Origin of the sequence: Klebsiella sp. C239, from assembly GCF_048822715.1 — a bacterium.
Lineage (GTDB): Bacteria > Pseudomonadota > Gammaproteobacteria > Enterobacterales > Enterobacteriaceae > Klebsiella > Klebsiella quasipneumoniae.
Genome location: NZ_JBMEZK010000001.1, coordinates 169574 through 225659, shown reverse-complemented (window position 1 = coordinate 225659; position 56086 = coordinate 169574). Strand labels below are relative to the sequence as shown.

At 57.8% G+C, this 56086-nt stretch carries 58 protein-coding genes, 1 tRNA gene and 2 pseudogenes (2 of these 61 cut by a window edge); 22 read left to right on the top strand and 39 right to left on the bottom strand.

Annotated features, from left to right (window positions below; translation table 11 throughout):
• The 4 genes from ACOI6Z_RS01120 to yfbV all read right to left on the bottom strand — a co-directional run.
• Positions 1-1513: the 5' portion of an SLC13 family permease gene (locus ACOI6Z_RS01120; RefSeq protein ID WP_044524269.1), read on the bottom strand. 320 nt of this gene lie to the left of the window's left edge; 1513 of the gene's 1833 nt are visible here — the first part of the coding sequence; it begins with the start codon at positions 1511-1513; its stop codon lies beyond the left edge, outside the window.
• A 76-nt stretch (positions 1514-1589) separates the two neighbouring features.
• Positions 1590-2249 (bottom strand): sugar phosphatase, encoded by a 660-nt coding sequence (locus ACOI6Z_RS01115; protein WP_023290514.1) that lies wholly within the window; start codon positions 2247-2249, stop codon positions 1590-1592.
• Between the two features lie 11 nt (positions 2250-2260).
• Complete coding sequence (locus ACOI6Z_RS01110; RefSeq protein ID WP_023290515.1) at positions 2261-2755, bottom strand: YfbU family protein; 495 nt, start codon at positions 2753-2755, stop codon at positions 2261-2263.
• Between the two features lie 87 nt (positions 2756-2842).
• The gene (gene yfbV / locus ACOI6Z_RS01105; RefSeq protein WP_002913194.1) at positions 2843-3298 is read right to left on the bottom strand and encodes a terminus macrodomain insulation protein YfbV; all 456 of its coding nucleotides are present in this window, start codon (positions 3296-3298) and stop codon (positions 2843-2845) included.
• Positions 3299-3636: 338 nt separating this feature from the next.
• On the opposite strand from yfbV, the gene ackA reads away from it, so the two are divergent.
• Complete coding sequence (gene ackA / locus ACOI6Z_RS01100; RefSeq protein WP_008803940.1) at positions 3637-4839, top strand: acetate kinase; 1203 nt, start codon at positions 3637-3639, stop codon at positions 4837-4839.
• Positions 4840-5038: 199 nt separating this feature from the next.
• Positions 5039-7186 (top strand): phosphate acetyltransferase, encoded by a 2148-nt coding sequence (pta, locus tag ACOI6Z_RS01095; protein WP_032453599.1) that lies wholly within the window; start codon positions 5039-5041, stop codon positions 7184-7186.
• A 90-nt stretch (positions 7187-7276) separates the two neighbouring features.
• Here pta and yfcD read toward each other — a convergent pair whose 3' ends face one another.
• The 3 genes from yfcD to yfcF are packed head-to-tail and all read right to left on the bottom strand — an operon-like array spanning position 7277 to position 9138.
• Positions 7277-7828, bottom strand: a complete 552-nt coding sequence (gene yfcD / locus ACOI6Z_RS01090) for an NUDIX hydrolase YfcD (protein ID WP_002913197.1) — start codon at positions 7826-7828, stop codon at positions 7277-7279.
• A gap of 57 nt (positions 7829-7885) precedes the next feature.
• Positions 7886-8437 carry a phosphodiesterase gene (gene yfcE, locus ACOI6Z_RS01085; protein WP_023290517.1) on the bottom strand — a complete coding sequence of 184 codons (552 nt, stop codon included), beginning with the start codon at positions 8435-8437 and terminating at the stop codon, positions 7886-7888.
• Between the two features lie 56 nt (positions 8438-8493).
• Positions 8494-9138, bottom strand: a complete 645-nt coding sequence (yfcF, locus tag ACOI6Z_RS01080) for a glutathione transferase (RefSeq protein ID WP_048336248.1) — start codon at positions 9136-9138, stop codon at positions 8494-8496.
• A gap of 180 nt (positions 9139-9318) precedes the next feature.
• On the opposite strand from yfcF, the gene yfcG reads away from it, so the two are divergent.
• The 3 genes from yfcG to ACOI6Z_RS01065 all read left to right on the top strand — a co-directional run bounded on the left by yfcG (position 9319) and on the right by ACOI6Z_RS01065 (position 11288).
• Positions 9319-9948, top strand: a complete 630-nt coding sequence (gene yfcG, locus ACOI6Z_RS01075; protein WP_023290519.1) for a GSH-dependent disulfide bond oxidoreductase — start codon at positions 9319-9321, stop codon at positions 9946-9948.
• A 65-nt stretch (positions 9949-10013) separates the two neighbouring features.
• On the top strand, positions 10014-10376 hold the full coding sequence (folX, locus tag ACOI6Z_RS01070; protein WP_002913200.1) for a dihydroneopterin triphosphate 2'-epimerase: 363 nt from the start codon (positions 10014-10016) through the stop codon (positions 10374-10376).
• Positions 10377-10394: 18 nt separating this feature from the next.
• Complete coding sequence (locus ACOI6Z_RS01065) at positions 10395-11288, top strand: TIGR01777 family oxidoreductase (protein WP_017899519.1); 894 nt, start codon at positions 10395-10397, stop codon at positions 11286-11288.
• Here the strand turns inward: ACOI6Z_RS01065 and ACOI6Z_RS01060 are convergent.
• A complete protein-coding gene (locus ACOI6Z_RS01060; RefSeq protein ID WP_032429195.1) occupies positions 11268-11375 on the bottom strand; it encodes a hypothetical protein in 108 nt (35 codons plus the stop codon). The genes ACOI6Z_RS01065 and ACOI6Z_RS01060 overlap by 21 nt on opposite strands.
• A gap of 125 nt (positions 11376-11500) precedes the next feature.
• Here ACOI6Z_RS01060 and ACOI6Z_RS01055 point away from each other — a divergent pair, with 125 nt between their 5' ends.
• A complete protein-coding gene (locus tag ACOI6Z_RS01055) occupies positions 11501-12028 on the top strand; it encodes a GNAT family N-acetyltransferase (protein ID WP_023290520.1) in 528 nt (175 codons plus the stop codon).
• Positions 12029-12033: 5 nt separating this feature from the next.
• On the opposite strand, the gene hisP is transcribed toward ACOI6Z_RS01055, so the two are convergent.
• The 5 genes from hisP to argT all read right to left on the bottom strand — a co-directional run bounded on the left by hisP (position 12034) and on the right by argT (position 16113).
• Positions 12034-12807, bottom strand: a complete 774-nt coding sequence (hisP, locus tag ACOI6Z_RS01050) for a histidine ABC transporter ATP-binding protein HisP (RefSeq protein ID WP_002913206.1) — start codon at positions 12805-12807, stop codon at positions 12034-12036.
• Positions 12808-12814: 7 nt separating this feature from the next.
• A complete protein-coding gene (gene hisM / locus ACOI6Z_RS01045; protein ID WP_002913207.1) occupies positions 12815-13531 on the bottom strand; it encodes a histidine ABC transporter permease HisM in 717 nt (238 codons plus the stop codon).
• On the bottom strand, positions 13528-14214 hold the full coding sequence (locus ACOI6Z_RS01040) for a histidine ABC transporter permease HisQ (protein ID WP_023290521.1): 687 nt from the start codon (positions 14212-14214) through the stop codon (positions 13528-13530). Before ACOI6Z_RS01040 ends, hisM begins: the two co-directional genes overlap by 4 nt.
• Positions 14215-14280: 66 nt before the next feature.
• A complete protein-coding gene (hisJ, locus tag ACOI6Z_RS01035; protein ID WP_002913209.1) occupies positions 14281-15063 on the bottom strand; it encodes a histidine ABC transporter substrate-binding protein HisJ in 783 nt (260 codons plus the stop codon).
• Between the two features lie 267 nt (positions 15064-15330).
• Entirely contained in the window at positions 15331-16113 is a 783-nt protein-coding gene (gene argT, locus ACOI6Z_RS01030; protein WP_004180753.1) for a lysine/arginine/ornithine ABC transporter substrate-binding protein ArgT, read from the bottom strand.
• A gap of 40 nt (positions 16114-16153) precedes the next feature.
• On the opposite strand from argT, the gene ACOI6Z_RS01025 reads away from it, so the two are divergent.
• Complete coding sequence (locus ACOI6Z_RS01025; RefSeq protein WP_032424512.1) at positions 16154-16315, top strand: hypothetical protein; 162 nt, start codon at positions 16154-16156, stop codon at positions 16313-16315.
• Between the two features lie 65 nt (positions 16316-16380).
• Here the strand turns inward: ACOI6Z_RS01025 and ACOI6Z_RS01020 are convergent, their stop codons facing one another.
• The 10 genes from ACOI6Z_RS01020 to pdxB all read right to left on the bottom strand — a co-directional run bounded on the left by ACOI6Z_RS01020 (position 16381) and on the right by pdxB (position 26208).
• A complete protein-coding gene (locus ACOI6Z_RS01020; RefSeq protein WP_023290522.1) occupies positions 16381-16965 on the bottom strand; it encodes a UbiX family flavin prenyltransferase in 585 nt (194 codons plus the stop codon).
• A gap of 137 nt (positions 16966-17102) precedes the next feature.
• Positions 17103-18620 (bottom strand): amidophosphoribosyltransferase, encoded by a 1518-nt coding sequence (gene purF, locus ACOI6Z_RS01015; protein ID WP_004180758.1) that lies wholly within the window; start codon positions 18618-18620, stop codon positions 17103-17105.
• A gap of 33 nt (positions 18621-18653) precedes the next feature.
• Complete coding sequence (gene cvpA / locus ACOI6Z_RS01010; protein ID WP_023290523.1) at positions 18654-19142, bottom strand: colicin V production protein; 489 nt, start codon at positions 19140-19142, stop codon at positions 18654-18656.
• Between the two features lie 218 nt (positions 19143-19360).
• Positions 19361-20056: a cell division protein DedD gene (gene dedD / locus ACOI6Z_RS01005; protein WP_023290524.1), complete on the bottom strand. Its 696-nt coding sequence runs from the start codon at positions 20054-20056 to the stop codon at positions 19361-19363.
• Complete coding sequence (folC, locus tag ACOI6Z_RS01000; protein ID WP_023290525.1) at positions 20046-21314, bottom strand: bifunctional tetrahydrofolate synthase/dihydrofolate synthase; 1269 nt, start codon at positions 21312-21314, stop codon at positions 20046-20048. Before folC ends, dedD begins: the two co-directional genes overlap by 11 nt.
• Positions 21315-21389: 75 nt before the next feature.
• On the bottom strand, positions 21390-22310 hold the full coding sequence (gene accD, locus ACOI6Z_RS00995) for an acetyl-CoA carboxylase, carboxyltransferase subunit beta (RefSeq protein ID WP_004201773.1): 921 nt from the start codon (positions 22308-22310) through the stop codon (positions 21390-21392).
• 186 nt (positions 22311-22496) lie between these two features.
• Positions 22497-23156 carry a DedA family protein gene (locus ACOI6Z_RS00990; RefSeq protein ID WP_002913221.1) on the bottom strand — a complete coding sequence of 220 codons (660 nt, stop codon included), beginning with the start codon at positions 23154-23156 and terminating at the stop codon, positions 22497-22499.
• 26 nt (positions 23157-23182) lie between these two features.
• Positions 23183-23995, bottom strand: a complete 813-nt coding sequence (gene truA, locus ACOI6Z_RS00985; protein WP_032453605.1) for a tRNA pseudouridine(38-40) synthase TruA — start codon at positions 23993-23995, stop codon at positions 23183-23185.
• On the bottom strand, positions 23995-25008 hold the full coding sequence (locus ACOI6Z_RS00980) for an aspartate-semialdehyde dehydrogenase (RefSeq protein WP_023290529.1): 1014 nt from the start codon (positions 25006-25008) through the stop codon (positions 23995-23997). The genes truA and ACOI6Z_RS00980 overlap by 1 nt, the downstream gene beginning before the upstream one ends.
• Positions 25009-25071: 63 nt before the next feature.
• Positions 25072-26208 (bottom strand): 4-phosphoerythronate dehydrogenase PdxB, encoded by a 1137-nt coding sequence (gene pdxB, locus ACOI6Z_RS00975; RefSeq protein ID WP_048297940.1) that lies wholly within the window; start codon positions 26206-26208, stop codon positions 25072-25074.
• 110 nt (positions 26209-26318) lie between these two features.
• Between pdxB and flk the strand changes: the two genes are divergently transcribed.
• The gene (gene flk, locus ACOI6Z_RS00970) at positions 26319-27296 is read left to right on the top strand and encodes a flagella biosynthesis regulator Flk (protein WP_048336253.1); all 978 of its coding nucleotides are present in this window, start codon (positions 26319-26321) and stop codon (positions 27294-27296) included.
• A gap of 86 nt (positions 27297-27382) precedes the next feature.
• On the opposite strand, the gene ACOI6Z_RS00965 is transcribed toward flk, so the two are convergent.
• Positions 27383-28558 (bottom strand): MFS transporter, encoded by a 1176-nt coding sequence (locus ACOI6Z_RS00965; protein WP_048336254.1) that lies wholly within the window; start codon positions 28556-28558, stop codon positions 27383-27385.
• Between the two features lie 209 nt (positions 28559-28767).
• A complete protein-coding gene (fabB, locus tag ACOI6Z_RS00960) occupies positions 28768-29988 on the bottom strand; it encodes a beta-ketoacyl-ACP synthase I (RefSeq protein WP_002913291.1) in 1221 nt (406 codons plus the stop codon).
• A 158-nt stretch (positions 29989-30146) separates the two neighbouring features.
• Between fabB and mnmC the strand changes: the two genes are divergently transcribed.
• A complete protein-coding gene (mnmC, locus tag ACOI6Z_RS00955; protein ID WP_065812259.1) occupies positions 30147-32135 on the top strand; it encodes a bifunctional tRNA (5-methylaminomethyl-2-thiouridine)(34)-methyltransferase MnmD/FAD-dependent 5-carboxymethylaminomethyl-2-thiouridine(34) oxidoreductase MnmC in 1989 nt (662 codons plus the stop codon).
• Between the two features lie 159 nt (positions 32136-32294).
• Here the strand turns inward: mnmC and ACOI6Z_RS00950 are convergent, their stop codons facing one another.
• The 6 genes from ACOI6Z_RS00950 to prmB are packed head-to-tail and all read right to left on the bottom strand — an operon-like array spanning position 32295 to position 36852.
• Positions 32295-32576, bottom strand: a complete 282-nt coding sequence (locus tag ACOI6Z_RS00950; protein ID WP_023290534.1) for a YfcL family protein — start codon at positions 32574-32576, stop codon at positions 32295-32297.
• A gap of 31 nt (positions 32577-32607) precedes the next feature.
• Entirely contained in the window at positions 32608-33156 is a 549-nt protein-coding gene (locus ACOI6Z_RS00945) for an elongation factor P hydroxylase (RefSeq protein ID WP_032453614.1), read from the bottom strand.
• On the bottom strand, positions 33156-33965 hold the full coding sequence (locus ACOI6Z_RS00940) for a sulfite exporter TauE/SafE family protein (RefSeq protein WP_004201787.1): 810 nt from the start codon (positions 33963-33965) through the stop codon (positions 33156-33158). Before ACOI6Z_RS00940 ends, ACOI6Z_RS00945 begins: the two co-directional genes overlap by 1 nt.
• Positions 33965-34789, bottom strand: a complete 825-nt coding sequence (mepA, locus tag ACOI6Z_RS00935) for a penicillin-insensitive murein endopeptidase (RefSeq protein WP_023290536.1) — start codon at positions 34787-34789, stop codon at positions 33965-33967. Before mepA ends, ACOI6Z_RS00940 begins: the two co-directional genes overlap by 1 nt.
• Positions 34790-34791: 2 nt before the next feature.
• Positions 34792-35877: a chorismate synthase gene (aroC, locus tag ACOI6Z_RS00930; RefSeq protein WP_044524280.1), complete on the bottom strand. Its 1086-nt coding sequence runs from the start codon at positions 35875-35877 to the stop codon at positions 34792-34794.
• Positions 35878-35919: 42 nt separating this feature from the next.
• Positions 35920-36852, bottom strand: a complete 933-nt coding sequence (gene prmB, locus ACOI6Z_RS00925; protein ID WP_065812257.1) for a 50S ribosomal protein L3 N(5)-glutamine methyltransferase — start codon at positions 36850-36852, stop codon at positions 35920-35922.
• A 167-nt stretch (positions 36853-37019) separates the two neighbouring features.
• Between prmB and smrB the strand changes: the two genes are divergently transcribed.
• Complete coding sequence (smrB, locus tag ACOI6Z_RS00920; RefSeq protein ID WP_004201792.1) at positions 37020-37571, top strand: endonuclease SmrB; 552 nt, start codon at positions 37020-37022, stop codon at positions 37569-37571.
• Positions 37572-37589: 18 nt separating this feature from the next.
• Here smrB and sixA read toward each other — a convergent pair whose 3' ends face one another.
• From sixA to ACOI6Z_RS00900, 4 genes are all read right to left on the bottom strand, one after another.
• Positions 37590-38075: a phosphohistidine phosphatase SixA gene (sixA, locus tag ACOI6Z_RS00915; protein WP_004201794.1), complete on the bottom strand. Its 486-nt coding sequence runs from the start codon at positions 38073-38075 to the stop codon at positions 37590-37592.
• A 209-nt stretch (positions 38076-38284) separates the two neighbouring features.
• Positions 38285-40429, bottom strand: coding sequence for a fatty acid oxidation complex subunit alpha FadJ (fadJ, locus tag ACOI6Z_RS00910; protein ID WP_065812256.1), 2145 nt, complete (start codon positions 40427-40429; stop codon positions 38285-38287).
• A complete protein-coding gene (fadI, locus tag ACOI6Z_RS00905; RefSeq protein ID WP_017899503.1) occupies positions 40429-41739 on the bottom strand; it encodes an acetyl-CoA C-acyltransferase FadI in 1311 nt (436 codons plus the stop codon). The genes fadJ and fadI overlap by 1 nt, the downstream gene beginning before the upstream one ends.
• 157 nt (positions 41740-41896) lie before the next feature.
• A complete protein-coding gene (locus tag ACOI6Z_RS00900; protein WP_023290542.1) occupies positions 41897-42181 on the bottom strand; it encodes a YfcZ/YiiS family protein in 285 nt (94 codons plus the stop codon).
• A gap of 373 nt (positions 42182-42554) precedes the next feature.
• On the opposite strand from ACOI6Z_RS00900, the gene fadL reads away from it, so the two are divergent.
• The gene (fadL, locus tag ACOI6Z_RS00895) at positions 42555-43877 is read left to right on the top strand and encodes a long-chain fatty acid transporter FadL (protein ID WP_023290543.1); all 1323 of its coding nucleotides are present in this window, start codon (positions 42555-42557) and stop codon (positions 43875-43877) included.
• Positions 43878-43935: 58 nt separating this feature from the next.
• On the opposite strand, the gene mlaA is transcribed toward fadL, so the two are convergent.
• The gene (gene mlaA / locus ACOI6Z_RS00890) at positions 43936-44697 is read right to left on the bottom strand and encodes a phospholipid-binding lipoprotein MlaA (protein ID WP_032453618.1); all 762 of its coding nucleotides are present in this window, start codon (positions 44695-44697) and stop codon (positions 43936-43938) included.
• Between the two features lie 289 nt (positions 44698-44986).
• Between mlaA and ACOI6Z_RS00885 the strand changes: the two genes are divergently transcribed.
• From ACOI6Z_RS00885 to ACOI6Z_RS00860, 6 genes and pseudogenes are all read left to right on the top strand, one after another.
• Positions 44987-45916: a formate/nitrite transporter family protein gene (locus tag ACOI6Z_RS00885; RefSeq protein ID WP_023290545.1), complete on the top strand. Its 930-nt coding sequence runs from the start codon at positions 44987-44989 to the stop codon at positions 45914-45916.
• A gap of 89 nt (positions 45917-46005) precedes the next feature.
• Positions 46006-46080, top strand: a tRNA-Arg gene (locus ACOI6Z_RS00880).
• Between the two features lie 419 nt (positions 46081-46499).
• Positions 46500-46889, top strand: a pseudogene (locus ACOI6Z_RS00875) (MASE4 domain-containing protein); the annotation flags it as partial.
• A 143-nt stretch (positions 46890-47032) separates the two neighbouring features.
• Positions 47033-47353, top strand: a complete 321-nt coding sequence (locus ACOI6Z_RS00870) for a GGDEF domain-containing protein (protein WP_065812255.1) — start codon at positions 47033-47035, stop codon at positions 47351-47353.
• Between the two features lie 217 nt (positions 47354-47570).
• A pseudogene (locus ACOI6Z_RS00865) lies at positions 47571-48053 on the top strand (WbuC family cupin fold metalloprotein).
• Between the two features lie 365 nt (positions 48054-48418).
• Positions 48419-49279, top strand: a complete 861-nt coding sequence (locus tag ACOI6Z_RS00860; protein WP_044524295.1) for a hypothetical protein — start codon at positions 48419-48421, stop codon at positions 49277-49279.
• A 30-nt stretch (positions 49280-49309) separates the two neighbouring features.
• Here ACOI6Z_RS00860 and cynR read toward each other — a convergent pair whose 3' ends face one another.
• Positions 49310-50218, bottom strand: coding sequence for a transcriptional regulator CynR (cynR, locus tag ACOI6Z_RS00855; protein WP_065812253.1), 909 nt, complete (start codon positions 50216-50218; stop codon positions 49310-49312).
• A gap of 132 nt (positions 50219-50350) precedes the next feature.
• Between cynR and ACOI6Z_RS00850 the strand changes: the two genes are divergently transcribed.
• From ACOI6Z_RS00850 to ypdK, 3 genes are all read left to right on the top strand, one after another.
• A complete protein-coding gene (locus ACOI6Z_RS00850; protein ID WP_065812252.1) occupies positions 50351-50809 on the top strand; it encodes a nucleoside deaminase in 459 nt (152 codons plus the stop codon).
• Complete coding sequence (locus tag ACOI6Z_RS00845; protein WP_023290578.1) at positions 50806-52002, top strand: CynX/NimT family MFS transporter; 1197 nt, start codon at positions 50806-50808, stop codon at positions 52000-52002. The genes ACOI6Z_RS00850 and ACOI6Z_RS00845 overlap by 4 nt, the downstream gene beginning before the upstream one ends.
• 337 nt (positions 52003-52339) lie before the next feature.
• Positions 52340-52411: a membrane protein YpdK gene (gene ypdK, locus ACOI6Z_RS00840; RefSeq protein WP_099119320.1), complete on the top strand. Its 72-nt coding sequence runs from the start codon at positions 52340-52342 to the stop codon at positions 52409-52411.
• A gap of 70 nt (positions 52412-52481) precedes the next feature.
• Here the strand turns inward: ypdK and alaC are convergent, their stop codons facing one another.
• Together alaC and ACOI6Z_RS00830 are read right to left on the bottom strand one after the other, a co-directional pair.
• Positions 52482-53696: an alanine transaminase gene (alaC, locus tag ACOI6Z_RS00835; RefSeq protein WP_004202031.1), complete on the bottom strand. Its 1215-nt coding sequence runs from the start codon at positions 53694-53696 to the stop codon at positions 52482-52484.
• Between the two features lie 286 nt (positions 53697-53982).
• Complete coding sequence (locus tag ACOI6Z_RS00830) at positions 53983-54081, bottom strand: hypothetical protein (protein WP_032428955.1); 99 nt, start codon at positions 54079-54081, stop codon at positions 53983-53985.
• Between ACOI6Z_RS00830 and ACOI6Z_RS00825 the strand changes: the two genes are divergently transcribed.
• Entirely contained in the window at positions 54080-55777 is a 1698-nt protein-coding gene (locus tag ACOI6Z_RS00825; protein ID WP_023290579.1) for a sensor histidine kinase, read from the top strand. The genes ACOI6Z_RS00830 and ACOI6Z_RS00825 overlap by 2 nt on opposite strands.
• Positions 55778-55788: 11 nt before the next feature.
• Positions 55789-56086: the 5' portion of a LytR/AlgR family response regulator transcription factor gene (locus ACOI6Z_RS00820; protein WP_023290580.1), read on the top strand. The gene runs 440 nt beyond the window's last position; 298 of the gene's 738 nt are visible here — the first part of the coding sequence; its start codon is at positions 55789-55791; its stop codon lies off the right edge, out of view.

Genomic DNA, 56086 nt, shown 5'->3' with positions numbered 1-56086 from the left:
GCCCCTCGCCTCCGGCAACGTCCATCAGTCCCTTGACCACCAGATCCACCCCACCGGTTTTCTGCAAGGCCAGGGCAAACGGCATCATCCCGACAATCAGAATAATGCTCGGCCAGTGGATCGCCTTGTAGGCGCTTTCGGCGTTGATGCAGCGGAATTTGCCCATCAGCAGACAGGCGATGATCGCGGCGATAGGGTTGGGGATTTCATCCGTCAGCATCAGGGCCACCATCAGCACCAGACAGAAAATCGCGTGCGGAGCCTGGCTGTGGGCCGGCGAAGCGTCATCGACCTCAACCGGCATATTGAGCACCACGAAATCCCGACCGCGCTTCGCCAGCAGGGCAATTTGCCGCCAGTTGCCGACCACCAGCAGGATATCGCCGAGTTGCAGCGGCTCATCGACCACGGAACCATCCATCGCTTTGCCATCGCGCTTCATGCCGACGATATTGAGACCAAACCGGGTGCGGAAGGCTATCTCACGCACCGTTTTGCCTATCATCTCTGAATCCGGGATCAGCGCCACCTCCGCCATCCCCACATCCAGCGCCTGATCGGCAAAATACTCGCCGCGCAGCACCATCGGCTCGAGCATTTGCTCGCCGCAGAACTGGCGCAGGTCGACATCGGAGGCGGACATATCGATCAGCAGGACGTCGCGGGCGCGAAATTCCGATACCCCGTTGACGTTAACAATCACCCGACGGAACCGCCGCCAGCGCTCAACGCCGATGACGTTGGCACAGTAGCGCTCACGCAGCTTTAAATCATCCAGCCGCTGACCGATCATCGGCGAACCGGGTCGGATCGCCAGCCGGCGGGCGCGGCCGGTGAGGTGATATTCGCGAATCAAATCGCGGAAGGTGCTTCTTTTTCGTCCATCGCGCGCGGATTCGCCATTATCCGTCTTCAGCATAAAGCGCACCGCCAGCATATAGACGATGCCCAGGATCAGCACCACCAGGCCAATCGGCGTGACGCTGAAAAAACTGAAGCCGTGCAGCCCTTCGCGCAGCAGTTCGCTGTTGACCACCAGGTTGGGCGGCGTGGCCACCAGGGTCATCATCCCGCTGATAAGCCCGGCAAAGCTCAGCGGCATCATCAGCCGCGAGGGGGAGGTATTCATCCGCGCCGAGACGCTAAGGACCACCGGAATGAAAATGGCGACCACGCCGGTGGAGCTCATAAACGCGCCCAGCCCGGCGACGGTGAGCATCAGGTAGATCAGCATTTTGGTTTCGCTGTTGCCTGCTACGCTCACCAGCCAGGCGCCCATCTTGGTGGCTACCCCGGTACGCACGAGGCCGTCGCCGATAATAAACAGGGCGGCAATCAGGATCACGTTAGGATCGCTGAACCCGGAAAAAGCTTCGGTCAGCGTCAGCGTGCCGCTGAGGACAAAGGCGACAATGACCATCAGGGCGATAGCATCCATGCGCACCTTGCCGGTAGCAAACAGCACAACCGCGATGGCCAGGAGGGATAAAACCCAAATCAATTCACCGTTCACAACGTTTCCTTGTCACAAGTGGGAGTCGACATAGTGGCATAAAAAAGCCCCGACGACGCGGGGCGAAATCATGGGTTTACGCTTTAAGACGCACATTCACCACGCCGTCGGCCTGGCGTTCAACCAGCAGATCTTCCAGGCTGCTCAGCACGAGGTCGGCTTCATCCAGACGGGGGGCATCGGCAGGCACCTTGACCGCGATGGTGCGACAGCCTGCCGTCAGCCCGGAGAGCAGCCCCGCCGGCGCATCTTCCACCACCGCGCACTCCCCGGCAGGCAGCCCCAGCCGCTCGGCGCCCAGCAGATAGGCGTCCGGCGCCGGCTTGCCGTGCTTCACTTGCTCAGCGGTGACAAACACCTCCGGCATCGGCAGGCCCGCCGCGCGGTGACGCGCGTGCGCAACCGGAATCGAGCCGGAGGTGACAATCGCCCACGGGATCCCAGCCTCATTGAGCGAATTCAGCAGGGCTAACGCCCCCGGCAGGGCGACGATGCCTTCGATATCAGTGGCTTCCATCTGCTCGAGATAACGGAATTCGGCCTGGATATCCTCCTCGCTGCGACCCGGCATAAAATGGCGAATGGAGGTAATGGCCTGCTTGCCGTGAATAAAACTGAGAATTTCATCATGGTCGATGGCGAAACGATCCCCCCACTTGCACCATGAACGCTCCACCACCGGCAAGGAATCCACCAGCGTCCCGTCTAAATCGAACAGGAAACCTTTACACTGCACGGGCACCTCCCTCAGGCATTGATGATTTGGTTAATTTCGTTACTGCTCAGATGATACTGGCGCGGGCAGGCGTGCCAGACGCTCAGCATCCGCTGATATTTCTCCCACATCGGGGTCTGCGAGTTAAAGCCATGGGTGCCGGCGTCAAAGTGGCTGTAACGGCCTTCAACATTGACCATAAAGCGCACGTAGCCGAGAAAACGCGCTTCGGTGGCGGCATCAAAGCCGAGGAAGGTGACCCGACGCTCGTCGATACCCTCCGCGTCTTTCAGGTTGGTCCAGGAGACGTGTAGCGCGTGGTACATCTCCATGATGTCGATAACGGTACGGCAGGTTTCTTCCGTCAACTGGCCGAACTCGCGGTCCAGTTCACGCATCTGCAGCCCATACCCACGCTCAATGATGGTTTGCAGACGACGGTAGCGCTCCGCATTGTCCGGGTCGAGCATCGTCATCATTTTGTACTGATTGGATAAAATCAGACGCTGCGCATTGGTCATTTCCATGTTGTGACTCCTGTAGCACGGTAGGGCGTGAAATAAAGAAGGCGCATAAATCATGCGCCTTCTTTTATATGCGTTTTCCGTAGTGAATTACAAATCATCAAGGAAAGTTTTATCGAGTTGTTTGAAGGCGCGCTTAAGCGTGTCAGCCAGCGCCTGATAATCGGGCTTGCCTTCGACAGGCGCCAGCGCCTGCCCCGCCTCCTGCAGTTTGCCGCGTACTTCGTAGAACCAGTTAAGAATGGAAGGCGGCAGCGGCGTCACTGAACGTTTACCCAACCACCATAACCCCTGCATCGGCAGGCTCAATGCAAACAGCGCGGTGGCCACGGCGGGACCCAGCTGGCCGCCCAGCGCTATCTGCCAGCAGAGGGTGAAAATGGCGATCGGCGGCATGATGCGGATGGCGTAGCGGGTGGCACGAATGATGCGGTTTTCAATAAATACCGGCGCGAGGCGCTTGTCGAGAGGCCAGGTCTTGGCGTAGTGCTGCCCGCGGTTGAACAAGCTAAAGAAGCTAACGGGGCGTTTCTCAGGGGTCGACATGGCTTTACCTCAACTTTACATATAAAACTTAAAAAATTCGTGCAAAACACCAACTATGCATGACATCGTTCAAAAGATTTTGGCAAAGGATGCCGCAATCAGGTATCCTGTGCCCGCCTGAAAGGGCGGATAGACTCTTTTGCCAGGCTAGTCAAATTATCGCATATTCTGCCATTGGCTGAAAATTATGCAAAATGGCATAAAATCAAATGTACTTATCTCATCGTGCCTGAAAACAGAACAAGGCATGATGTTAATCATAAATGTCGAGGTCATCCTGCGCTACGCTAATGACACACTGACGTTTTTTTAGCCACGTATCATAAAAAGGTACTTCCATGTCGAGTAAGTTAGTACTGGTTCTGAACTGCGGTAGCTCCTCTCTGAAATTTGCTATCCTTGACGCCGTGAACGGCGACGAATACCTGTCCGGTTTAGCGGAATGCTTCCACCTGCCGGAAGCCCGTATCAAATGGAAAATTGACGGCGGCAAACAAGAAGCCGAATTAGGCGCGGGCGCCGCGCACAGCGAAGCACTGAACTTTATCGTTAACACTATTCTGGCACAAAAACCAGAACTGTCTGCTCAGCTGACCGCAATCGGCCACCGTATCGTCCACGGCGGCGAAAAATACACCAGCTCCGTAGTCATCGACGAGTCCGTGATTCAGGGCATTAAAGACGCCGCGTCCTTCGCCCCGCTGCACAACCCGGCACACCTGATCGGCATCGCTGAAGCGCTGAAATCCTTCCCGCACCTGAAAGACAAAAACGTGGCAGTATTCGATACGGCGTTCCACCAGACCATGCCGGAAGAATCCTATCTCTACGCCCTGCCGTACAGCCTGTACAAAGAGCACGGCGTTCGTCGTTACGGCGCGCACGGCACCAGCCACTTCTACGTGACTCAGGAAGCCGCTAAGATCCTGAACAAGCCGGTTGAAGAGCTGAACATCATCACCTGCCACCTCGGCAACGGTGGTTCGGTTTCCGCTATTCGTAACGGCAAATGCGTTGACACCTCCATGGGTCTGACCCCGCTGGAAGGCCTGGTGATGGGTACCCGCTCCGGCGATATCGATCCGGCCATCATCTTCCATCTGCACGACACCCTGGGCATGAGCGTTGACGCCATCAACAAAATGCTGACCAAAGAGTCCGGCCTGCTGGGCCTGACCGAAGTCACCAGCGACTGCCGCTACGTGGAAGACAACTACCAGGAAAAAGCCGACGCTAAACGCGCGATGGACGTCTACTGCCACCGCCTGGCGAAATACATCGGCTCCTACACCGCGCTGATGGACGGCCGTCTCGACGCCGTGATCTTCACCGGTGGCATCGGTGAAAACGCCGCGATGGTGCGTGAGCTGTCGCTGGGCAAACTGGGCGTACTGGGCTTTGAAGTTGACCATGAGCGTAACCTGGCTGCCCGCTTCGGCAAGTCTGGCTTCATCAACAAAGAAGGCACCCGTCCAGCCGTGGTTATCCCGACCAACGAAGAGCTGGTCATCGCGCAAGACGCCAGCCGTCTGACCGCATAATTCCACACCGCCAGCCCTGACCCGCAATACTTCGAGCTGCAGGAAGGCGGCGACACAGCAGATCCCCGGCGCGTACAGCGCGTACGCGACCGGGGTGAGCAAGTAGAGCCAACGCACGTGCAACGTGGAGTATGACGGGTCGCTGGTGGTGCTGTTTTGTATCCCGCCTGATACTGGCGGTAACGAAAGAGGATATACCGTGTCCCGTACTATCATGTTAATTCCTACCGGTACCAGCGTAGGCCTGACCAGCGTCAGCCTCGGTGTGATCCGCGCTATGGAACGCAAAGGCGTTCGTCTGAGCGTCTTTAAACCTATCGCCCAGCCGCGCTCCGGCGGCGATGCCCCGGACCAGACCACCACCATCGTTCGCGCCAGCTCCTCCACCACCACCGCTGCTGAACCGCTGAAGATGAACCACGTTGAGTCTCTGCTCTCCAGCAATCAGAAAGATGTGCTGATGGAAGAGATCATCGCCAACTACCACGCGAACACTCAGGACGCGGAAGTGGTACTGGTGGAAGGCCTGGTGCCGACCCGTAAGCATCAGTTCGCCCAAGCGCTGAACTTTGAAATCGCCAAAACCCTGAACGCGGAAATCGTCTTCGTGATGTCGCAGGGCACTGATACGCCAGAACAGCTGAACGAGCGTATTGAACTGACCCGCAATAGCTTTGGCGGCGCGAAAAACACCAGCATCACCGGCGTTATCATCAACAAACTGAATGCGCCGGTCGACGAGCAGGGCCGTACCCGTCCTGACCTGTCAGAAATCTTCGACGACTCATCCAAAGCGAAAGTCGTGAAGATCGACCCGGCTCAGCTGCAAAACGGCAGCGCGCTGCCGGTGCTGGGCGCCGTACCGTGGAGCTTCGATCTGATCGCCACCCGCGCGATCGACATGGCCCATCACCTGAATGCGACCATCATCAACGAAGGCGACATCAACACCCGCCGCGTCAAATCCGTGACCTTCTGCGCGCGCAGCATCCCGCACATGCTGGAGCACTTCCGCGCGGGCTCGCTGCTGGTTACCTCCGCAGATCGTCCTGACGTGCTGGTTGCCGCCTGCCTGGCAGCGATGAACGGCGTGGAAATCGGCGCCATCCTGCTGACCGGCGGCTATGAAATGGACGCGCGCATCAGCAAGCTGTGCGAACGCGCCTTCGCCACCGGCCTGCCGGTATTCATGGTCAACACCAACACCTGGCAGACCTCCCTGAGCCTGCAGAGCTTCAACCTCGAAGTACCGGTTGACGATCACGAGCGCATTGAGAAAGTTCAGGAATACGTCGCCAACTACATCAACGCCGACTGGATCGAATCGCTGACCGCGACCTCCGAGCGCAGCCGTCGTCTCTCCCCGCCAGCCTTCCGCTACCAGTTGACCGAGCTGGCGCGCAAAGCCGGCAAACGCGTGGTTCTGCCGGAAGGCGACGAGCCGCGTACCGTGAAAGCCGCCGCTATCTGCGCCGAACGCGGGATCGCCACCTGTGTGCTGCTGGGTAACCCGGATGAGATCAACCGTGTTGCGGCAGCGCAGGGCGTTGAGCTGGGCGCCGGTATCGAAATCGTCGACCCGGAAGTGGTACGCGAAAGCTACGTGGCTCGCCTGGTCGAACTGCGTAAGAGCAAGGGCATGACCGAAGCGGTCGCCCGCGAGCAGCTGGAAGATAACGTGGTTCTCGGCACCCTGATGCTGGAACAAGACGAAGTCGACGGCCTGGTGTCCGGCGCGGTACACACCACCGCCAACACCATTCGTCCGCCGCTGCAGCTGATCAAAACCGCACCGGGCAGCTCGCTGGTCTCTTCGGTGTTCTTCATGCTGCTGCCGGAACAGGTTTACGTTTACGGCGACTGCGCGATCAACCCGGATCCGACCGCAGAGCAGCTGGCGGAAATCGCGATTCAGTCCGCTGACTCCGCGATTGCCTTCGGCATCGAACCGCGCGTGGCGATGCTCTCCTACTCCACCGGTACTTCCGGCGCGGGTAGCGATGTAGAAAAAGTCCGCGAAGCGACCCGCCTGGCGCAGGAAAAACGTCCTGATCTGATGATCGACGGTCCGCTGCAGTATGACGCCGCGGTGATGGCTGACGTCGCGAAATCCAAAGCGCCGAACTCGCCGGTAGCTGGCCGCGCGACCGTGTTCATCTTCCCGGATCTGAACACCGGTAACACCACTTACAAAGCGGTACAACGCTCTGCCGACCTGATCTCCATCGGGCCGATGCTGCAGGGTATGCGCAAGCCGGTCAACGATCTGTCTCGTGGCGCGCTGGTAGACGATATCGTCTACACCATCGCACTGACCGCGATCCAGTCAGCTCAGCAGCAGAAGTAATCGCTCGCTGAGAGAAAAGCAAAAGGCAGCCAGATGGCTGCCTTTTTTTGTCAGGAGGCGAACAGCGTTTGCTGCCACGCGTTCGCGCGATTATTCGCGCTCGCTCTCTTCCGCGTCATCATACTCGTTACCGGCGTTGCGGGTCATCCACAGCGCCAGCGCTTTCAGGGAGTCGGGCGTGAACTCATCGCAGCGGGCGGTGATCTCTTCCGGCGTTAACCAGCACACCTCGCTTACCTCTTCTTCCTGCAGGGCAAACGGCCCGTGGGAAACGCAGCTGAACAGGCTTCCCCAGACGCGGCAGAATTTATCTTCGTAGTAGAACTGGCCGTGATCGGCGAACGGCACCCCGGCGATGCCTAACTCCTCTTCCGCCTCGCGGCGGGCCGACTCCAGCAATTGCTCATCAGCCTGCACGACGCCGCCGGCGGTGGCATCCAGCATGCCCGGATGAAAGTCTTTTGTCTCGGTGCGTCGCTGCACCAGAATTTTCCCCATTCCGTCGTGAACGACGATATAGGTCGCCCGGTGGCGCAGGCACTGCGCGCGCATCTGCTCGCGGCTGGACTGTGCTATCACCTCATTGTTTTCATTAACAATATCGACCCATTCTGTGCTTGCCAAATGATTCTGTTCCGCCATCAGGAAACCTTACTTTAAAAGCGCTCTTGCGGCGCGTCTTTATGATTGAGGGCTAAATTACGGGTAAATTGCGACCTCTGCAATAACCTGATTATCATTGAGTGCTAAAACCTGCAGACGCCCCTCATCCAGTAGCCCATAGCTGGCGGAATATCCCCCTTTCGGGATACTCACTGAGCCTGGATTAAACAGAGAGATCGCCCCGCGTTTTTCAGCAACCGGAATATGAGTATGGCCATACGCCAGGACATCGCCAGCGGCAAGTGGCGGCAAATTGTCCGGGCTATACAGATGACCGTGGGTCAGAAACAGGCGATAGCCTTCGCCAAGCACCTGCTGCCAGGGCGCGGTCATGGGAAAACGAAGCAGCATTTGATCCACTTCGCTGTCGCAGTTACCGCGGACGGCAATGATGCGCTCCGCCACGCTGTTCAGCCGCTCGGCCACCTCCGCCGGCGCATAGCCTTCCGGCAACGCGTTGCGCGGTCCGTGATTAAGCACATCGCCGAGGATGATCAGCCACCTGGCGCCACTTTGCGCGAAACGTTCAAGCACGCGTTCCGTGGCGGGCAGCGAACCATGAATATCGGAGGCAAACATCAGCTTCATAGGTTCCATCTCCACTGGTTACGATGCCTCTATGATAGCGGAAGCGCAGCGGGTTATCAGCCTCCGCGTTTGGCGGAAAGCGCCACGTAACGCTGGATTGAGGCCCGCTGCCACTGGAACGCCGCATAATCCGCCAGCGCCTCCGGCACCTCATCGCCATTGAGAACCAGACGATTGAGCATCAGCGCCAGGTCGGCGTCGGCTATAGACCATTCGCCGAATAAATTTTGCCCGCCGTGGGCCAGCAGTGTGGTCGCGGTGGCAAACAGTTTTTCCGCCGACCGCTTGCCTGCCTCGCTGAGCGCCGGCATTTTCACTCCGCCAAACACCACGGCGGTGGATCGCTCTTCACGAATGGGCACCAGATCGCTGCGCAGCCAGGCCTGGATCTGCCGGGCGCGGGCCCGCTTTTGCAGATCGTGTGGATAAAGGCGCTCCCACTCAGGCGGCGCGAAACGCTCATCCAGATATTCGGTAATCGCCGAAGACTCGCTCAGCGCGAAATCGTCAACCTCCAGCAGCGGTACGCGACGGGTGGCGGTATAGCCCGTCCAGCCGGCCTGCAGATGTTCGCCGCGGTTCAGGTCGATGGTTTTAAGGCTAAAAGGCAGGCTCTTTTCCTGCAGCGCGACATAGACAGACATCACGTACGGTGAGAAAAAATCGGCATCGGACCACAGGGTAATCACAGGCTGGCTCATAGCTTCCTCAGGGTTGGTAGACAGGGCAATAAACCAACATAGCCTGTCTTACAGGCGATGTCACTGCTCGCCCGCTGCGTGGCTGGCGACAGACCGACGCGCCGCTCGCGGATTTTCTCCCGGGTCGCGCAGCTTCACCTATACTCGATCAGTTTGCGACCCACGACGGCGGGAAATATTATGATCGATCTCTACTATGCGCCCACCCCAAACGGCCACAAAATCACCCTCTTTCTCGAAGAGGCGCAGCTGGCTTATCGGCTAATCCGGGTCGATATCGGTAAAGGGGAGCAGTTTCATCCGCAGTTTCTGGCGATTTCGCCGAATAACAAAATTCCGGCTATCGTCGACCACATGCCTGCCGACGGCGGCGCGCCGTTGAGCGTCTTTGAGTCCGGCGCCATTCTGCTCTATCTGGCGGAAAAAAGCGGCAAGCTGCTGAGCGGGGAGCTGCGGGCGCGCTATACCACCCTGCAGTGGCTGTTCTGGCAGGTCGGCGGCCTGGGACCGATGCTAGGGCAAAATCAGCATTTTTCCCACTCAGCGCCGCAAACCGTGCCCTACGCGATTGAGCGTTTTCAGGTGGAAACCCAGCGACTCTACGGGGTACTGAATCACCGCCTGGGATCCAGCCCGTGGCTGGGCGGGGACCACTACAGCATCGCCGACATCGCCGCCTGGCCCTGGGTGAACTGCCATGTCCGCCAGCGGATCGATCTGGCGAACTATCCGGCGGTGCATAACTGGTATGAGCGCATTAAGCAGCGGCCGGCGACGGTGGAAGCGATGCTAAAAATTCAGTCTTATTAACCCCCTGCTCGCCCGTCGCGCTTTGTTGTATGATTGCAGGACTTACACCACGGAGGAAGCCTGCAATGTCTCAACCAGACGCCATTATTCGTATTAAGAACCTGCGCCTGCGTACTTTTATTGGTATTAAAGAGGAAGAGATCGCCAACCGCCAGGACGTGGTGGTGAATGTGGCCATTCACTACCCTGCCGATAAAGCGCGCGACAGCGAGGACATTAATGATGCGTTGAACTACCGCACCATTACCAAACGCATCATCAGCCATCTTGAGAATGGTCGTTTTTCGCTGCTGGAAAAATTAACTCAGGATGTGCTGAATATCGCATGCGAACATCACTGGGTCACATATGCTGAAGTGGAGATCGATAAACTTCACGCGCTGCGCTATGCCGACTCGGTATCCATGACCATGAGCTGGCGGCGCTAACCATGTCAGGGAGGTGGTATGAAGATCCTGCTTACTGGTGGTACCGGCCTGATTGGCCGACATCTGATACCCAGATTGCTGGAGCTCGGGCATAGCGTCACGGTCTCCACCCGGCATCCGGATACCGCCCGCGCCCGTCTCGATCCGCGCGTCACGCTGTGGCGCGATTTCGAGGGCCATCACCACCTCAATGACATCGATGCCGTCATCAATCTGGCGGGCGAGCCCATCGCCGATAAACGCTGGACCGCCGAACAGAAACAGCGCTTATGCCATAGTCGCTGGGATCTCACTCAGCGGTTGGTGGGCCTGATCCACGCCAGCGACACCCCTCCCTCCGTGCTGATCAGCGGGTCAGCCACCGGCTATTACGGCGACCTCGGCGAAGTGGTAGTGACCGAAGAAGAGCCGCCGCACAATGAGTTTACCCATAAGCTCTGCGCCCGCTGGGAGCAAATTGCCTGCGAAGCGCAAAGCGAGCGCACTCGCGTCTGTCTGCTGCGCACCGGCGTGGTACTGGCGCCGCGGGGCGGTATTCTCGGCAAAATGACCCCAGCCTTTAAGCTCGGCCTCGGCGGGCCTATCGGCAGCGGCAGACAGTACCTGGCCTGGATCCATATCGACGATATGGTTAACGGCATTCTGTGGCTGCTGGATAACGATCTGCGCGGCCCGTTCAATATGGTTTCGCCCTATCCCGTGCATAACGAGCAGTTCGCCCACGCGCTGGGTCATGCGCTCAATCGACCGGCGATTTTCCGCGTCCCCGCCGCCGCCATCCGCCTGCTGATGGGCGAATCCGCCGTCCTGGTGCTCGGCGGTCAGCGCGCGCTGCCTAAGCGGCTGGAAGCCGCCGGCTTCGCCTTCCGCTGGTACGATCTCGACGAAGCGCTAAAGGATGTGCTGAGTTAATGGCTGACACGGGGGAGCATTGGCTCCCCTGATTCCATTCTGCTGGCTAATGCCCCACGCCAGGATGGTCTCAGCCTGGCGCTGCAGCGTCGCCCTATCCCGGACAACCCGCGCCCTGAAGCGCCTGAGTTCATCGCCAGCGGGCCGGGCCGGTGTTAACAGGCGGAGTAAAGTGCTAAGGTAGGCCTTTCCTTCTTTGTATTGACTGCTTTATGACGACCATCACCACGCCTCGCCTTTCGCTTACCCGCTTTGTTACCGATGACTGGCCCTTTTTTCTGCGCCTGCGCCAGGATCCGCAGGTGATGCGTTTTATGGGCGAAATGTTAAGCGAGGAGGCGTTGCGCAGCGTGTTTGCCAGTCGCTGCGCCGATCCCGGCGTGTATGTTCTGCGTAATCAGCGCGGCGATGCGCTGGGCGATATTGGGCTTCGCGTCAGCCCTAAAAATCCGCACGAGGCCGACGTCGGCTATGCGCTGCTGCCCGAGGCTCAGGGAAAAGGGTATGCCAGCGAAGCGCTGCGGGCGATCTGCGATTATGGTTTCAGTACGCTGGGGGTGCGGGCTATCAATGCCTGGGTTTTGGCAGAGAATCGTGGCTCATCGCGCCTGCTGGAGAAGCAGGGCTTTGTACGCACGCAGGTGCTGGAGAAAGCCTATCATCTGAACGGCGTCGATTACGATGACTGGATCTACCGGCTGGAGCGTGGATCCCACCCGGCGCCCGCGGACGCCGGGTGAGCCGTTTATTTCAGCGACCCTTTCAGAAACTGCTGCAGGCGCGGGCTTTTCGGCGCGCCGAACAGCGCGTCCGGATGCCCTTCTTCTTCAATTTTTCCCTGATGCAGGAAAATGACATGCGAAGAGACGTGGCGGGCAAAGCCCATTTCGTGGGTCACCACCACCATGGTTTTCCCCTCTTCCGCCAGCTGCTGCATAATGCGTAACACTTCGCCCACCAGCTCCGGATCCAGCGCGGAGGTCGGCTCATCAAACAGCAGCACCTCCGGCTCCATCGCCAGCGCGCGGGCAATAGAGACACGCTGCTGCTGGCCGCCGGAAAGATGCACCGGGTATTTCGCCTGCTGACGTTCGTCTATCCCGACCTTGGCCAGGTATTTTACCGCCCGTTCGCGCGCTTCCTGTTTGCTTAAGCCCAGCACCTGAATCGGCGCCTCCATGACGTTCTCCAGCACCGTCATATGGCTCCACAGATTGAAATGCTGAAACACCATGGTCAACCGGGTGCGCAGCAGGCGCAGCTGGTTCTTGTCGGCTACCTTCAGCTGGCCGTCTTTATCCCGTACCAGGCCAATATTCTGGCCGCTGACGACGATCGTGCCTTCGCTCGGTTTTTCAAGGAAGTTAATACAACGCAAAAAGGTACTTTTCCCGGAACCCGATGAACCGATGATACTAATAACGTCCCCGGCTTTCGCCTGCAGCGAGACGCCCTTCAGCACCTCGTGTTCCCCATAGCGTTTATGCAGATCGATAACGTTTAATTTATTGTCGGACATGGCGTTCTCAATGCGTTGAAGAAGGTTTGATATGCTGCAACCAGCGCTTTTCCGCTTTGCGGAACAAGCTAATCAGCACATACGAGATAATTAAATAGAGCACCGCTGCGATACCGAAGGCGGTGAACGGCTGATAGGTGGCCGAGTTGATATCGCGGGCGATTTTCAGCAGATCCGGCACCGTGGCGGTAAACGCCAGCGCCGTTGAGTGCAGCATCAGGATCACTTCGTTACTGTAGGCCGGCAGCGCAATCCGCAGCGCGGAAGGCAGGATGATGCAGCGGTACAGTTTGACCGAAGAGAAGCCGTAGGCCCGCGCCGCTTCAATTTCGCCCGCCGGTACCGAGCGGATCGCGCCGGCGAAAATTTCGGTGGTATAGGCGCAGGTGTTCAGGGTCAGCGCCAGCACCGTACAGTTTAACCCGCTGCGGAAAAAGGCGTTCAGCAGTTCAGTGCCTTTGACGATTTCCAGGGTGTACATGCCGGAGTAAAAGACCAATAGCTGCACGTACAGCGGCGTGCCGCGAAATATGTAAGTAAACAGCCAGATGGGAAACTGGATGAACTTATTGCTCGAAACGCGGCCGATTGCCAGAAAGACCGCCAGGATGCCCCCCATGACCACCGAAGAGATCAGCAACCATAAGGTAATCGCCACGCCGGTAAAGCGATAGCCGTCGGTCCACAGCAGTGATTTCCAGTATTCCTGAATAATTTCAATCACAGGTCAGCCCTCTTCACGCCAACGGTATAGCGGCGTTCGAGCAGCAGCAGTACGCCATTAGACAGGGTGGTAAACACCAGATAAATCAGACCGCAGACGATGGCGAAGTAGAACGGCTGCCAGGTGCTTTTGCCCGCCAGCTGCGTGGCTTTGACCACATCCTCCAGCCCCAGCAGCGAGACCAGCGCCGTCGCCTTGAGGATAACCTGCCAGTTGTTGCCGATCCCCGGCAGCGCGTAGCGCATCATCGCCGGGAACAGGATGCGCCGGAACGTCTGCCCGCCGCTGAAGCCAAAGGCGGTGGCCGCTTCGATATGCCCCTTCGGCACCGCCAGGTAGGCGCCACGGAAGGTTTCCGTAAAATAGGCGCCATAGATAAAGCCAAGGGTAATTATCCCGGCGATCATCGGGTCAATATCAAACTGCGACATGCCCAACGCGTCGGTGACGCTGTTGAGCGCAATCTGCAGGCCGTAGAAAATCAACAGCATCAGCACCAGATCGGGGACGCCGCGAATCAGTGTGGTATAGCCTTCAAACACCAGCGCCAGAGGACGGTTGCTCGATAGCTTTGCGCCCGCGCCCGCCAGCCCGATCAGGACGGCGAGAACGACCGAGCTGAGCGCAAGCTCCAGGGTGACGAGCGCACCCTGCAAAATAACCTGTGAAAACCCATACAGCATGCTGCCTACCCTGTCTGTCATCCACCACTGCGCGTGAATCGGACGCGCAGTGGTGAGGCGTGAGAATTATTCGCCGTATACGTTAAAATCGAAATATTTTTTCGCCAGCTTGTCGTAGGTGCCGTCCTTACGCATCTCTGCAAACGCCTTATTCAGCGCTTCACGCAGTTCGTTGTCTTCCTTACGCAGCCCCATACCGGTGCCGACGCCGAACAGCTTTTCGTCTTTAATCGACGGACCGCCAAACTGGTAATCTTTACCGATAGGCTGTTTCAGGAACCCTTCGCTGGCCGCGACCTCATCCTGGAAAGCGGCATCAATACGGCCGGCGGTCAGGTCGGAATAGATATTGTCCTGTCCCTGATAAGAGACAATCTCGATACCTTTCGGCGCCCAGTGCTCATTACCATAAGTTTCCTGCGTCGTGCCCTGCAGCACGCCCACGCGCTTCCCCTTCAGGGTGGCGAGGTCCGGCGTCACAGGGCTGCCCTTTTTCACCACCAGACGCGAATCAGCCGCATACAGTTTGTCGGTGAAAGCGATTTCCTGCTGACGCTTTTCGGTAATTGACAGCGAAGACATAATCGCGTCGATTTTCTTCGCTTTTAAAGAGGGGATCAGCGCATCCAGCGGGTTTTCCACAAAGGTACATTGGGTATTAATACGCTTACACAGCTCTTTTGCCAGATCGATATCAAAACCCACCAATTCCCCCTGCGCATTCTTCGATTCGAAGGGAGCATAAGTCGGATCGGTACCGATACGAATTTTTTGCGGAATAGCGGCAAAGACCGTGGAAACGCTGGAAAGGGCCAGCGCTAAAGAGAGAGACAACGCCAGTTTTTTCATAACTATCCTCGACAGACTGTCATTCTAACGGGTTTATTAGAACTATTAACACCAGTTATCGTGCCATTATTCGCCCCTTGAGGGCAAAGATTTATGCACCAGAAAGGCCATTTTTTTGCATCACAAACGCTTAACTATGCATTTTTTAGCCACAAAAGCGGCCGCCTTTGCACTAATATGATCCACAGCGTCTGGCGATGCACCTTTTCAGGGCTTTTACACGAGCATGGCGGCAGGCCCACCCGATAGCGCGGGCCTGCGGCAGTCTTAGTCGCCGTAGACGTTAAAATCGAAGTATTTCTTCGCCATTTTGTCGTAGGTGCCGTCTTTGCGCATCTCGCCCAGCGCTTTATCAAACGCGGCTTTCAGCTCAGCGTCGTCCTTACGCAGGCCGATACCGGTGCCGTCGCCAAAGTACTTTTTGTCTTTAACCGACGGACCGGCGAAGGCGAAATCTTTCCCGGCGGGCTGTTTGAGGAAGCCTTCGCTGGCGGCGACTTCATCCTGCAGCGCCGCATCCAGACGACCCGCGGAGAGGTCGGAATAGATCAGGTCCTGGTTTTGATAGGCCACCACGTCAACGCCCTGGCTGCGCCAGCGATCGTTAGCATAGGCTTCCTGCGTGGAGCCCTGCAGCACGCCGACGTGTTTACCTTTCAGCGCCTCCAGCGTCGGCTGGATCGGCGAGCCTTTGGCCGCGATCAGACGGGAGTCGGCGGCATAAAGCTTGTCAGAGAAGGCGATCTCTTGCTGGCGCTTCTCGGTGATGGAGAGCGAGGAGATGATGGCGTCAATTTTCTTCGCCTTGAGGGAGGGGATCAGGGAGTCAAAATCACTGCCGACCCAAGTACATTTCACCTTAATACGGGAGCACAGTTCATTGCCTAAATCGATATCAAAGCCAACAAAGTCCCCTTTCGCGTCTTTCGACGAAAACGGCGCATAGGTCGCGTCAGTGCCAATGCGAATGCTCTGCGGCAGAGCAGCGAACACGCTGGCCGTGCTGCTCATTCCCACGAGTAAAGAGAGAGCCAGAATCGTCTTCTTCATACAGTACCCTTAAGTGTCGTGATGTGGTGCGTTGCTTGTTATGGTGATTGCCGAGCAATCCTGCAGTTTTTGTGCCATCTTCCCGGTGCGTGCCGGGAACAGGGTTAAATTTGTTAAAATAAAGTTGCAGGATTGTCTTAAAAGGGAAGATACCAGCATTACTGGCGAAACCGCAGCGCCTGAGCGCAAAAAGACGAAATAAATGTCGAGGATTTGATCGGGGCGACAAATTTGCACCACCGCAGCGCAAGCGTACATTTCACGCACCTATTTGGTGCAATCCTGTGCCCCTTGCCAGCGAGTAAACAAGTCTTGTTCCAGGCTAATGTCGAACTGATCGAGCACCCGGTTGACGGTCTGGTTGATAACATCATCCAGGCTTTGCGGCCGATGGTAGAAGGCCGGCACCGGCGGCATAATCACCGCCCCCAGCTCCGCGGCCTGCACCAGCAGGCGCAGATGGCCAAGATGGAACGGGGTCTCCCGCACGCAGAGCACAAGCGGACGACGCTCCTTCAGCACCACATCCGCCGCCCGCGTCAGCAGACCATCCGTGTAGCTATGGACAATACCCGAGAGCGTTTTCATTGAGCAGGGTAAAATCACCATCCCGGCGGTTTTAAACGAGCCGGAGGAGATGCTGGCGGCGATGTCGCGGGCATCATGCACCACATCAGCCAGCGCCTGCACTTCACGCACGGTAAAGTCGGTCTCCATCGCCAGCGTCTGGCGCGCCGCCTGGCTGAGGATCAAATGGGTTTCAATATCCGGCACATCCCGTAGCACCTGCAGCATCCGCACGCCATAGATGGCGCCGCTGGCGCCGGAAATGCCAATAATCAGTCGTTTCACGTTCAGTTACCCCTTGCGCGTCGTGCCGCAGACTTTGCCGGATTATAGCCGTTGGCGCAACCATTGACGCACGGTTGCCAGGCGAAAAAAAGGCCCGCCGTTTCTGATGGACGGCGGGCCCGCGACGCGCGAACGGCTTAACCCTCGTTGTGCATCTCGAGGTTTTCGACTTCGTTCTGTAGCTGGACCGCTTTGGCATCATCGTTACGCAGGGAATCGAGGTAGTCGAGGTACTGCTGGTCGACATCCCGGGTGACGTATACGCCGTTGAACACTGAGCATTCAAACTGCTGAATATCCGGATTTTCCGCGCGCACCGCTTCGATCAGATCGTTGAGATCCTGGAAAATCAGGCCATCGGCGCCGATGATCTGGCGGATCTCATCCACTTCGCGGCCATGGGCGATGAGTTCGTTGGCGGTCGGCATATCGATACCGTACACGTTCGGGAAACGAATTTCCGGCGCGGCTGAGGCCAGATACACTTTTTTCGCCCCTGCTTCGCGCGCCATCTCGATGATCTGCTCCGAGGTGGTGCCGCGGACGATGGAATCGTCCACCAGCAGCACGTTCTTATCGCGGAACTCCGCACGGTTGGCGTTGAGCTTGCGGCGCACAGACTTACGACGCAACTGCTGACCCGGCATGATAAATGTGCGGCCGACGTAGCGGTTCTTCACGAAGCCCTGACGATAAGGCTTGTCAAGGATGCGGGCGATCTCCAGCGCGATATCGCAGGAGGTCTCCGGGATCGGGATAACGACGTCAATATCCAGATCTTCCCACTCGCGGGCAATCTTTTCGCCAAGCTTAGTCCCCATATTGACGCGGGCGCTGTAGACGGAAATTTTGTCGATAAACGAGTCCGGACGGGCAAAATAGACATACTCGAACAGGCACGGGTTGCTGACCGGGTTATCGGCGCACTGACGGGTAAACAGCTGGCCCTTCTCGGTAATATAAACCGCTTCGCCCGGCGCCACATCGCGCAGGAATTCAAAGCCAAGGGTGTCAAGCGCCACGCTTTCCGAGGCCACCATATACTCGGTGCGGCCATCGCCTACGTCACGTTTGCCCAGCACCAGCGGACGAATGCCGTTCGGGTCGCGGAAGGCCACCATGCCATGACCGATGATCATCGCCACGCAAGCGTACGCGCCGCGGATCAGGCGGTTGGTCGCCGCAATCGCGGCAAAGATGTTGTCCGCTTCCAGTGGGTAGTGACGGAAGTTATCCAGCTCACTGGCGAAAATATTGAGGAGGATTTCGGAATCTGAGGTGGTATTGATATGGCGGCGTTTTTCTTCAAACAGCTTTTTACGCAGCTCATGGGCGTTGGTCAGGTTGCCGTTATGCGCCAACGTGATGCCATACGGCGAGTTGACGTAAAACGGCTGCGCTTCGGAGGCGCTGGAGCTGCCCGCCGTGGGGTAACGCACGTGGCCAATCCCCATATTGCCCTGCATACGCTGCATATGGCGGGCTTCGAATACGTCGCTTACCAGCCCGTTAGCCTTACGCAACCGGAAGCAGTTGTTGGCATCAATGGTGATGATGCCAGCGGCATCCTGTCCACGGTGCTGGAGCACCGTTAGCGCATCATAAATCGACTGGTTAACCGGCATAACACCGGCGATACCGACAATACCGCACATACGTCTTTTCCTCGTTCAGCAACGACCCAAAGTCTATACTTTAGGCAAGAAACTTGACGAGCTTTGCAGGTATTCAAAAAACCATCTGATGACGGGGGTAAAATAGGGAATAAACTGCGACTGCTGCCAGTCATCGCTCTTCGCCATCCCGGTAAAGGTGTCAAGGAAGAACAGGATAGCGGCGATGATCAGCACCCCACGTAGCGCGCCGAAGCAGATCCCCAATACCCTGTCGGTACCTGACAAACCGGTCTTCTCCACCAGCTGGCCTATCACATAGTTCACGATAGCGCCAACGATGAGCGTCACGATAAACAGCGCCGCAATAGCAATCCCATTTCGAACCCGTTCATCCTCAAAGCCCGTAAACCAGACAGACAGGTCAGCGTAGTAGTGGCTGGCGACATAAAACGCGCAACCCCACGTGACTAACGATAAAGCTTCGCGAACGAAGCCGCGGATCAGGCTGACCAGGCAAGAAAGACCCAGCACCGCCATAATGGCGTAATCAATCCAGACCATATACGTCCCACGATTTTACGCCCTGTCGTCCAGTTCGGGGCGCATTCTAACAGAAAAAGAAAACGTTTGCGTAGGGATTTCCTTGCCCTACAGAAATAAAAATGGCGCTGAAAAAACATTCAACGCCAGACTGCCTTTCGCCTCTTCAGGGCGGCTGAGACAGGGTTTGCGGGGCGTTTAGCCCCGCCGCGTTCTCTCCGCATGGCAGAAAAAAACCATCAGTTCGGGGTGAAGCCCATCACCACCCCGCTGAGCCCGGAGATCTGTTGCAGATCGCCCAGCTGGCCCTTCAGCTTGTCTTTTGACGCATCCGGGCCGACGAGGATACGGGTAATTTTACCCTGTACCGGCGTCGAAGGCGACGTATAGACTTTGAAGCCCGATGCCCGTAGCTTACCGACGATCTCATTCACCTTATCGGCGTTCTTCAACGCGCCCAGCTGGACCACATAGGCCTTGCCGGTCGGCGCCGGCAGGGCCGCCTGCTGCTGCGGTGGTTGCTGCTGCTGAGGCTTAGCCGGCGGAGGGGTAGGCGTCGCAGCCTGCTGTTGCGGCTTCGGCTGCGGCTTCGGCTGGGGTTTAGGCTGCGGTTTCGCAGCAACCACCGGCTCCTGAACGTCATCGAAGCTGTTGCTGTTCACCGGGATACGCGACGGATCTAACGATGGCGCAGCGGCATCGCCAGCCCGCACCTCCTCCGCCGCCCCTTCCGGCGGCTGCGAAGGCAGCGCCTGAGTCGCCGCCGGCAGCATATCCGGTTCATCGCGATCGCCGGGTTTCGGCACCAGCGGGATCGCGGCAAACTCATCCTGATAATGCTTTTTCTGCCCGTCCAGCAGCCCTGGCAGGATAATCACCCCCAGCGCCACCAGCACGATTGTCCCGACTAAACGGTTCTGAAACTTACTCGCCACCGATTCTCCCCGCGTCAATCTCTTCCATTACCTGCGCTACCGTGTGAAATGAACCACACACCAGCACTGTATCTTCCGCTTGAGCGTCAGCCATGGCCGCGCGCCATGCCTGCGCCACGCTGCTATAGACTGTGCCGCCACGCAAATGTTCCACCAGCTGCTCCGCCGTCGCCCCGCGCGGACCCTCCAGCGGCGCGCAGTACCAGACGTCAACTTCCGGCGTCAGATTGGCCAGCGTACCGGCGATGTCCTTATCATGCAGCATACCAATAACCGCCAGCACGCGTCCCGTTTTCGCTAACGTTTTGAGACGCCCGGCGAGATAAGCCGCCGCGTGCGGGTTATGCGCCACATCGAGGATCACCCGCGGGGCGTCGCTGATTATCTGAAAGCGTCCCGGCAGCATCGCGTCGCGGATCCCCGCGCGCAGGATAGCGTCATCGACGGCAAGGCCGCTGGCGCGCAGCGCCGCCACGGCCGTGGCGGCATTCGGCAACGGCACCTGAGGCAGAGGCAGGCGGCTTAACGCCCCGCCCGCGTCGCGGAAGGACCATGTCTCGCCTTCCACCTCATAGCGCCAGTCGACGCCGCGGCGCTGGAGCAGCGCGCCCTTCTCGCGCGCCACTTCAGCAATGGTGTGCGGCATATCCGGCTCCCCTACCACCGCCGGTTTACCGGCACGGAAGATACCGGCTTTCTCCCGGCCGATACTGTCGCGATCCGGTCCCAGCCAGTCGGTATGATCGAGGGCGATGCTGGTGACCACGGCGACGTCGGCATCCACGATATTGGTGGCGTCGAGACGGCCGCCGAGGCCCACCTCCAGGATCACCACATCCAGCTGCGCCTGCTTAAACAACCATAGCGCAGAGAGCGTGCCGTACTCAAAATAGGTCAGCGAGATGTCGCCCCGCGCCGCTTCAATCTCCGCAAACGAGGCCGTATGCGCTGCCTCCGGCAGTTCCGCGCCCTGAATGCGCACGCGTTCGGTGTAGCGCACCAGATGCGGAGAGCTGTAAACCCCCACTTTATAGCCGGCCGCCATCAGGACCGTTTCCAGCGTGCGGCAGGTGGTGCCTTTGCCATTGGTGCCCGCGACCGTAAAGACGAACGGCGCCGGTTTGACGATATCCATCTGCCGCGCGACCTCGCTGACGCGCGCCAGCCCCAGGTCGATGGTTTTACTGTGCAGATGTTCCAGATAAGAAAGCCACGTAGCCAGGGGCGACGTGGCCTGAGGAATAGGATCTTTTTCCATGATGCCCGCAAGAATTGACGGTTAACGCGTTTGAATAAAAAAGGGCAGCGCCGCCAGGCCCTGCCCTCTGCTTTATCAGGCCTCGGGTTCCTGATCCGGTGCCGGCGGCACCACCACGCCTTCATGAGGCGTTTCCGAAGCGGCAACCGGCGCCGGCAGGTTCATCAGCTTCGCCAGAATGCTGGCCAGCTTGAGACGCATTTCCGGACGGCGAACGATCATATCGATCGCCCCTTTTTCAATCAGGAACTCACTGCGCTGGAATCCCGGCGGCAGCTTCTCACGTACGGTCTGCTCAATGACGCGAGGACCGGCAAAGCCGATCAGCGCTTTCGGCTCGGCAATGTTCAGGTCGCCCAGCATCGCAAAGCTCGCCGATACGCCGCCCATGGTCGGGTCGGTCAGCACAGAGATGTACGGTAATCCGCGCTCCTGCATTTTTGCCAGCGCCGCGGAGGTTTTCGCCATCTGCATCAGCGACATCAGCGCTTCCTGCATACGGGCGCCACCGGAGGCGGAGAAGCAGATCAGCGGGCAGTTATCTTCCAGCGCCTGCTCCACCGCGCGCACAAAGCGTGCGCCAACGACGGAACCCATCGATCCCCCCATAAAGGAGAATTCAAAGGCCGCGGCCACCACCGGCATCGCGTAGAGCGTACCTTTCATCACCACCAGCGCGTCTTTTTCGCCCGTCTCTTTTTGAGCGGACGCCAGGCGGTCTTTGTATTTTTTTGAATCGCGGAACTTCAGCACATCTTTTGGCTCAAGTTCGCTACCCAGTTCCACCAGGGAACCTTCATCCAACAGGCTATGCAGGCGATTACGCGCCGACATGCGCATATGGTGATCGCACTTAGGACAAACCTCCAGGTTGCGCTCCAGCTCGGCGCGGTAGAGTACCTGACCGCAGCTGTCGCACTTGGTCCATACACCCTCAGGAATGCTCGCCTTGCGGGTGGGAGTGATGTTGCTTTTAATTCGTTCAATCCAGCTCATTGATAACCTTTCTGCCTGAACCTGGTCGATGCCAGTTTTGTCGTAAGGGGCGCATAATGCCATTTTTGCCTCTTACAGACCATGAATGTTGCACATTAAATCATATCATCCCGGAACATGGGATAAAAAAGTGGTCAAACCGCTGCGCGTGACGCTCGTGCACCGTCACGCGCAACGCAGGCTAAACTACTTCGCCTGCTTCGCCGCCGCCCGCTTATGGCGAATAATCTCAATCACGCCCGGCAGGACGGAAAGCACGATGATCGCCACGATCAGCAGCTTCAGGTTCTCCTGCACCACCGGCAGATCGCCAAACAGATAGCCGGCGTAGGTGAACAGCAGCACCCACAGCAGCGCCCCGACGACGTTATAGGCCGCAAAATGACGATAGGACATATGCCCCATTCCCGCCACAAACGGCGCGAAGGTTCGGACTATCGGCACAAAGCGCGCCAGGATAATGGTTTTTCCGCCGTGACGTTCGTAGAAGCTATGGGTTTTATCCAGATAGCTGCGACGGAAAATCTTCGAGTTCGGGTTGCTGAACAGCTTTTCGCCGAACAGCCGGCCAATGGTGTAGTTGACCGCATCGCCGACGATAGCCGCGATGACCATCAGCAATACCATCAGGTGGACATTCAGATCGTTGGTGGGCAGGGCCGAGAGCGCGCCCGCGACGAACAGCAGGGAATCCCCCGGCAGGAACGGCGTTACCACCAGCCCGGTTTCGCAGAACAGAATCAAAAACAGAATGGCATAAACCCAGACGCCATACTGGGCGACCAGCTCGGCCAGGTGCACATCAATATGCAGGATGAAATCAATTAAAAAGTGAATCAAGTCCATGTTTGTCTTTACCCTTAATGACCCTATTAGTCCGCCAGAAACAGCGGGCCCATTGGCAGCACCGGTAAATCATAATGGGCCGGGTAATCCACCGACACCAGATACAACCCTTCCGCTTTTGCCGTTGCCGCAGCGAGCGTCCTGTCTTTTGCTGCCAGCAGTTCTGCCATCCAGCTCTCCGGCTGGTTTCCGGCCCCGATTTCCATCAGGCTGCCCACAATATTCCTGACCATATGATGTACAAAGGCATTCGCTTTGATATCCACCACCACATAAGCGCCGTAACGGGTAACGTTAATGTGCATCACGTTGCGCCACGGGGTACGCGACTGGCACTGCACCGCGCGAAACGAGGTAAAGTCATTCTCCCCCAGCAGACACTGTGCGGCACGCTGCATGCGCGCGGCGTCGAGCGGCTGATGAAAATGCGTGACGCCCTGACTTAATACCGCCGGACGCAGGCGATGATTATAGATGACGTAACGATAGCGGCGCGCCGTGGCGCTGAACCGGGCGTGAAAATCCGCCGGGACATGTTTGACCCAACGCACCGCGATGTCACCAGGTAAATTCGCATTTACCCCCAACGTCCAGGCGGCATCTTTACGCTGCGCCCGGGTTTCGAAATGCACCACCTGGCCGGTGCCATGGACACCGGCGTCGGTGCGGCCGGCGCAAAAGACGGTAATGGGTTCGTTCGCCACCTGCGAGAGCGCCTTTTCCAGCTTCTCCTGCACGCTGCGTACTTCGTTTTGCCGCTGCCAGCCGTAATATTTGCTACCGTCGTACTCGATGCCCAGCGCGATTTTACAGACCGGCTGTTGCTCCATCTCAGACATCAGTACAGGTACTCCTCAATCAGCTTCTCGGCGATCTTCACCGCCATCAGCGCGCCGCCGAAGCGGACGTTATCCGCCACCGACCAGAACTGGACCTGCTCCGGCATGCCGTAATCATTATGCACGCAGCCGATGGAGAGACGGGCGTTGCCGGAAGCATCGCCAACCTGAGTGGGGAATTCGCCCTCTTCAGAAAGTTCGATCTCCTCGCCGCGGGTAAAGGCGTCACGCGCCTCTTCCGCCGCCAGCGGACGCATCGCTTCAAAGTTAACCATCTGCGCATGGCCGTAGAAGACCGGCGACTGGACGACGCTGGCGGAGATCATCAGCCCGTCATCCTGAAGAATTTTGCGCGCTTCATCGACGATACGGCGCTCTTCGCGCACGCTACCTTCACGATCCGGCAGCAGCGGCAGCATGTTGAAGGCCAGCTGGCGGCCAAAGAAATCGTCTTCATCGATGGGGATGCCGTTCAGCAGCTTGGCGCTCTGCCCTGCCAGCGCATCCACCGCTTTTTTCCCCTGCCCTGAGGCGGAGAGCAGGTTAGTGACGCTAATGCGCGACAGTCCACCCTGATCGATAAGCGGCTTCAGCGCCGTCAGCAGCTGGCTGGTCAGACTATTGGGCACCGCAATCAGATTGCGGTTGCGGTAATCGCCTAACACGAACGGGTTCACGTCCGGCACCACCAGCGGTACGTCCGGCTCCAGCGCAAACAGGCCGCTGAGATCGATAACCAGACATCCGGCGTTTGTCGCATCTTCGACATACGCTGCGCTGGCTTCGACGCCTGCGGCAAAGAAAGCCAGCTGGGCCTGGGTCCAGTCAAACTCGGCGGCGTCCTTGACGATCACCGACTTGCCACCAAAACGCAGATGTTCGCCCGCGCTTTCGTTGCGCGCCAGAGCAAAAATCTCCCCCACCGGGAACTGGCGTTCAGCGAGAGTTTCGAGCAGGGCTTCGCCTACGGCGCCCGTTGCGCCCAGTACGGCAATATTCCAGCCTTCAGACATGGTGGTTTACTCCAGAAATAAAGCGGCCCTGCCGGAGTATCCGGCAGGGGCATTAAGAAGACATTAACGAACAGGATGATGCACGGCGTTAAAACCGAGCTGGCGCAACAGCGTCGCCGCCTGCTCATCGCTGCACTGCACGTACAGCGAAGACCATTCGCGACGTTCCTGATAATTTTTACGCAGCTTGTCGAATTCACCGGCGACGCCCGCCACCTTCCGCAGCGGCGCATCATCGCGGCGCACATCATACACCAAATGAACCAGTCTTTTCAGCGTCGGCTGATCGAGCGGGCCATGCAGGGTGATGCGGCCAAACTCCGGGGCCGGCAGCAGGGTATCCAGCGCCACCTGCTGCGGATGACCGATAAAGGCGCTATAGGCTTCGAATACCTGCGTCGTCCCGCGCGCCTTCCCTTCAAGGGTGTAGCCGGCGATATGCGCCGTGCCGATATCCACCCGCTTGAGAAGCGCTATGTTGAGATCCGGCTCCGGCTCCCAAACGTCCAGCACCACGCTCAGGGACTGACCGGCTTCCAGGCGTTTCAGCAACGCGGCGTTATCCACCACCGGCCCGCGGCAGGCGTTGATCAAAATCGTTCCGGGCTTCAGGCGGCTAATCAGCGCCTCATCCGCCAGATGCAACGTTTTATATTGTCCTTCTTTATACAGCGGGGTATGGAAGGTGAGGACATCGGCCTGCTGGACCAGATCGTCAAGGGAGCGGAAGTCGCCTTCGTCGCCGCGGTCAGCGCGCGGCGGATCGCAGAGCAGAGTTTTGATGCCCAGCGCCTCCAGACGCTTTTGCAGTCGCCCGCCGACGTTACCGACGCCGACAATCCCGACGGTGCGATCGCGCAGCGAGAAGCCGTCACGTTCGGCCAGCATCAGCAGCGATGAAAAGACATACTCCACCACCGCAATGGCGTTGCAGCCTGGCGCCGCGGAGAAACCAATCCCCGCCTGCTGCAGCCACGCCTGATCGACATGATCGGTGCCTGCGGTCGCGGTGCCGACGAACCTGATGGCCTTGCCGGCAAGCAATGCTTCATTAACCCGGGTGACCGAGCGCACCATTAAGGCATCCGCATCGGTCAGGGCATCGGCCGGGACCGGGCGGCCCGGGATCGCCTGCACGTCGCCTAAACGGCTAAAAAGCTCACGGGCATAGGGCATATTTTCATCAACGAGGATTTTCACAGTTCAGTACCTGTCTGAGAACGAGAGTTAACCGGGGAAGTGTGCCATAATCTGGCCGCCAGGCATACTCATCACCTGGTTCCAGCACCGCGATATCGAAAGGATGAATCATGACGCACCCCCTTGCAGATATGCCAGACCGTCCTCCAGGGCGAGGCCCATCAGGCACTGCCGCCACCGGCGAACCTTCGCTTTCCATGCAGCAACGCACCGTCCTGGAGCGACTGATCACGCGCCTGGTGGCGCTGACCTCGCAGCAGAATGCGGAAGTGTGGGCCTGCGTCAAACATGACCTCGGACTGAAAGGCGACACGCCCCTGCTGGCCCGCCATTTCAGCGCCGCCGAGGCCAGTCTCAACCAGCGCCTGGCCGCCGCGCAGGACAATCATCATCATCGCCAGACCCTGGCGCAGCTCAGCGATCTGCTCGGCCAGGGCAATAACCGCCAGGCGGTGAGCGATTATATTCGTCAGCATTATGGGCAAACGGCGCTGCATGCCCTCAGCCAGTCGCAACTGGAGAACATTCTGCATCTGCTGCAGCGCGGTCAGCTGTCGATCCCGCAGCCGCAGCAGCGCCCGCCGACCCTTCGTCCACTGCTGCCGGCCGAGCACAACACGCTCAATCAGCTGGTGACTAAGCTGGCGGCCGCCACCGGCGAACCAAGCAAACTGATTTGGCAGTCCATGCTGGAACTTTGCGGCGTCAAGTCCGGGGAGCTGATCCCGGCGACGCACTTCACGCCGCTTTCTTACTGGCTGCAGGCGCGGCAGACGCTCAGCGCGCAAAGCGCGCCCACGCTTACCTCGCTGCAGGGGGCGCTCAAGCAGCCGCTGGAGGCCGCGGAGTGGCAGAAGATTGTCGACTTTGCCCGTCGCAACTGGCAGGTCACGCCGCAGACCACGCTGAGCCCGGCGCAGATCCTGGCGCTACTGAATAAGGTGTTTGTGCTGCGGGTAGCCCGCGCCCAGGAGACGCTGGCGATCCCGCAGGAGGAGCCCGCTACCCGGCGGACATGGGCCGCTAAGCCTTGGCAGCTGGCGCTGGGCGCGGTTGTCCTGCTCCTGGTGCTGTGGCTCCTGCTGTAGCCCAGCAGGCACTGGCGGCGTTCACGGCACCCTTTGATGCCAAACGCCGCAGTGTTTACTACGGCGATTTCTGGCCTGACAACAACCTAGCGGCGAAATGAGATGAGGGTGACGAGGATCCCCAGCGCCGCGCAGAGGGCGCCGGCAAGGAATACCGACGAGTAGCCCAGCGAAGTGGCCAGCAGACCGGTCAGCGGCCCGGTCAGGCCATAAGAGATATCCTGAAAGGCCGCATAGCCGCCGAGCGCAGTGCCGCGCACCTGCGCCGGGACGCGCTTCACCACCTCCACGCCAAGCGACGGGAAAATAAGCGAACAGCCGCATCCGGTCAGCGCCGCGCCGGCCAGCGCCACCCAGACGCCGGGCGCCAGCCCCAGCAGCGTCAGACCGACCGCCTCTATCAGCAGCGAGACCATCGCCACTTTAACGCCGCCAAATCGATCCGGCATCCAGCCAAACAGCACCCGCATCAGCACAAAGGCGCCGCCAAACGCCGTCAGGGTAAATCCGGCCATCGGCCAGTTCTGGCTGGCAAAATAGAGAGAGACGAAGGTGCCGATCGCCGCAAAGCCGACGCCCTGCAGGCCCAGGCCAATACCCGGCCGCCAGATCATGCCGATGACGCTCCACAGTGAAGGCCGCTCGCCGCCGTGCGCCGCCACTTTGCGCACCGTGCCGTTGATGAGCAAGGCGACAAGCGGTAGTCCCATGGTGACGCAGGCCAGGACCGCCACGCCAAAGTGGCTGTAAATTAACAATCCCAGCGGGGCGCCCACCGCCAGCGAGCCGTACATCGCCATGCCGTTCCATGACATCACTTTGCCGGAGCGGGCCGGCCCCACCAGCCCCATCCCCCAGCTCAGGTTGCCGGTCAGCAGCTGGCTTTCGCCAAACCCGAGGATCAGGCGGCCCAGCAGCAACAGGCCCAGCTTCGCGAACACCGGCAGCGGCAGCAGCGCAGCGGCCAGCCAGGCCGCGCCGGCCAGGGCGCAGGCCAGCATCCCTTGCAGGACGGAGCGTTTGGCGCCGTACTGGTCTGCCAGGCGCCCGGCGTAGCCGCGGGTAAGAACGGTGGCGAGGAACTGGATCCCCACCGCTACGCCGACCATGGTGTTACCCAATCCCAGCTCCTGATGGACAAACAGCGGGATCACCGGCAGCGGCAAACCGACGGTCATATAGGTCAAAAAGACGGCGAGCGTAATGCGAAAAAGCGAAAAATTCGCGGAAGAATGAGATGTTGTTTCAGTGACTGCGGACATGCATTACTCCAGATTCGCAGAGTAAGGCGAGCAAAGCGACACGCCCCCTCCACCTGACTATCAGGGTTAAGGCGCGTTGGTTGACGTTAAACGCTTACGCATTAGTGGAGAGACTAATGGATCCGCCAGCAGTGTGCCTGCGGGCTCTTACCCTGTCAAGATGACAAAAAAGGGGAGCCGGTGGCTCCCCTCAGTGCATCGCGTGCCGATTAGGCGTTGTATTTACGCATCACCAGCGTGGCGTTGGTGCCGCCAAAGCCGAAGCTGTTGGACATCACGGTGGTCAGCTTAGCGTCAGTCGGTTTGGTGACGATGTTCAGGCCGGCAGCCTGCTCGTCCAGCTCTTCGACGTTGATGCTCGGCGCGATAAAGCCGTGCTCCAGCATCAGCAGGGAGTAGATAGCTTCCTGCACGCCAGCAGCGCCCAGCGAGTGACCGGTCATTGCTTTGGTCGCCGAGATAGCCGGGCTGTTGTCGCCGAACACTTCGCGGATCGCGCCCAGCTCTTTCACGTCGCCGACCGGCGTGGAAGTACCGTGGGAGTTCAGGTAGTCGATCGGGGTATCAACGCCGTGCATCGCCATCTGCATGCAGCGCACAGCGCCTTCACCGGATGGGGCTACCATGTCTGCGCCATCGGAGGTTGCGCCGTAGCCGACGATTTCCGCATAGATGTGCGCGCCGCGCGCCAGGGCGTGTTCCAGCTCTTCCACCACGACCATACCGCCGCCGCCGGCGATAACGAAGCCGTCACGGTTGGCGTCATAGGTGCGGGAGGCTTTTTCCGGCGTGTCGTTGTATTTGGTGGACAGCGCGCCCATGGCGTCGAACTCGCAGGCCATTTCCCAGCACAGCTCTTCGCCGCCGCCGGCAAAGACGATATCCTGTTTGCCCAGCTGGATCTGCTCTACCGCGTTACCGATGCAGTGTGCGGAAGTGGCGCAGGCGGAGCTGATGGAGTAGTTAACGCCGTGGATTTTAAACGGCGTGGCGAGGCAGGCGGAAACGCCGGAAGCCATCGCTTTGGTGACCACATACGGACCCACGGCTTTCAGACCACGCGGGCTGCGCATGGCATCGGCGCCGAAGACCTGGAATTTCGGGGAGCCGCCGCCGGAGCCTGCGATCAGGCCGACACGCGGGTTATTCTGGTATGCTTCCGGCGCCAGACCTGCGTCGGCAACGGCCTGTTCCATGGACAGGTAAGCATAGATGGAGGCGTCGCTCATGAAGCGCACTACTTTGCGGTCAATGAGGCCAGTGGTATCCAGTTTGACGTTGCCCCATACGTGGCTGCGCATCCCTGAATCTTTCAGCTCCTGAGAGAAAGTGATCCCTGAACGTCCTTCACGCAGAGATGCCAGGACTTCCTGCTGGTTATTACCGATGCTGGAAACGATGCCCAAGCCAGTAATCACTGCACGTTTCATTAAATACCTCTGTAAGTCGCACTATTTTAAGTTTCGTGTCGCACGATAGCGTACACTTGTACGCCGAACAAGTCCGATCAGACATTTTGTGTATAAATTTGCGCCCTCAGGCACACATCGCTAAGATCGCGCTACGCCTTGTGATTCGAGTAACTTACGTGAAACAAAACGCTATACAACCCGCCAACCTGGAATTCAATGCTGAGGGTACACCTGTTTCCCGAGATTTTGACGATGTTTACTTTTCCAATGACAACGGTCTGGAAGAGACACGCTACGTCTTTCTCGGCGGAAATCGCCTGCCGGAGCGCTTCTCCAGCCACCCTCGCCCACTGTTGATCGTCGCGGAGAGCGGCTTCGGCACCGGGCTCAATTTCCTCACCCTCTGGCAGGCGTTTGACGTTTTTGTTCGCGATAACCCGGACGTTACCCTGCAAAGGTTACATTTCATCAGTTTTGAGAAATATCCGCTGAAGGCGGAAGATCTCCGCCTGGCGCACCAGCGCTGGCCAGAGCTGGCTCCATGGGCGGAACAGCTGCAGGCGCAATGGCCTTCGGCCTTCGCCGGATGCCATCGTCTGCTGCTCGACGGCGGACGGGTCACGCTCGATCTGTGGTTTGGCGATATCAACGAGCTGACCAGAGAGCTGGATGATTCGCTGAATCAGCAGGTGGACGCCTGGTTTCTCGACGGCTTTGCCCCGGCGAAAAATCCCGACATGTGGACCCAGGATCTGTTCAATGCCATGGCGCGCCTGGCGCGTCCCGGCGGGACGCTGGCCACTTTTACCTCCGCCGGTTTTGTCCGCCGCGGTCTGCAGGAAGCCGGGTTTACCCTGCGTAAAACCAAAGGCTTCGGCCGCAAACGGGAGATGCTGACCGGCGAGATGGCGCAAACGCTGACCTTTCCGGCGCGCGCGCCCTGGTTCGCCCGCCCCGGGAGCGAGGCCCGCGAGGCGGCCATCGTCGGCGGCGGTATCGCCAGCGCCCTGCTCTCCCTGGCGCTGCTGCGTCGCGGCTGGCAGGTGACCCTTTACTGTGCGGACGACACCCCGGCGCAGGGCGCCTCCGGTAATCGCCAGGGCGCGCTCTACCCGCTGTTAAGCCAGCACGATCCGGCGCTGGCGCGCTTTTTCCCGGCCGCCTTTACCTTCGCCCGCCGCACCTACGACGCGCTGCCGGTGCTGTTCGATCATCAATGGTGCGGGGTCACCCAGCTTGGCTGGGATGAAAAAAGCGCACACAAAATCAATCAGATGCTGGCCCTGGAGCTGCCACCTGATATCGCCTGCGCGGTGACGGCGGAGCAGGCCGCGGAGCTGACCGGCGTCGAGACCGGCTGCGGCGGCATAACCTATCCGGCCGGCGGTTGGCTGTGCCCGCAGCAGCTCACCGCCGAGCTGATGGCGCTGGCGGCGACTCGCGGACTGCACGCGCATTATGGTTATCAGGTCGAGACGTTGAGCGCGGAGGGCGATGGCTGGCTGCTCAACCGGCAGCGCTATCATCAGGCGGTCGTGCTGGCCAACGGCCACCGCATATCGGATTTTGCGCAAACCGCGCCGTTGCCGGTCTACCCCGTTGGCGGCCAGGTCAGCCATATACCCACTACCCCGCGGCTTTCCGCCCTGCGCCAGGTGCTGTGCTACGACGGCTACCTGACGCCGCAGAATCCGCAAAATCAGCAGCACTGCATTGGCGCCAGCTACCATCGCGGCAAAACCGACACCACCTTCAGCGAAGAAGATCAGCAGCACAACCGGAAACGGCTGATCGACTGCTTCCCGGGCGCGGAGTGGCCGCAGGACGTGGATATTAGCGCCAGTGACGCCCGCTGCGGCGTGCGCTGCGCCACCCGCGATCATCTGCCGATGGTCGGCAACGTGCCGGACTATGCGGCGACATTGACGCAATACGCCAGCCTCCACGAACGGCAGGATAACGCCGGTAGCGCGCCGGTCTTCCATAACCTGTTTATGCTTGGCGCCCTCGGATCGAGAGGCATTTGCACCGCGCCGTTAAGCGCTGAGCTGCTGGCGGCGCAGATGAGCGCTGAACCGCTGCCGCTGGATAGCGGCACCCTGGCGGCGCTGAATCCGAATCGGCTATGGGTGAGAAAACTGCTGAAGGGAAAAGCGGTGAAGTAACAGCGCAAGGGGAGAAAAATCCCTGGGAAGCGCGACATTTCCGGCCTCGTCCGGGGGACCAACGCGGTAGCCCGGAGAAGCACAGCGCAAACAGGGTAAATCCTGGTTGCGCCGTTAGCGTGTCGGATGGCGCTACGCTTATCCGACCTACATCATGGATCAGGCCTGATTTTTCGCCTGCTGATACAGGTTTTCCCACATGCCCTGCACCAGAATTTGGTCCGGCGGCGACAGTTCGCCAGCGCCGATGGCTTTCTCCAGGCTATGGCTGACTTTGCTGTGTACCGCTTCCGCTGAATGTTCGCCCTCACCTTCCAGCTCAGCCACCGCCAGCGTCAGGTGGCCGCGCAGATAACCGCCGGCAAACAGTTCATCATCACTGGCGTGGTCTACCATGTTGTCAATCAGCGCCAGAATGCGTGATTCAAACTCCGCGATCATCATCTTACCTCTTGTCATGTAATGTGTGGCCTTAGTGCAGGTCTTCCGGCCACGGAAAGTGTTCTGCCGTCAATGGCGGCGTTTGATAATAGTGTTGTAATGCGCGAATAAGACGCGCCGGACGTTCGGGGATCCCTTGCTCAAGCAGAGTCATCACCCGGGCATGTACCCGGCGCTGAAAGGCGATGCGATCGGGTTCAACGTCACCTTCCAGATTGTCGCAGCTGACGTTAAACGGAAATCCCGCCGCCACGCAGAACAGCCACTCCAGGGCCTGCGGTTTCACCTCTACGTCCTCAAACTGGCTTTGGGTCATCGCATCGCGGCCGTCCGGACAGTACCAGTAGCCAAAATCCACCAGCTCGCGGCGGGCTTTGCCGGCGATGCACCAGTGGGAGATCTCGTGCAGAGCGCTGGCAAAAAAACCGTGCGCGAAGACGATACGGTGATATGGCGTGTCATCGTCCGCCGGGAGGTAGATCGGCTCATCGTCGCCTTTCACCAGGCGAGTATTAAAATCTGCGGCAAAGCAGCTGTCGAAGAGGTCAATAAGCTGCTGATAATGGTGTTGCTGTTGCATTAATGAATTCCCAACCACTGCAAAATCTCAGCCCCGTGGCTGTCGTAGAGAAGTTTCGCGCTCATCACCGCCGAAACGATAACGATCATCGGTCGGATCAGCGATTGCCCTTTGCTCAGCACCAGCCGGGAGCCGGCGCGGGCGCCAATAAACTGGCCGGCCATCATCACAAAGCCGGTGGCCCAGATAACCTTTCCGCCGATAATAAACAGCAGCAGGCCGCCGACGTTCGAGGTGGCGTTGAGCAGTTTGGCGTGGGCCGTCGACTTCGCCAGGTTAAACCCGGCCAGGGTGACAAACGCCAGCGCATAAAACGAACCGGCGCCGGGGCCGAAAAAGCCGTCGTAAAACCCGACGCTGCCGCCGGCGACCAGCGCAAACGGCAGGCCGTAGAGCCGACGCTGTCGGTCCGCTTCGCCCAGTTTCGGCATCAGCAGAAAATAGAGACCGATGCCGATCACCAGCAACGGCAGGATCTGCTTAAGAATATCGGACTGCACGTGCTGGACCAGCAGCGCGCCGGCGGTTGAACCGATAAAGGTCATCAGAATATTCAGCTTCTGATCGGCGAGATTGACCACCTTGCGGCGGACAAAATAGAGGGTCGCCGACAGCGATCCGCCGCAGGCCTGCAGCTTATTGGTCGCCAGCGCCTGGGCCGGCGGCATACCGGCGGCCATTAGCGCCGGCACGGTCAGTAAGCCCCCGCCCCCGGCCAGTGAGTCAATAAAACCGGCCAGGATGGCGACAAAGAAAAGCACCACCAGCACCAGCGGCGATACGGAAAACAACTCGATAAAACTATCCATTACAGCACATGCTCATCCAGTAGCGCCTGGCAGGAAGGCGGCAACGGCGGCGGCGTCTTCTTCACAGGTGGGGTAGACCCGGGTTTAGGTGGCTCGAACCAGCTCTGCAGCTCCGCGCCGCAGCCATCGCCGGCCGGCGGCGGCGCCTGATCTTCGCACTCCAGGCTGCCCGCCGGGCAGCGCAGACGGACGTGCATATGGGCGCGATGCTGGAACCAGGGACGAACTTTGCGCAGCCACTGGCGGTCGTTGCCCGCATCCAGACACAGCTGCTGTTTAATCGCCGGGTTGACGAAGATGCGGGTCACTTCGCTATCTTCCGCCGCCAGCTTGATCAGCTGGCTGATTTGCGGACTCCACAGCGACGGCACCACGCGTTTGCCATCGCTGGCGACCAGATCCAGGGCCTGCGGCTTCAGCAACTGGGACGAAGTCCAGCGCGTCTGCGGCAGCTGGAGGAAGATATCGACATCGAGGCCCGTCTGATGGCTGGCGTGGCCGCCGTTAAAGCGGCCGCCTGCCGGCATCCCCATGTCGCCAATCAGCACGGTCCCCATGCCTTTATTGTGCACCTGATTGCTCAGGCGCTGAATAAACTGAACCAGATCCGGATGACCGAAGTAGCGACGCTGATCGGTACGCATCACCTGATAGCCGGCGGCGTTCAGCGGCAGCGCCTCGGCGCCAACGATACAGCCATTGGAGAACGCGCCAATCGACTGCGCGCTGCCGCCGATTGGCTGGGATATCTTCTGCCATGGCGTGGCGGCCAGGCTGCCGGCGCTGGCCAGCAGCGCCAGCAGGGCGATAACGGTGTTTTTCATGGTTACCAGCGTGGAATTGTCGTCGTCACGTCGCCATTCTGCGCGCGCTGACGCATAAAGTGATCCATTAAGACAATCGCCAGCATCGCCTCAGCGATCGGTACGGCGCGTATGCCGACGCACGGATCGTGACGCCCTTTGGTGATCATCTCCACCTCTTCGCCAAAGCGGTTAATGGTATGACCGGGAACGGTAATACTGGAGGTCGGCTTCAGCGCGATGTTGGCAACGATCTGCTGACCGCTGCTGATGCCGCCAAGAATGCCGCCGGCGTGGTTGCTCTGGAATCCGGCTTTGGTGATCTCATCGCGGTTTTCGCTGCCGCGCAGCTTCACCACGTCGAAACCGTCGCCAATCTCCACGCCTTTCACGGCGTTGATGCTCATCAGCGCGTGGGCGATATCGGCGTCAAGGCGGTCAAAGACCGGCTCGCCAAGGCCCGGCGGTACGCCGTCGGCGACGACGGTCACTTTGGCGCCAATGGAGTCGCCCTCTTTTTTCAGACCGCGCATCAGTTCATCGAGAGCGTCGATTTTCTCCGGGTCCGGGCAGAAGAAAGGATTCTGTTCAACCTGATCCCAGTCTTTAATAGCCAGCGGAATGTCGCCCATCTGCGTCAGGCAGCCGCGAATGACGATGCCGAACTTCGCGGCGAGGAATTTTTTGGCAATCGCCCCGGCCGCCACGCGCATCGCGGTTTCGCGGGCGGAGGAGCGACCGCCGCCGCGATAGTCGCGCAGACCATACTTTTGCTCGTAGGTGTAATCCGCATGGCCAGGACGGAACAGATCTTTGATCGCGCCGTAATCCTGCGAGCGCTGATCGGTGTTCTCAATCAGCAGCCCGATACTGGTCCCGGTGGTGACGCCTTCGAAGACGCCGGAGAGGATTTTGACCTGATCCGGCTCGCGACGCTGCGTGGTGTAACGCGAGGTACCCGGGCGACGACGATCGAGGTCGTGCTGCAGATCGGCTTCGGTCAGCGGAATGCCCGGCGGCACGCCGTCAACGATGCAGCCCAGCGCCAGGCCGTGCGACTCGCCGAAGGTGGTGACGCGAAAGAGTTGTCCAATTGTATTTCCTGCCATCACGGCTCCATTCTTTGTCGTTATGTTGGCGTGTTGTTTTTTTTAGTCTTTATAAATACCGAAGTGCGCGCGAGCGTCAATCAGCTGCTGTTTGGTCAGCATAAAGACGCCGTCGCCGCCGTTATCAAACTCAAGCCAGGTAAACGGCACGTTCGGATACTGCTCCATCAGATGTACCATGCTGTTACCGACTTCACAAATCAGAATCCCGTCGTCGCTGAGATAATCCGGCGCATTGCCGAGGATGCGGCGCGTCAGCTTCAGGCCATCGCTTCCGGAGGCCAGACCCAGAACCGGCTCATGCTCATACTCTTCCGGCAGATCGGCCATGTCCTCTTCATCGACATACGGCGGATTAGTGACGATCAGATCGTACTGTAGCTTCGGCAGGTCGCGGAACAGGTCGGAACGGATCGGCGTCACGTGATGGATCAGGCCATGGGATTCCACATTGTGCTCGGCGACGGCCAGCGCGTCCGGGGAGATATCCACGGCGTCGACTTCGGCTTCCGGGAAGGCATAGGCGCAGGCAATGGCGATGCAGCCGCTGCCGGTGCACATATCAAGGATATGCTGCGGCTTATGGGTAATCAGCCCGGCAAACTGGTTATTGATCAGTTCGCCGATCGGGGAGCGCGGCACCAGCACTCGCTCATCGACGTAAAACTCATGGCCGCAGAACCACGCTTTGTTGGTCAGATAGGCGACGGGAATACGCTCGTTCACGCGGCGAATCACCCGCTCTACAATGCGGTGTTTCTCGCTGGAGGTCAGGCGCGCAGTGCGCATATCTTCCGGAATATCCAGCGGCAGATACAGCGAAGGCAGCACCAGCTGTACCGCCTCGTCCCATGGGTTGTCAGTCCCGTGACCGTACCAGATATTAGCAGCGCTGAAACGGCTTACCGCCCAGCGCAGCATGTCCTGAATGGTATGCAGCTCATTGACTGCCTCATCAACAAAAATTTTATCCACGACATCCTCCAGGGCACACTCTGCTATAAATTCGGCGGCTAGTGTGCCATGAAGACGGCGATAAATCAGCATTCTTGCGTGGGGTGGCGGGGGAAAAAACAGGTTTTCCTTGCCCGAAGGGATATTGAGTCGGGTAAACTAGCGCAAAGTATTAATGAGAGCGGACAATGAAAAAGAAGACATCGCTTAGCGAGGAGGATCAGGCGCTGTTCCGTCAGCTGATGACCGGCACGCGGAAGATCAAACAGGACACCATCGTTCACCGCCCGCAGCGCAAGAAAATCACCGAGGTTGCCCCTAAGCGTCTGCTGCAGGAGCAGGCCGACAACAGCCACTATTTTTCCGATGAGTTTCAGCCGTTACTGAATACCGAAGGCTCGACAAAATATGTCCGCGCCGACGTCAGCCATTTTGAGCTGAAAAAGCTGCGTCGTGGGGATTATTCGCCGGAACTGTTTCTCGATCTGCATGGGCTCACCCAGCAGCAGGCCAAACAGGAACTGGGCGCGCTGATTGCCGCCTGCCGCCGCGAGCATGTGTTTTGCGCCTGCGTGATGCACGGGCACGGTAAGCACATTCTCAAACAGCAAACCCCGCTGTGGCTGGCGCAGCATCCACACATCATGGCTTTTCATCAGGCGCCAAAAGAGTACGGCGGTGACGCCGCACTGCTGATTCTGATTGAGGTCGAGGAGTGGCAACCGCCGGAGCTGCCTTGACGGCGAGCTCCGGGGTCGTCAGATGGCGTTGGCCATCTTGAGATTGCAGGGGCTTTTCTGCCAGAGGTATTCACCCTTGCCGTCGGCGTCCAGATTAACGCAGGCGATAGCCGAGGTGGTGAACATCGGGGGCGTTTCCCCCGGGCACAGCTCTGAGACCAGGTACCCCACCAGCGGCAGGTGGGAGACGACCAGCGCCGTCGCCACGCCTTCATTTGCCAGCGCCTGCAGATAGGCGCTCACCATTCCCACATCGCCGCACGGCGTGAGTTCCGGCATCACGTCGACATGTTTCGGCAGGTTCATGCACTCCCCAACAATATCCAGCGTCTGTTCCGCACGCAGATAGGGACTGACAAGAACGCGCTCAATATCCACTTTTTGACCTTTCAGCCAGGTTGCCATCTGACGAGACTCATCACAACCGCATACGGTTAATGGACGAACCGAGTCGCTGGCTGCATCGAGGGCAGCGTCGCCGTGACGCATAATAAAAACTTGCATATTGCACCGCTTTTGTTAACCAGAAGCACCGTAGTTTGGCCTGCGAAGACAATACGCAGGTGACCCGGTGGCCGGGCATTGTGCCTGATCCATTCAACGAATGAAACGCTGTTTTTTACCTCAATGGCGTAAGTATAGTCAATGATTGTTTACAAAACAGCCAATCAACAGCGTCATCCGCAGCCGGATTTACCTTCTTTGACCATAACTTAGGTCATCCGTTCATCCGCTGGCCAAAAGGTGGTCCCCTGTTCGGCCATGCGTAATAAAGTGTCACAGGGTGTAAAACGTGGGCCGTACTGGGCGGCCAGGCGCTGCAGGATCGCGGCAACTTCACCCGCGCCGATAGTATCCATATACCGGAACGGGCCGCCAAGAAATGGCGGAAACCCTATACCAAATACGGCGCCGATATCACCATCGCGCGCGCTACGGATAATCTGCTCATCAAAGCAGCGCGCCGCCTCGTTAAGCATCATCATCACACAGCGCTCCGCCACCTGCTGCGCGGACAACCGCGACTGGGGGCGGTCGATGCCCAGCAGCGGATAGACTGCCGGGTCGGGCCGTTTTTTGCTTTTACGCCCTTTTGTCTCATAAAGATAGAAACCACGATTATTTTTTCTACCTTTGCGATCGTCCTTCAAAATCGCGTCAATGATGTTTGCAGGCGGGCTGAAACGCTCTCCAAAGGCATTCTCCAGCACGGGAATAATTTTGGTGCCGGTATCAATACCCACTTCATCCAGCAGTTGAACCGGTCCCACCGGGAAACCGAATTTCACCAGCGCCTTATCAATCACCTCAACCGGTTCTCCCTCCACCAGCAGGCGCATCGCTTCATTTATATACGGCGCGAGGATGCGGTTTACATAGAAGCCCGCTTTGTCCGCCACCACGATCGGCGTTTTCCCCTGACGTTTAGCCAGTTGCACCACCGTGGCGATGGTCTGCGGATCGGTTCCTTTATGCGGGATCACCTCAACCAGCGGCATTTTCTCCACCGGACTGAAAAAGTGCAGGCCGATCACCCGCTCAGGGTGGCTGGCATGGGCGGCTATATCGCCTATCGGTAACGACGAAGTATTCGAGGCAAAGATAGTCTGCGGCCCGCCGTTTTGCTCCACTTCACTGACCATCCGCTGTTTCAGCGCCAGGTCCTCGAATACCGCCTCAATCACCACGTCGCGATGGGTAAAGCCCTGATAGTCGGTAGTGCCTGTGATCAGCGCCAGTTGACGATCGCGCTCGCTGGGGCGCAGTCGACGCTGGCGAACCTGTTTGTTCAGCAGATCCCAGCTGTACTTTAAGGCGTGGTTGATCCCGCCCGGCTGAATATCTTTGATTCGCACCGGCAGTCCGCCTTTACAGGCAGTCACATAGGCGATCCCCCCGCCCATCAGGCCGCCGCCCAGGACGGCAACGCTTCTCAGCGGAGCGGGTTCCGCCTCGGCGCCACGGTCTTTTTTCAGATCGGTACTGGCAAAGAAGATCGATCGCAGCGCCTGCGACTGCGGGGTCATCGCCAGTTCGCCAAACGCGCGGGCCTCTTCGGCGTAACCGCTGCTGCAGCCATGGGCCAGACCATTCTCGACGACCTGCAAAATTCGCTTCACCGCCGGGTAGTTGCCCTGGGTCTTGCGCTGCGTTTGCTTGCCGACGTACTGGAATAACAGATGGCGACCCAGGGGGCCCGCCAGCACGCGTTCGCGAACAGGCACCTCGCGGCTGGCCGGGCGCCCCTTCAGCGCCAGCTCCACCGCCGTCTGCAGTAAAATTGTCTGCGGCACCACCTCGTCCACCAGACCGGCCTTCAGCGCCTGGCGCGGCCGTAACTGCCTGCCGGTGAGCATCATATCCAGCGCCGTACTGACGCCGATCAGCCGCGGTAAACGCTGCGTCCCGCCGGAACCCGGCAGCAGGCCAAGCTGTACCTCCGGCAACCCGAGTCGGGTTTTTTCGTCATCGCTACAAATGCGGCCATGGCAGGCCAGCGCCAGCTCCAGTCCGCCGCCCAGACAAGCGCCATGGATGGCGGCAATGACCGGAATCGACAAGCCATGGATCTCGGCCATAATCTGCTGCCCCTGGCGGGCCAGCGCTTCCGCCTCCTGCGCGCTGCGGCAGCGGGCAATCATGTTGATATCTGCGCCGGCGATAAAGTTATCGGCTTTGGCGGAGATAAATACCACGCCGCGCACCGACTTATCGTCGCGTATCTGGCGTATCAGTCCCCGCACCTGATTGCCGAACTCGGCCTTCAGGGTATTCATTTTTTCACCCGGGGCATCGATGGTAATCACCGCGATGTTGTCCGCACGGACTTCAAGCTTAAAAGCGGAAACCGTATCCATTATTCAGCCTCCACAATCATCGCCGCGCCCAGACCGCCTGCCGCGCAGGCCGTCACCAGACCAAATCCCCCTCCCCGTCGCCGCAGCTCATGCAGCGTCTGGGTGATCATCCGCGCGCCGGTAGCGGCAAAGGGGTGACCGTAGGCGATAGAGCCGCCGAGGACGTTAAATTTACTCTCATCCACCTCACCGGTGGCCTGCGCGCGGCCCAGCACCTCGCGGGAAAAGCGGTCGCTTGCCAGACACTGGAGATTGGCCAGCGTCTGCGCGGCGAAAGCTTCGTGCATATCGATAAGCGTGAGATCCGCCAGCGTCAGGCCAGCGCGCTCCAGCGCCAGCGGCGTGGACCATGCGGGCCCCAGCAGCATATCCTGCCAGACATCGATGGCGGTAAAGGCATAGCTGCGCAGATAACCCAGCGGCGTCAGACCCAGCTCTTTGGCCCGCGACTCGGTCATCAGGATCACCGCCGCCGCGCCATCCGTGAGCGGCGTGCTGTTGGCGGCGGTAACGGTGCCATGTTTACGGTCGAAGGCCGGACGTAACTTTTGGTAATCCGCGAGGGTTGAATTTTTACGGATATTGTTATCCTGCTCCAGCGGTTCGCGGAAGGGAGAAGCATAGGCGGTCATCACCTCTGCGGACAGCTTGCCCTCCTCCCAGGCTTTCGCTGCCAGCTGGTGTGAACGATGTGCCAGCGCATCCTGTTGTTCCCGGGTGATCCCCCAGCTTTTCGCCATCTGCTCGGCGGTATCGCCCATCCGTAAGCCGGTTGAATATTCAGCAACCGCCGGGGGAACCGGCAGCAGGTCGCGCGGCCGCAGGCGGGAAAACAGCTTCAGTTTCTGGCTCAGCGTGCGGGCTTTGTTCGCATCTACCAGCGCGCGGGCCAGCGTTTTGCTGACGCCGATAGGCAACACAGAGGAGGAGTCGGCACCGCCGGCGATACCGGCGCGGATGGTGCCGGCCATCAGGCTTTCGGCGACATTCGCCACGGCCTGGAAGCTGGTGGCGCAGGCGCGACTGACGCTGTAGGCGTCGGTGTGCACGCTCATTCCGGTACCGAGCACAATTTCCCGGGCGATATTCGGCGCCTCCGGCATCTGCACGACCTGACCAAAGACCAGTTGCTCAATGGCTTGCGCAGGAATGTCGCTGCGCGCCAGCATTTCGCCAACCACCATTTTTCCTAAATCAACGGCGGGAATGCCATGAAATGCCGTCGCCTGACGCGCAAACGGCGTGCGTAACCCTGTGACAATGGCAATGCGATCGCCCTGACGGGTGATAAGCGGTAATGCCTGACTCATAACTCTCCCCTGTTAACCAAGACAACCAAGTGGTCTGACCTGATAACATTGTTAACTAATTTTTTACATTAAGCCAATCGGGGAAACGAAAAATTGCGAGCCAAAACACATTGAACAGAAAAGATAACGCCCCTTCACGGGGCGCTAAGCGGAGGGATTAACGCAGACCCAACTGGAATATGAGGGATTCGGCTTCACAGCTAAATACAAAATCGATATCCAGCTTTACGCCGCCGTCAACGTCGGCGAAGACGGGATTAATTTTGCACGGTTCAGATTCCACACTGCGGGCTTTTTCGCTCAGCGCGGCGAGCATTTGCTCTGCTTCCGCGCGGTTGGCGAATACGCGGCTGTATGAGGCGGTGCAGTCGGTGTTGTCGACAATGGTCCCAACATCCATACAGCAGCAAACCGGGGTTTCATCAGCGCTACATTTACTCATCGTAGATTTCCTCTGGATATGCACCTGCGGTGCCAGACAATTAATGTGCCTATTTTACGCCCGCCCTCCGGTTTGCCTCCAGCCGATAATCGCTATCACGGCGTTAAGTGACAGAAATCACACTTAAAAATGATCTAAAACAAAAATCATCTTTTCTCCGTCGCCTTCCCCCCGACAATTTTGCCAGCTGGATCGCGTTTCTGTTATCACAATTGAAAAACTTCATAAACAAACTTGCAACAACTCATCTGGTCAGACCTATACTCAGCGCACTGGTCTGATTTCTCTGTTGTACCGCAGACCCTACACTTCCGCGCTTCTGTTACGGCATGTAACATAGTTTAAAAAAAAATAACTCAATGAGGTTATGGGCATGAGCCAGAAAACCCGCTTTACCCAATCTGCCCTTGCAGTGGCTGTCGCACTTGTTTCCACCCAGGCCTGGTCAGCAGGCTTCCAGCTCAACGAATTCTCTTCATCAGGGCTGGGTCGGGCCTATTCCGGTGAAGGGGCTATCGCAGACGATGCAGGCAATGCCAGTCGTAACCCGGCATTAATTATGATGTTTGACCGTCCGACTATGTCGGCGGGCGCCGTTTTTGTCGACCCGGGCGTCAATGTCTCCGGGACTTCCCCCACCGGCAAAAGCCTGAATGCGGACAATATCGCCCCGACGGCGTGGGTACCCAACTTCCACTTTGTCGCGCCGATTAACGATCAGTTCGGTTGGGGGGCGTCCATCACCTCCAACTACGGCCTGGCAACAGAGTATAACGATGATTATGCGGCCGGCAGCATGGGCGGTAAAACCGACCTGACTACGGCTAACTTCAACCTGAGCGGCGCCTATCGCCTCGACAGCAACTGGAGCTTTGGCTTAGGTTTCGATGCGGTCTACGCTAAGGCGAAGATCGAGCGCTATGCAGGCGATCTGGGCCAGATTGTCGCTGGCTCTGGCGCGCTGCCGCCGGCGCTGGCAGGCCAGGTGGCGAAGATCCCAGCCGACACGCAGATCGCCCATCTTAACGGCAATGCGTGGGGCTTTGGCTGGAACGCCGGTATCCTCTATGAGCTGGATAAGAACAACCGCTACGGTTTAACCTACCGTTCCGAGGTCAAGATCGATTTTGACGGTAACTATCGCAGCAGTCTGCCAGCGGCCTATAACCAGATCCTTGGCAACTTCGGTCTGCCGGCGGGTACTAACGGCCAGACCACCGGCGGTTCACTGACCCTTAACCTGCCGGAAATGTGGGAACTGTCGGGCTATAACCGCGTGGCGCCGCAGTGGGCGGTCCACTACAGTCTGACCTACACCAGCTGGAGCCAGTTCCAGGAGCTGAAAGCCACCGGCAGCAACGGCCAGACGCTGTTCTATAAAGAGGAAGGCTTTAAGGACGCCTACCGCGTAGCGCTGGGGACGACCTATTATTACGACGATAACTGGACCTTCCGCACCGGTATCGCCTTCGACGACAGCCCGGTACCGGCCAACAATCGCTCCATTTCCATTCCGGACCAGGATCGCCTGTGGCTGAGCGCGGGTACCACCTACGCGTTCAACAAGGATGCGTCGGTTGACGTCGGGATTTCCTATATGCACGGGCAGCATGTGGAAATCAAGGAAGGCCCGTATACCTTCCGCTCCGAAGGGACCGCCTGGCTGTACGGCGCCAACTTCAACTACCGCTTCTGATAAGCAGCGCGCAACAAAAAAGGGTGAACATCATGTTCACCCTTTTTTTATTCGCAGATTACTGTGAATCGATATCTTTCAGTTCATCCTGAATGGCCTGGGCGTTCGGATTGTCCGCCGGGGTCAGCTTACCGCCGTTGGCGATAAAGTCATGACGCTGGAAGTAAGCTTCACGCACCAGAATGTAAGGATCGGAAGACTGACGCAGCAGGCCGTCGGAATCCAGCAGTTGAGCGCGTGTCTCAATCCCTTCTACCGCCCATTTGCCGATCGACATCGGCCAGGTCAGCCAGGAGAGCACCGGATAGAGGCCATCGGCCATATCGCCGCCTTCGTCACGCAGGGTAAAGCTGCCGTAGAATGGCAGTTGCACATACGGGCCATAGCCGACGCCATAGTGGCCGAGCGTACTGCCGAAACGATGCGGTTCAACGCGCTGCAGCTGCGGATTAGCCATCCCGGCGACATCGATCAGACCCCCCATCCCGAGGATGGTGTTCAGGAAGAAGCGGGTAAAGTGGACCATACCTTTATACGGGTCGCCCTGCAGGAAGGAGTTCACCATCACCGCCGGCTCTTCCAGGTTGCTGGTGAAGTTGCTTAAGCCATTGCGCGCCGGCTGCGGAACATAGTCACGCCATGCCACCGCGACGGGACGAAGCACGTAAGGATCAACCACGTTAAAGTTGAAGTCAAACATCGTGCGGTTAAACCCTTCTAACGGGTCTGAGCGCCCCTGCGGCCGATCGCCAGAGCTGGAACTGGCACATCCCACCAGCAATGTGGCGCCAAGCGCAAGCGCCGACAGGCGATAATTCATAGATGTCTCCCTGGTTTTTATGGCTATCGCGAGTTGCCATCCATGACGGAAAGACAACGTTTCCGCCCGTACAGATGTGAGCGATTGTAACAGCACGTTGAACGATGTCTATATCACCCAAGTTGTTGATTTGATCATAGCCTGGGAATAACGAGATCGCGGGGCTCCTATTCTAGCGGAGCGACAAAAATCTGACGTTACCATTTTTGCGATTTCAGAGTATGCCCAGCCAGACGCCAGGTAAAGCCGCTACGCTATTACTATACAGAGTGATAGCGAGGGCCACGAAATGGATGAACTTGATGATAACAAATTAAAGCCAGCGGACGACGAACGTGAGGTCGAAAGTGAAGAAAAGCAGCGCGGGGAGGAGATAGAAGTGGATGAAGACCGTCTTCCCTCGCGGGCGATGGCGATCCATGAACATATTCGTCAGGAAGGGGAAAAAGAGATGGAGCGCGATGCGCTGGCCCTGCTGTGGTCTGCGATTGCGGCCGGTCTGTCGATGGGCGCCTCGTTGCTGGCGAAAGGGATTTTTCACGTCAAGCTGGAGGGGATCCCGGGAGGGTTTTTACTCGAGAACCTCGGGTATACCTTCGGCTTTATTATCGTAATTATGGCCCGCCAGCAGCTGTTCACGGAAAATACGGTCACCGCCGTACTGCCGGTGATGCACAATCCCACCCCCGGAAACGTCGGTTTACTCATGCGGCTATGGTCGGTGGTGCTGGCGGGCAATCTCATCGGCACCGCGGTGGCCGCATGGGCCTTCAATTATATGCCTGTTTTTGATGAGCCGACCCGCCAGGCCTTCGTCAGCATCGCCGAAGATGTGATGAAAAACAGCCCGACGGAGATGTTCGCCAATGCGATTATTTCCGGCTGGCTGGTCGCCACCATGGTCTGGATGTTTCCCCTCGCCGGCGCCGCCAAGATCGTGGTGATCATTCTGATGACCTGGCTTATCGCCCTGGCGGATACCACCCATATCGTGGTGGGCTCGGTGGAGATCCTTTATCTGGTGTTTAACGGAAGCCTGCCCTGGAGCGACTTCATCTGGCCTTTCGCCCTGCCGACGCTGGCGGGTAATATCTGCGGCGGGACCTTCATCTTCGCACTGCTTAGCCATGCGCAGATCCGTAACGACATGAGCAACAAGCGAAAAGCGGAAGCCCGCGCGCAGGCTGCTGCAAAAGCCAAAAATGCCGACCGGGCATAAAAAAAGCGCTTAGAATGGCGAGGGTTTAAGCAGTCAGACGGTATAGCTCTTACTCAGGCGGGCGAAAAACGCTATACTCGTGCCGCCTTGTCCCCTTAGTTAAATGGATATAACGAGCCCCTCCTAAGGGCTAGTTGCAGGTTCGATTCCTGCAGGGGACACCATAACCCTCCTGCTTTATGTCGGATCCACGCCGACTTTTGATGGTTTTTCTGCAGCTCCTGTAGACAGTCTACTCAAGTTGGTACCGACCTGATCATCAATGCCCCCTTCCTGTTAACGCACAAAGTGATTTATTTATAGATATAAACCCGTGGCGCCATTCCTCTTTTTAAAAAGAGGAAAACACCAGTTATAATTTTGTGACTAAAATGAACAACTCACAGGAAAAGACGAGTTGTAAAACGTAATGACATCGTCAGCAGCGACCGCACGAAAAGCATACTGCTCACTCCCGACAGACATTCAAAATATTGATATTCAGGATCATAAAAACATAGTTTTCTTGCCCTGACAGGTATGACCTAATGAACAGGCCATCAGACTCATCTATTTTTACCGCAACGCGTTAACACTCACCTAAATCATCACCGCGGCATTAGTATTCAAGTTTCGTTCGCATCGCCTGCTGGCCTCCCATAATCACATTATTATTACCTTTGCCTGTATAAGCCTGACCTTAGCTATCGTCCTGATTGTTGGATTTTCCTCAATCCACCTGTATGAACCAACGATTCGCTTAGCCAGTAATATAATGGTTTACATATGGACGTTCTTTTTTTTCACGACGATGGCATTAACCCGCTTCAGAAATATATTCTGGACAGGAATCTATTTTTACTATTTCGTTTATACCTTAACCTTCTCTTTCTTAACAACCGCAGATGTCGCTAGCGAGAACACAGGGTATAAAGCGAGGCTTTTCGAAACGCTGGGCACTCTGATCTTTATTATCATTATTTTCCTTAATGCGTTTAATCTTTATCAATTATCCAACAATAAATATGAGAATGCCTATCAGAACTCGATTCGTGATTATCTGATGCAGCTGTATAACCGCCGTTATTTTTACCTTGTGCTGATAAAAAAAATGCAACGGGTCTCTGTGCAAAACCATTGTCTAAATTGTTATGCGACATCGATCATTTCAAGCGCATCAATGACAAATATGGTCACTTTCAGGGAGATCTTGTTATTCAGTATGTGGCCGGGGTTCTTCAGGATCAGGTTCGCAGAGATGATATTGTGGCCAGAACAGGCGGCGAGGAATTTGCGCTATTACTGTCTGACGTGGGCCAACAGCAGGCGCAACTCATCGCCGAGCGGACCCGCCAGACCATTATCAACCCAGGCGACGTCAGCAGCAGGGTTAAACTGCCCGAAAGCGTCACGATCAGTATCGGTCTTGCCACAACGGAGGATCCTAAAACGGTATAGAATGAATGACTTAACCGTGCCGACGGCGCCCTGTAACAGGCAAAAAAAGCAGGTAGGAATTGCGTGGTTGCCTGGCAGAAGCCCTCCTGCACTCTATAGCCTCGACAATTAACCGACAGCAACACGCTTTATGCGTACAATATCGCGTGGCCTGGTCGTCAACCTGCCGCCCAGCCGATGCAACACTCTCTGGACAACAAAGGAGCCAGGCGTTGATATGAAACAGATCACCCTTAGCGATATGCAGCAGCAGTGCGAAGCGGCGGCCAGTTCCCCGCGCTTACGTGCCCATCGCAATTTTCACCCTGAGCTGAGCGACCCGGTGCAGCGTCTGGCCATCGCTATGGAACCCGGCACCTATATCCGCCCGCACCGGCACCGACATACCTTTGAACTTTTGCTGCCGCTGAAAGGTCGCTTTGTGGTGCTAAATTTTGATGATCATGGCGCGATCACTAACCGGGTGGTGCTGGGTGAAACCTGCACGGCGCTGGAAATGGAGCCTGGCACCTAGCATACGGTGCTCTCACTCGACGCTGGTGGAATGGTATTTGAAGTCAAACAAGGCGCTTATCAACCGCTTGCTGAAATCGACACTATGGACTGGGCGCCAGCAGAAGGTCAGCCGGGTACCGCGGAGATGATGGCCTGGTATGCCATCGCGCAGCCAGGAGATCGCTATCCCTCTGTAACCCGGTAAGCTTGGCCGCCGCAAACGGATGCCGCGAGCATCCGTTTGCGTTATCCCTGTTGTCCAGGCATTGATCTCAAGATCCACATTCTCTTCATGATGCGTTCCCTCTCGTCGAGGTCGTTAATAAAAAAACAAAAAAGTGTTGTATTCAGGCGCTAAGCAAACTATTTTTCTCGAGCGAAATAAATGATAGGATTACACAATCAAGTGAATGGCTGACGTAACAATAAGAATAATCATCTTATTGATATAATATTCTCAACATGAATGAATTTCATCAATCAGACCAGCGACGTTAACAAAAAAAGCACATGACCATCAGATTTTCATTGCTAATACTGACCGCTATTTTTCTGCAATAAACAATCCTTATGAATATAACAGAACGGAATATCTGGAAGTTAAATAATTTACCGCCAATGGAGTATTGTTCCCTTTCCCGGGCGCAAAAATTATTAAACTGTGAAATTGAAGACATTCTTCACTGGCATGATATCGGTGCGATCAATCTATGCCTGAAGCTTAACCCGACGCGGGGAACACTAAAACTCGCCGTCCTTTCTCATCAGGAAAAAGAGGTAACCAACACATTTAATCCACTCAATTCATCTGAGACGCTGGAAACTTACTGGTCGCCACACTCCCATATCCATAGCATTTTGCGGATTGATGGCGATATTCCCGTCATGGAAACCCAGAGCGGGAATACCGTCACGCAGTTCAACGTCAAGGTCACAGCTTCAGGACTCTGGCATCCGCACAGCCGGAATTTAATGGCGTTGCTGGAGGCGCCTAACGATATTCATCGTGAAAACAGGTTCAGCATGATGCTGCCTGAGAAACCGTTTGTTTATTGTCACTTCATTCCGCAGGAAGCCGAAAACCCCATCCTGTCATTGAATCGGCTCTATATTACCAGTCAGGCAATTGAGAAAATATTTGCCCATAGCATTAGCGCCCGACCGATGGATGTCACAAAAAATCCGCTACGGCAACAAACCGGTTATATCCATCAGGAATTAACCTCACTTCCGCAAAGTGAGGTACTACTGGAATTTATCCACGATCTTATTCTGTCCCATAGTTTATTTAATGTGAAATTGCAGCAAATGGCTGAGCCTGACAAGACCCAGCTCTTTCATCACGTGCTGGAAAGGCTGAAGGAGGAAGTCATGCTTAGAGAGAATGCCCTGCCCGACGAGGCCGACACCAGCAACGCAGCCCATCGTTAATCCTGGTTCGCCGCCGAGCGACGCACGCCTTCAGGCAAGAGGCAGGCGGTTTTCCTGCTCAAGCGTTAGCGCAATCTCCCGCGCCAGGGCGATAAATTCGCGTGCCGCGGCGCTCTGCCACGCATCCCTGCGCTGGAGCAAACAGGCCGTTCGCTGCAGCAGCGCGGGTTCCAGCTCAATCGCCACCACATCATCATACTGCCCGGCGATCGCCGCCGGCAGCAGTGTCGCAAGGGGCGTTCGCCGAATGACCGACAGAACGGCGCCGATAGAGTTGGCCTCCATCTGCACGTCAGGTTCGAGCCGATGACGACGACAATAACGATCAATCTGCTCCCGGGTGGCAAACTCGCTGCTCAGTAAAATCAGCGGCTGCGCGTCGAGCGCCTGCAGCCTGAGCGCGTTCTCTCTGGCCAGAGGATGCGTGCGGCTCACCACCAGCGCGAGGGTTTCCGTCAGCAGCGGCTGAACGACAATATCCGGGGAACGACTGTCGTCAAAGGCGATGCCGACATCCAGTTCATCCTGCAGCAACCTCATTTCCATGCGCTCCTGGTTCATCTCCTGGATCAGCAATTTCACGCCGGGGTAGCGTCGATAGTAGTTTTCCACCAGCGGTCCCAGCATATAGGTGGTGAAGGTCGGCGTCATGGCAATGCGGAGTTTGCCGCGCTGCAGATCCTCAGCGTCATGCAGAGCGCGCCGCCCCTCCTCAAGATCGCGTAACGCCCGGCGGGCATACTCCAGCCAGATCTCTCCGGCATCGGTTAACCGGATATAACGGCCAGAGCGGTCGAAAAGCTGAACCTCCAGCATGGCTTCCAGCTGGCGGATCTGCTGTGACAGCGCCGGCTGGGAGACATGCAGCGCCGCGGCGGCGCGGGTAAAGCCACGGTGTTCTGCCACAGCGATAAAGTAGGAAAGATGGCGCAGGAGCATCCGCTTACCTATAAGTAATTCAACTAGGGTTCATCATAAATAAGTCTTTTAACTTATGAAACAAGTTACGTACCCTCTACGCACGACCCGTTGCCTCTTTTACCTTGAACATCATCTTATGCAGGAGTGACTATGTCCGCGCACGATCGCTATCTCCAGCGCGCCTTAGCGCTGGCAAAACAAAACACAACCCACGGCGGTCGCCCCTTTGGCGCCGTGATGGTGCGCCATAACGAGGTTGTCGCCGAAGCCGTCAACACCTTTCATCTGAGCGGCGACCCAACGGCGCATGCCGAACTGAATGCCGTTCGCGATATTGCCGCCAGGCTGGGGAGCGAAGTTCTGCGCGAATGCGTTATTTACGCCAGCGGACAGCCTTGTCCGATGTGTCTTAGCGCACTCTATTTAACCGGCGTGCGGGAAGTATTTTTCGCCAACAGCAATCAGGACGGAGAGCCTTTCCAGCTATCTACCGCCGCGATTTATCAGCAGTTGCAGCAGCCGCTGGCGCAGCAGACGTTGCCGATCCATCATCGCCCCCAGCCGGAGGGGCTGGCAGTTTATCAGCGGTGGGCGGAACAGCAGCCATGAAAGCCGTGTTGCGACAGAATCTGACGCTGGGGATCCTGGTGCTGATCGGCATAAATATGCGGCCGCTGCTCACCTCCATCGGCCCTTTGCTTCCGGAGATCCGCGCCGCCAGCGGGATGAGCTATACCCTGGCCGCGCTACTGACCGCCCTGCCGGTGGTAGCGATGGGCGTGCTGGCGCTGGCCGGCGGCTGGGTCGATCGTCATGTCGGTCAAAACCGTAGCATTGCGCTAAGCCTGCTGATTATCGCGGCGGGCGCCCTGTTGCGGGAAATCGCCCCGAATAGCGGCCTACTGCTCACCAGCGCCCTGGCCGGAGGCGTTGGCATCGGCATCATCCAGGCTGCCATCCCGGCGGTGATTAAGCGCTTATTCGCCCGACGGACGCCGCTGGTGATGGGGCTATGGTCAGCCGCGCTAATGGGCGGTGGCGGGTTAGGCGCCGCGTTAACGCCGTGGCTGGCGTCGCACAGCACAGCCTGGCGGGATGCGCTGGCCTGGTGGGCGCTCCCCGCCCTCCTCGCCCTGCTTAGCTGGCTGGCGATTTGCCGGCACCTGCCCCGTGCTCCGCATCAGACCAGCGCCGCCCCCCGGGTAGCGATTATTGGCCAGCGCCGCGCCTGGACGCTGGGGCTCTATTTCGGACTGATCAATGCCGGCTACGCCAGTCTGATCGCCTGGCTGCCGCCCTATTATATGCAGCTTGGCGACAGCGCCCAGTACAGCGGCTCGCTGCTGGCGTTGCTGACGGTTGGGCAAACCGCGGGCGCGCTGCTGCTGCCGGCGCTGGCTCGCCAGGATGACCGGCGCCAGCTTCTGCTGTGTGCTCTGGCGCTCCAGCTGATTGGCTTCTGCGGCTTCATCTGGCTGCCGCAGCACTTCTCCGCGCTCTGGGCTCTCGCCTGCGGCGTCGGTCTGGGCGGCGCGTTTCCCCTGTGCCTGGTGCTGGCCCTCGATCATGCCGGACAACCGACGGTGGCCGGCCGGCTGGTAGCCTTTATGCAGGGTATCGGATTTATTATCGCCGGCCTGTCGCCCTGGCTTTCCGGCCTGCTGCGTAGCCTGAGCGGGAACTACACCCTTGACTGGTCCTGGCATGCGCTCTGTGTCCTGTTACTCATGGCGATCACGCTGCGCTTTATCCCGGCACACTACCCTGCAGAGTGGCGACAGCGCGCCTCTGATCTGCATTAAACCGGTGGCGCGTGGCAACGTGAATGCCGCGCGCCAAGCCTGACTAGCCCCGCTAATCGCCCTGATGAGAAACCCGTTTTCGCAGCGTCGCTGGCGCTAAATTTATTACCGGGCGAAATTAATGTGTCGCCGAATCACGACACTCGTAAGTAACTAAAAATTAATAAAAAAATGCCTCTTGTTTCCCTGATTTTTTAGGCGTACATTAGCGCCATCTGGAGCACTTAACGCACAGAATTGCGAGCTGCCGCAGGGTGAGATTTCACCAGCGACAGCCCTTGAAAAACAGAACAATTAATTCATTTGAACGTCGCATAAGCGCGTGGAGTGATGAGTCGTGAAATACTTCTTTATGGGCCTCTCTTTTATGGTCATCGTTTGGGCCGGTACTTTTGCCCTGATGATCTAGACTGCAGCGGTGTCAAAAAAAACGGGAGCCCAGAGGCTCCCGTTTTTGTTATAGCGTATTCGCCGAAGCGCTAGCTCGCGGCGGGCAGCAAGCCATCCGCGCGGAACATCGCCTTAATGCCGCGGATCGCCTGGCGCGTCCGGTCCCGGTTCTCGATCAGCGCGAAGCGGACATGGGTATCGCCATAATCGCCAAAGCCAATCCCCGGAGAAACGCAAACCTTCGCTTCGTTAAGCAGCTTTTTCGCGAACTCCAGCGAGCCCATGTCGGCATAAGGTTCCGGAATTTTCGCCCAGACGTACATGGACGCTTTCGGACACTCCACCATCCAGCCGGCCTCATGGAGCCCTTTCACCAGCACATCGCGGCGGCGCTTATACTGTTCAGCGATATCCCGCACGCATTGCTGATCGCCCTCCAGGGCAGCGATCGCCGCCACCTGCAGCGGCGTAAACGTGCCGTAGTCATGGTAGCTTTTGATGCGGGCAAGCGCGTTCACCAGGGTCTTATTGCCGACCATAAAGCCAATGCGCCAGCCGGCCATGTTATAGCTTTTCGACAGGGTAAAGAACTCGACGGCGACATCGCGCGCGCCGGGCACCTGCATGATGGAGGGCGCTTTCCAGCCGTCATACACGATATCGGCATAGGCCAGATCGTGGACGACCAGGATGTCATACTGCTTCGCCAGGGCGACAACCTTTTCAAAGAAATCCAGCTCGACGCACTGCGCGGTCGGATTCGAGGGAAAGCCAAGGATCATCATCTTCGGCTTCGGATAGCTCTCGCGGATGGCGCGTTCCAGTTCGTTAAAGAAATCCACCCCTTCCACCAGCGGCACCGAGCGCACCTGCGCCCCGGCAATCACCGCGCCGTAGATATGGATCGGGTAGCTGGGGTTCGGCACCAGCACGGTGTCGCCATGATCCAGCGTCGCCAGCATCAGGTGCGCCAGCCCCTCTTTCGAACCAATGGTGACGATCGCTTCCGATTCCGGATCGATATCGACGTTATAGCGTTCTTCATACCAGCGCGAAATAGCGCGACGCAGGCGTGGGATCCCCCGCGAGGTAGAGTAACCATGGGTGTCAGGCCGCTGGGCGACGGTGCAGAGTTTTTCCACGATATGCGGCGGCGTCGCGCCATCGGGATTGCCCATACTGAAATCGATAATATCTTCACCGCGCCGGCGCGCAGCCATTTTCAGTTCGGCAGTAATATTAAAAACGTACGGTGGGAGACGATCGATACGCGTAAAACGGCGTTCAGGACTGGATTCAGCCATAGGTTCCTCTGATTAACGTTAGCGCCCGGACCGTCCGAGCGACGCTGCCGCTGTTGCGGCTCGTTTAGAAAATAACCTGAAAAAAATCACGTTGTCGAGTGCCCTGACGAAAAATAATCACTGGCGTTAAAAACGGGTATCGTCTGCGCTAAATACGGCAGTACGCTGCGGAATGAATACCGTTTTGTCTGCAAGTGGTAACATATTGATATCTTTTCTATCACGGGTATTTATCGTTTCTTCTGGCGTCTGGCGGTACATCGCCTCCCCACCCCTCAATCCCCTTTTAAAAGTGCGCCTTTTCCTCATTATTTTTCTGCGGCTGGTCTTCTGTCGTCAGGTTTTTTATCATGTCCTTTTCTGGCCACTGACGCGGCGCACCCATGCACGAAATCTTTACTATGATGCTGGCGGTCTATGATCGTGCGGCCCTGATGCTTATTTGCCTGTTTTTTCTCATTCGCCTGCGCCTGTTCCGCGAACTGTTGCATAAGTCGGCGCATACGCCGAAAGAGCTGCTGGCTGTCACCGCCATTTTCTCGCTGTTCGCGCTCTTCAGTACCTGGTCCGGTGTGCCGGTGGAAGGATCGCTGGTAAACGTGCGCATCATCGCCGTGATGTCCGGCGGGATCCTGTTTGGTCCCTGGGTGGGGGCCATTGTCGGGGTGATTGCCGGTGTGCACCGCTATCTGATTGATATTGACGGCGTGACCGCCGTGCCCTGCTTTATCACCAGCATCATCGCCGGCCTGCTGTCGGGGTTGATTAACCGCAAAGTGGCCCGCGATCAACGCTGGAAAATCGGCATTCTGGCCGGAATGGTCTGTGAGACTCTGACCATGATCCTGGTGGTGATCTGGGCCCCTTCCCTCAGCCTCGGCGTGGATATTGTTTCGAAAATTGGTATCCCGATGATCCTCGGCAGCGTCTGCATCGGTTTTATCGTGCTGCTGGTGCAGAGCGTGGAAGGGGAAAAGGAGGCCAGCGCCGCGCGGCAGGCGAAACTGGCGCTCGACATTGCCAACAAAACCCTGCCGCTGTTCCGTCAGGTCAACAGCGATTCTCTGCGCCAGGTTTGCGACATTATCCGCCGCGACATTACCGCCGACGCGGTGGCGATCACCAATACGGAACACGTGCTGGCCTACGTGGGCGTCGGTGAAGCCAACTATCAACATCATAACGATGTCATCAGTCCCACCACCCGACAGGCCATCCGTTATGGAAAAATCATTATTAAAAACAATGATGAAGCCCACCGCACGCCGGAGATCCACTCCTTGATGGTCATTCCGCTGTGGGAAAAAGGGGTGGTCACCGGTACGCTAAAAATCTATTACTGCCACGCCCATCGCATCACCTCGACGCTGCAGGAGATGGCGATAGGCCTGTCACAAATCATCTCCACCCAGCTGGAGGTTTCCCGCGCCGAACAGCTGCGGGAGATGGCCAACAAAGCGGAGCTGCGCGCTCTGCAAAGCAAGATTAACCCGCACTTTTTATTCAATGCCCTGAACGCGATCTCCTCCTCGATTCGCCTTAATCCGGACACCGCGCGCCAGCTCATTTTTAATCTGTCGCGCTATCTGCGCTATAACATCGAATTAAAAGACGATGAGCAGATTGATATCAAACGAGAGCTGTATCAGATCAAAGATTACATCGCCATTGAACAGGCGCGATTCGGCGACAAACTGACGGTTATTTATGATATTGACGACGACGTCAGCTGCGTGATCCCAAGCCTGCTTATCCAGCCTCTGGTGGAAAATGCCATTGTGCACGGCATTCAGCCGTGTAAAGGGAAAGGCGTGGTGACGATCGGCATCAATGAGTGCGGTAATCGGGTTCGCATCAGCGTTCGCGACACCGGCAACGGCATCGATCCCGCCGTGGTCGCCCGCGTGGAAGCCGATGAAATGCCGGGTAACAAAATCGGCCTGCTCAACGTTCATCATCGGGTGAAACTTCTCTATGGCGAGGGGCTGCATATCCGCACCCTGACGCCAGGAACGGAGATCGCTTTTTATGTCCCCAATCACTCTACGCCGCAGGCGCTGACGGAGTCTCTGTTGTCATGAGCGGAGAAAAGATGAAAGTTATCATTGTGGAGGATGAGTTTCTGGCCCAACAGGAACTCTCCTGGCTTATCAACACCCACAGCCAGATGGAGATCGTCGGCAGCTTTGACGACGGACTGGACGTGCTGAAATTTCTCCAGCACAACAAGGTCGACGCCATCTTTCTCGATATCAATATTCCATCGCTGGACGGCGTTCTGCTGGCGCAGAACATCAGCCAGTTCGCCCATAAGCCTTTTATCGTCTTTATCACCGCGTGGAAAGAACACGCCGTGGAAGCCTTTGAGCTGGAGGCGTTTGACTACATTC

Bases quoted from the DNA above. Each gene is read 5' to 3' on its own strand.
- ACOI6Z_RS01110 (WP_023290515.1), bottom strand. From the start codon at position 2,755: ATGGAAATGACCAATGCGCAGCGTCTGATTTTATCCAATCAGTACAAA.
- yfbV (WP_002913194.1), bottom strand. From the start codon at position 3,298: ATGTCGACCCCTGAGAAACGCCCCGTTAGCTTCTTTAGCTTGTTCAAC.
- ackA (WP_008803940.1), top strand. From the start codon at position 3,637: ATGTCGAGTAAGTTAGTACTGGTTCTGAACTGCGGTAGCTCCTCTCTG.
- yfcD (WP_002913197.1), bottom strand. From the start codon at position 7,828: ATGGCGGAACAGAATCATTTGGCAAGCACAGAATGGGTCGATATTGTT.
- yfcE (WP_023290517.1), bottom strand. From the start codon at position 8,437: ATGAAGCTGATGTTTGCCTCCGATATTCATGGTTCGCTGCCCGCCACG.
- yfcF (WP_048336248.1), bottom strand. From the start codon at position 9,138: ATGAGCCAGCCTGTGATTACCCTGTGGTCCGATGCCGATTTTTTCTCA.
- yfcG (WP_023290519.1), top strand. From the start codon at position 9,319: ATGATCGATCTCTACTATGCGCCCACCCCAAACGGCCACAAAATCACC.
- folX (WP_002913200.1), top strand. From the start codon at position 10,014: ATGTCTCAACCAGACGCCATTATTCGTATTAAGAACCTGCGCCTGCGT.
- ACOI6Z_RS01065 (WP_017899519.1), top strand. From the start codon at position 10,395: ATGAAGATCCTGCTTACTGGTGGTACCGGCCTGATTGGCCGACATCTG.
- ACOI6Z_RS01055 (WP_023290520.1), top strand. From the start codon at position 11,501: ATGACGACCATCACCACGCCTCGCCTTTCGCTTACCCGCTTTGTTACC.
- hisP (WP_002913206.1), bottom strand. From the start codon at position 12,807: ATGTCCGACAATAAATTAAACGTTATCGATCTGCATAAACGCTATGGG.
- ACOI6Z_RS01040 (WP_023290521.1), bottom strand. From the start codon at position 14,214: ATGCTGTATGGGTTTTCACAGGTTATTTTGCAGGGTGCGCTCGTCACC.
- hisJ (WP_002913209.1), bottom strand. From the start codon at position 15,063: ATGAAAAAACTGGCGTTGTCTCTCTCTTTAGCGCTGGCCCTTTCCAGC.
- argT (WP_004180753.1), bottom strand. From the start codon at position 16,113: ATGAAGAAGACGATTCTGGCTCTCTCTTTACTCGTGGGAATGAGCAGC.
- ACOI6Z_RS01025 (WP_032424512.1), top strand. From the start codon at position 16,154: ATGGTGATTGCCGAGCAATCCTGCAGTTTTTGTGCCATCTTCCCGGTG.
- purF (WP_004180758.1), bottom strand. From the start codon at position 18,620: ATGTGCGGTATTGTCGGTATCGCCGGTGTTATGCCGGTTAACCAGTCG.
- cvpA (WP_023290523.1), bottom strand. From the start codon at position 19,142: ATGGTCTGGATTGATTACGCCATTATGGCGGTGCTGGGTCTTTCTTGC.
- folC (WP_023290525.1), bottom strand. From the start codon at position 21,314: ATGGAAAAAGATCCTATTCCTCAGGCCACGTCGCCCCTGGCTACGTGG.
- accD (WP_004201773.1), bottom strand. From the start codon at position 22,310: ATGAGCTGGATTGAACGAATTAAAAGCAACATCACTCCCACCCGCAAG.
- ACOI6Z_RS00990 (WP_002913221.1), bottom strand. From the start codon at position 23,156: ATGGACTTGATTCACTTTTTAATTGATTTCATCCTGCATATTGATGTG.
- truA (WP_032453605.1), bottom strand. From the start codon at position 23,995: ATGTCTGAGATGGAGCAACAGCCGGTCTGTAAAATCGCGCTGGGCATC.
- ACOI6Z_RS00980 (WP_023290529.1), bottom strand. From the start codon at position 25,008: ATGTCTGAAGGCTGGAATATTGCCGTACTGGGCGCAACGGGCGCCGTA.
- flk (WP_048336253.1), top strand. From the start codon at position 26,319: ATGACGCACCCCCTTGCAGATATGCCAGACCGTCCTCCAGGGCGAGGC.
- ACOI6Z_RS00965 (WP_048336254.1), bottom strand. From the start codon at position 28,558: ATGTCCGCAGTCACTGAAACAACATCTCATTCTTCCGCGAATTTTTCG.
- fabB (WP_002913291.1), bottom strand. From the start codon at position 29,988: ATGAAACGTGCAGTGATTACTGGCTTGGGCATCGTTTCCAGCATCGGT.
- ACOI6Z_RS00950 (WP_023290534.1), bottom strand. From the start codon at position 32,576: ATGATCGCGGAGTTTGAATCACGCATTCTGGCGCTGATTGACAACATG.
- ACOI6Z_RS00945 (WP_032453614.1), bottom strand. From the start codon at position 33,156: ATGCAACAGCAACACCATTATCAGCAGCTTATTGACCTCTTCGACAGC.
- ACOI6Z_RS00940 (WP_004201787.1), bottom strand. From the start codon at position 33,965: ATGGATAGTTTTATCGAGTTGTTTTCCGTATCGCCGCTGGTGCTGGTG.
- mepA (WP_023290536.1), bottom strand. From the start codon at position 34,789: ATGAAAAACACCGTTATCGCCCTGCTGGCGCTGCTGGCCAGCGCCGGC.
- aroC (WP_044524280.1), bottom strand. From the start codon at position 35,877: ATGGCAGGAAATACAATTGGACAACTCTTTCGCGTCACCACCTTCGGC.
- smrB (WP_004201792.1), top strand. From the start codon at position 37,020: ATGAAAAAGAAGACATCGCTTAGCGAGGAGGATCAGGCGCTGTTCCGT.
- sixA (WP_004201794.1), bottom strand. From the start codon at position 38,075: ATGCAAGTTTTTATTATGCGTCACGGCGACGCTGCCCTCGATGCAGCC.
- fadJ (WP_065812256.1), bottom strand. From the start codon at position 40,429: ATGGATACGGTTTCCGCTTTTAAGCTTGAAGTCCGTGCGGACAACATC.
- fadI (WP_017899503.1), bottom strand. From the start codon at position 41,739: ATGAGTCAGGCATTACCGCTTATCACCCGTCAGGGCGATCGCATTGCC.
- ACOI6Z_RS00900 (WP_023290542.1), bottom strand. From the start codon at position 42,181: ATGAGTAAATGTAGCGCTGATGAAACCCCGGTTTGCTGCTGTATGGAT.
- fadL (WP_023290543.1), top strand. From the start codon at position 42,555: ATGAGCCAGAAAACCCGCTTTACCCAATCTGCCCTTGCAGTGGCTGTC.
- mlaA (WP_032453618.1), bottom strand. From the start codon at position 44,697: ATGAATTATCGCCTGTCGGCGCTTGCGCTTGGCGCCACATTGCTGGTG.
- ACOI6Z_RS00885 (WP_023290545.1), top strand. From the start codon at position 44,987: ATGGATGAACTTGATGATAACAAATTAAAGCCAGCGGACGACGAACGT.
- ACOI6Z_RS00860 (WP_044524295.1), top strand. From the start codon at position 48,419: ATGAATATAACAGAACGGAATATCTGGAAGTTAAATAATTTACCGCCA.
- cynR (WP_065812253.1), bottom strand. From the start codon at position 50,218: ATGCTCCTGCGCCATCTTTCCTACTTTATCGCTGTGGCAGAACACCGT.
- ACOI6Z_RS00850 (WP_065812252.1), top strand. From the start codon at position 50,351: ATGTCCGCGCACGATCGCTATCTCCAGCGCGCCTTAGCGCTGGCAAAA.
- ACOI6Z_RS00845 (WP_023290578.1), top strand. From the start codon at position 50,806: ATGAAAGCCGTGTTGCGACAGAATCTGACGCTGGGGATCCTGGTGCTG.
- alaC (WP_004202031.1), bottom strand. From the start codon at position 53,696: ATGGCTGAATCCAGTCCTGAACGCCGTTTTACGCGTATCGATCGTCTC.
- ACOI6Z_RS00825 (WP_023290579.1), top strand. From the start codon at position 54,080: ATGCACGAAATCTTTACTATGATGCTGGCGGTCTATGATCGTGCGGCC.
- ACOI6Z_RS00830 (WP_032428955.1), bottom strand. From the start codon at position 54,081: ATGGGTGCGCCGCGTCAGTGGCCAGAAAAGGACATGATAAAAAACCTG.